This window comes from Marinobacter sp. (assembly GCF_034669625.1).
Classification (GTDB): domain Bacteria; phylum Pseudomonadota; class Gammaproteobacteria; order Pseudomonadales; family Oleiphilaceae; genus Marinobacter.
Map to the genome: position 1 here is coordinate 1 of NZ_JAXMOY010000020.1, position 57,186 is coordinate 57,186.

A 57,186-nucleotide genomic window follows, 5' to 3' on the forward strand; every position below is an offset into this window, starting at 1 on the left:
CTTCTGAATAGGGCAAGGGCACGCTCTTCCCCTATTTTTGTTTTAACCTACCTCATTTCAGGTTTGGAGCAGGGTCAATGGAAAACCTTGAACAGTTGGTTCAGGACGGATTGAGTGCAGTCGAAGCAGCAGACAACCTGCAGGCGCTTGATCAAATTCGCGTAGAGTACCTCGGTAAGAAAGGCTCTATTACTCAGCAGGCCAAAACTCTGGGTAAGCTTTCGGCAGAGGAACGCCCTGCAGCCGGCCAGAAAATCAACGAAGCCAAGGGTCAGGTCGAGCAAGCGATTAATGCACGCCGAGCCGATCTTGAAAAGGCAGCCATCGAGGCGAAGCTGGCCAGCGAATCCATTGATGTAACCTTGCCAGGCCGCGGGCAGGATCTGGGTGGTTTGCACCCGGTGACTCGAACACTGCAACGCATTGAAGAAATTTTTGCTCGCGCCGGTTATAGCGTTGAGCAAGGGCCGGAAATCGAAGACGACTACCATAACTTCGAAGCCCTCAATATCCCGGGGCATCACCCCGCTCGTGCGATGCACGATACCTTCTATTTTAATCCGGGCACGCTGTTGCGTACTCACACCTCTCCCGTTCAGATCCGCACCATGGAAGCCGGTAAACCGCCGTTCCGTATGATTTGTCCTGGCCGGGTTTACCGCTGTGACTCGGATATGACGCACACCCCAATGTTTCATCAGGTTGAAGGCCTGCTGATCGAAAAGAACGTCAGCTTTGCCGATCTCAAGAGCACCGTAGAGGAGTTTCTGCGGGTGTTTTTCGAGCGCGACCTGAAGGTGCGCTTCCGTCCATCCTACTTCCCCTTCACTGAGCCTTCCGCAGAAGTGGATATTGAGTGGGGCCGGGAAGCCGATGGCAGCATTAAGTGGTTGGAAGTGATGGGTTGCGGCATGGTGCACCCGAAAGTGTTCGAGCATTGCGGTATTGATGCTGAAGAATATCGCGGATTTGCGTTTGGACTGGGTGTTGAACGCCTGGCCATGCTCCGTTACGGCGTGAAAGACCTGCGCATGTTCTTCGAAAACGACCTGCGTTTTTTGCGCCAGTTCCGTTAAGCCTGAGGGCTACATGGCGCAAGCAAGTCTCCGAATCAACCGCATAAATGGCATCAGGACAAGGCAAGAACGATGAAATTCAGTGAACAGTGGCTGCGAGAGTGGGTTAATCCGAGCATCGATTCCCAAGCATTGATGGATCAGATCACTATGGCGGGTCTGGAAGTCGACGGCTTTGAGCCGGTGGCTGGAGAATTTTCCGGCGTGGTCGTAGGCGAGGTTGTGGCTGTTGAGTCGCATCCGGATGCCGACAAACTGCGCGTTTGTCAGGTTAGCAATGGCGAAGAGACCGTACAGGTTGTTTGTGGTGCACCGAATGTGCGCGAAGGCCTAAAGGTGCCATTTGCAGAACTGGGCGCGGTGCTGCCCGGTAACTTTAAAATCAAAAAAGCCAAACTGCGTGGCCAGCCCTCTCAAGGCATGCTCTGTTCGGAATCCGAGCTTGCGCTCTCGGAAAGTCAGGATGGCTTGATGGAATTGCCTGACGATGCTCCGGTTGGTCAGAGCATGGTGGATTACCTCAATCTGAATGACATCGCGATTGATGTGGATTTGACGCCAAACCGTAGCGATTGCCTGTCCATTAAAGGACTGGCTCGCGAGGTGGGTGTGTTGAACAGCTTGGTGGTGGAGGCTCCTGAGATTGCAGCGGTTGAGTCTGTTCATTCCGAGGTGCCCGAGATCCGTATTGAGGCGCCGGAGGCTTGCCCCCGCTATCTGGGGCGGGTCCTGCGTAATGTGAACCTGAAGGTCGAAACGCCCTTGTGGATGCAGGAAAAACTGCGCCGCTCCGGTATTCGTTCGATCGATGCCGCCGTTGATGTCACTAACTATGTCATGCTCGAGCTTGGTCAGCCTCTGCATGCTTTTGACCGGGAAGAGATTTCGGGTGGCATTGTGGTTCGTATGGCGAAAGCCGGCGAAAAGTTGGTGCTGCTGGATGGCCAGGAGGTTGAGCTGACGGCCGAAACTCTGGTTATTGCCGATCACGACAAGCCGATTGCGATTGCTGGTGTGATGGGTGGTGAGCACTCAGGCGTCAATGAAAAGACACAAGATCTGGTCTTGGAATCGGCCTACTTCGAGCCTATTTCCATGGCTGGTAAAGCGCGTCACTACGGATTGCATACCGACGCTTCTCACCGCTTTGAGCGCGGTGTTGATTATGAACTGGCCCGTGAGGCGATGGAGCGTGCAACCCGCCTGCTGATGGACATCGTCGGCGGTGAGCCGGGTGAGATTGTTGAGGTGGTTAGTTGGGAAGATCTGCCCAAGGCCAAAACGGTCGACCTCCGTGAGCAACGTCTGGCCGATGTGCTGGGTTTGGCGATTGACCGCACCACCGTAGAGGAGATTTTGTCGCGGCTGGGACTGCGGGTTGAAAAACTTCTTAAGGACGGCTGGCGCATCAGCGTTCCTAGTTTCCGTCCTGATATTTCTATCGAAGAAGACTTGATCGAAGAAGTTGGTCGTATCTATGGCTATAACAACCTTCCGGTAACGGAGCCGACGGGTTCGTTGGGATTGAGTGTTCGCGAGGAGGCCGTTCGTCCTCTGTCCATGATTCGTAACTTCTTTGTGTCTCAGGGCTACCAGGAAGCCATCACGTATAGCTTTGTAGACCCTAAAGTTCAGCAGTTGGTTGACCCGGATCGGCAAGGCATCGATCTGGCGAATCCGATTTCCTCCGATCTTTCGGTGATGCGCACTACCTTGTGGAGTGGCTTGCTGAAAACTGTACAGCACAATCAAAACCGTCAGCAGCCGCGTATCCGTTTGTTCGAGACCGGGCTGCGCTTCGTGAAGGACGGAGACAACATTGACCAGCAGCCTATGCTAGCTGGCGTTGTGGTTGGTAGTCAGACGCCCGAGAACTGGGTTAATGGCCGCAGAGCGTCCGACTTTTTTGATGTCAAAGGCGAGCTGGAAAGCCTGTTCCAGGTGTTGGGTATTGAAGTTCAGTTCCGGGCAAGTGAGCATCCCGCGTTGCATCCAGGGCAGACGGCAGAATTGTTGCGCGACGGCGAAAGTGTTGGTTGGTTCGGGACCTTGCACCCACAAGTGCAGAAAAACCTTGAACTTAATGGCACGATTCTAATGTTTGAGCTATTCTTGAATTCGATCGTTACCGGATATGTGCCTAATTTCAAAGATGTTTCGAAATTCCCGGAAGTTCGAAGAGATTTGGCTATCATTATCGGAAGCGAAGTGTCGTTCGCGCAGGTGGAAGATATTGCTCGCAAGCAGGCCGGCGAACACCTTACGGATTTGCGTGTGTTTGATGTCTATGAAGGCGAAAGTCTGGGTGAGGGTAACCGCAGTTTGGCCCTGAGCCTGTTCTGGCAACATTCCGAACGCACGTTGAATGAAGATGAAGTGCATACGCTCTTTAACGGGGTTATTGATTCCCTGAAAGAAGAGCTGGGGGCAACACTGAGGAGTTGACGGATGGCGGCTTTGACGAAAGCGGATATGGCGGAGCGCTTGTACGAAGAATTAGGTTTGAACAAGCGGGAAGCCAAGGAAATGGTAGAAGCTTTCTTCGATGAAATCAGAGGTGCTCTGAGCCATAACGAGCAGGTTAAGTTGTCTGGATTCGGCAACTTTGACCTCCGTGATAAGAAGCAGCGGCCGGGACGTAACCCGAAGACGGGTGAAGAAATACCGATCAGCGCACGCCGCGTCGTTACGTTCAGGCCCGGCCAAAAACTGAAACAGAAAGTAGAAACGTATGCTGGAACCGAGTCATAACAACGAGCTTCCTGTTATCCCGGGGAAGCGCTATTTTACCATCGGTGAAGTAGCGGATCTGTGTGCAGTTAAAGCGCACGTTTTGCGGTATTGGGAGCAAGAATTTCCTCAGCTGTCGCCAGTTAAACGCCGGGGTAACCGTCGGTATTATCAGCGTGCTGATGTCATTACGATTCGTCAGATTCGCAGCCTGCTGTACGATCAGGGTTACACCATTGGTGGTGCTAAGCAAAAGCTGAGCAGCTCGGAGGTGAAAGACGATACTTCACAGTACAAGCAGCTGATTCGTCAAATGATTACCGAGCTTGAGGAAGTGTTGGATGTGCTGAACGCGCCTGCTCGTTAAGCGGTAAAGCGCGCCAACTCCAGAAAACAAAAAACCGAGGTGCTAACCTCGGTTTTTTGCGTTTAAGTCGCTGTTAATGTTTACCGGTAAGGGCATGGGTAAGCTGGGCAAATTGTTCGGCACATTGTTCCAGATTGGCCTCTGCCTGGGCGTAGGCACTTTTCAGTTCCATCGGGGCCCGGGTTATTGAAAATGCCGCGGTGAGGCCGAGTGAATGCAGTGCATCGATATCCCGCCCTAGCTTGCCCGCGAAGCCGATTACCGGCACGGCATATTTCTTGGCTAGGGCAGATACCCCGGCTGGCGTTTTCCCAAAGGCGCTCTGGCTATCAATGGCGCCTTCGGCGGTGATCACTAAATCGGCCGTTTGAATGTGCTTTTCCAGTCCAATCGTCTCCATCACCAGCTCGATACCCGGGCGCAGTTCTGCCCCCAGAATACCCGCGATTATGCCTCCGATACCGCCGGCCGCGCCGCTACCGGGGAAGCTGGATATATCCCAGCCCTGATTACTTGTCAGTCTCGCGAAGTGGGCCAGGTTATCATCCAGCTGAACGAGCTGTTTAACGCTGGCGCCTTTCTGTGGGCCAAATACCGCTGCAGCTCCGTTGGGCCCGGTGAGGGGGTTGTTGACGTCGCAGGCCACCACGAGTTGAGTGTCGCCGAGCGCATCGATTGCAGGCTGCAGGTCCAGACTCGTGAGTTTCGCTAATCCGACCCCGCCGCGGGGAATGCTCTTGCCTTCGTGGTCGAGAAGCTTTGCCCCCAGCGCCTGCAGAATACCTGCTCCGCCATCTGTCGTCGCGCTGCCGCCTAACCCCATGATCAGGACTTTTGGTTTGTGCGCCAGAGCTTCCAGCATTAACTCGCCAGTGCCGTAGCTTGAAGCTGTTAATGCATTCCTTGCTTCGGGTGGCACGCAGTGCAGGCCACTCCCTTCAGCTACCTCTACTATGGCTGTGTCAACATTGGGTGCGAGCCCGTAGCGGGCGATGACAGGATCCCCTAGGGGACCTGTTACCGTGACCGATTGAAGTTGGCCGTGCAGGGCTTCCGTCAGGGCGACGGTGGTGCCTTCGCCGCCGTCTGCGAGTGGCACTTCAACGATCTCGTCCCCGGGTGCTGCTTTGGCCCATCCGCGGGCGATAGCGCTGGCAACCTGATTGGCTGTCAGGCATTCCTTGAACGAGTCAGGAGCAATGACGATGCGCATGTTACAGCGCTACCAAAGAGGTTAGCCATACACAAACGATGGTCACCAGTCCCATGATCAGGGTTGCCGTGGTGTGTGACTTGTAGGCGGTCGCGACGTTCATTTTGCTGAACTGAGACACCACCCAGAAGTAACTGTCGTTGGCATGTGACACGGTCATGGCACCTGCGCCAACGGCCATCACCGTCAACACCCGGCCGAGCTCGGAATCCAGTCCAAGCTGAGGCAGCAGCGGGGCAACAAGTGCTGAGGCCGTAACCAGTGCAACGGTGGAGGAGCCCTGAGCAGACTTGAGGGCCGCGGCTACAATGAATGGCATCATGACACCTAACCCCAGGGTTGAGAGTGTGTCGCCCAGGTAGCTTCCCAGAGGCGTGGCGGCTAGAACCGCGCCGAATGCACCGCCGGCACCGGTAATCAGAATAATTGGTGCAGCCACTTCCAGGCCTTTGCTGGTATGACGGCCGAACTCTTCAAGCTTGTTGTTACCTTGCAGGAGAGTGAGCGCAAAACCGAGGCCAATTAACAGGGCGTTCAACGGCTTGCCGAGGAAGTTCAGGATGTCATAAACCATTCCGTCACCGAGCGGTGCGGTGGGGTAGTTGGCAAAGGAGCCGATGCAAATCAGCAAGATTGGGACGAAAATCGGTGCAAACGCCTTGCTGGCCGGAGGAAGTTCCCCATAGTGCTGTTTGGCTTCTTCGAAAGCCTCTTCTGCTTGTTCGAGTTCGGTGCTTGGCAGGTTCTTACACCGGGATGCCCAGAACAGCCCTGCTAAGGCCGCAATGATTGCAAATACAAGCCCGACGGCGATAACCAGACCCAGATTGTTTTCCAGTCCCAGGTTGCCTGCCGCGGCAATAGGGCCCGGCGTTGGCGGAACCAAGGTATGGGTGGCGAATAGGCCGGTGGACAATGCAACAGTCATGGCCACAGGGGAGGCATTGAGTGTTCTGGCCATCGAGCGTTTCAGGCTGTTCAATATGACATAGCCGGAATCACAAAACACAGGAATGGAGACGATAAAGCCGACAAGCGACATGGTGAGTGTTGGGAATCTCTCACCGAGCCATTTCACGACGCTTTCGGCCATCACGATGGCGGCGCCGGTGCGCTCAAGAATCACACCAATAATGGTGCCCAGAACAATCACCAGACCAATGTAGCCCAGAATGTTACCGAAGCCGGCGCGAATGGTTTTTTCGATGTCAGCTAACGGCAGGCCAAAGGCAAAGGCGGCCAAAAACGAGGCGAGCAGTAGGGTAATAAAAGGGTTCAGTTTTAAACGGCTGGTGGCGAACACAATGAAAATTATGACCGCAACCAAAATTAGCACCAGATGCATCGGAAATCTCCAGAATCAACCCGATTGTTATACCGGCTCTGTGGCCGATTATGTGGTGCTAAGTGTAAAAGCAGATTGACAATAATTCGTTATGCGGAAGTACAGAATTGGTTTCTTATTAATCGATATAATTGTGCAGTTGCATTAGCGTTCAGTTGGATTCCAGAGCTAAATAAAGAAACATGAGATCTTCGATCCGGAACGGGGAGCAGCCTGTGAGGGCCTCAATGCCCTTTAACCGATAACGAACGGAGTTTCTGTGTAGATGGAGTTGCTGGGCGCAACGTTGGATGTCCCCTTCGGCCGCAATAAACACACGCAGGGTCTTGAGGTACTGGTCGCTGCGGGGGTGGTTGAGCAGAGGGCGAAGGGCTTGGTTTAGTTGCTCTTGTTGCCATTTGGGCTGCAGGCTTCTCCACAGTGTTGCCAGCGGCAGATCCTCGTAGCAGGCCCGGACGGGTGCTGGGGAGCGTTGTTTGGCGGCTTGTAAGGTCGCTGCAGCGGATTCGTAGCAGGCTTTTAGATTGTTGCTGAACACCGCGCCGGTGGCGGCAGATACTGATGCGCTTATGTTGTCCGGTAAGCGAGCCAGTGCTGCGATCAGCGCATCCTGAGCCGGCTTTTCTGAAAAAAAGAAGACAATTTTCTGATCCGCGGTCTGAATAACCAATGTTTCCGGCTCTATTCGCTCTAAATCTCTGGCCAGTGAGGTGATATCGGTTAACCAAGGCTGGTGGGGCTCGCTGGCCTCGAGTACGACGGCTATGCGAGGTTTACGCAGGTCAATCGATAGGTGCGTTAACCAGTATTCCGCAACGGGTTCGCCATTGAGTAGGGTCAGTATTGTATTCTCGATCTGATGCCGGCGTTGACGGCCCACTTCGATCAGCGAAGCTTGCTCCAAAATCAGCTCAGCGGTAATCCGTACCAGGTCTGCAAAGGGCAGTACTTTGTCCGGAGTTCCTGAAATTCCGACGACAGCCACGATCTTGCCACCCACTTCGACGGGCAAATTGACGCCGGCCCGCGTTCCTGTGTATCGGCAGGCTTCTTGTTCCGTGATCACAACTGGCGCGCACGTTTCGGCCACTTTTCGAGCCGCTTGGTGTATCGCGCCCACGCGCTGGGAATCGCCGGAGGCAATAATAATTCCGTCCGGCGTCATGACGTTCACAGAGTGACCGATCACGGGCATCGCCCGGTCGACGATACGCTGGGCGGTTGCTTGATCGAGCGTGTTCACTAAAGGCCCCGATCTTTAACGTTTTCCATGACTACGAACGTACTGGTTTGCAGAACATGTGGCAGGTTGGAGATTTGCTCCCCCAGAACGTGTCGGTACTCAGCCATATTTCGTGTGCGGATCTTCAGTAAGTAGTCGAAGTTAGCGGCCATCATGTGGCATTGCTCAACCGTAGAAATCTGTTTGACCGCATCGTTAAACGCTGCCAACGCCTTGCTGGATGTGTCATTTAGAGTCACCTGGGCAAACGCTATATGAGATTGTCCCAGCTTGGTCTGGTTTACCATTGCTGAGTAGCCGGTGATGTAGCCTTGTTCTTCGAGCCGCCGCATGCGTATTTGGCAGGGCGTTTTGGATAAACCGACTCGGGAGGCCAGATCGGTAACGGTAACGCGCCCGTTGTTCTGGAGTTCCCGAATGATGGCAAGGTCGATCCTGTCGAGATCCGACATGGCTGCTATCCTTCTTGTGAGCAATAAAAAATAAGGCTTTTGAGTCGGTTTTCCTAATTTTAATGGAAATGCAGTGTTTTTGATAATTTTTATTGGTCAATTACAGGGGATAAGACCCAATATGGGCGACTAATAGGAAAATAGAATATACCGCCTTCGCTACAATGCGGTCAGTATTCCAATAATCAGGAGGCATAACCATGAGTTTGCAGCAATCCGCGGCAAAAGAGCTCCACGAAATTCGTCAGGCGCTTCGCAATAACTATCTGGCGGATGAGTATGAGGTGATTCACCGACTGATTGAGCAGGCTCAGCTGTCTGATGAAACCCGCCAAGCGATTTCTGCCCGAGCGGCGGAGCTGGTGCGCGATGTGCGTGATAACGCTAAGCCCACGATCATGGAAAAATTTCTGGCCGAATACGGTCTGACCACTAAAGAAGGCGTGGCGCTGATGTGCCTGGCGGAGGCGTTACTTCGGGTGCCCGATAACCTCACCATTCAGGATCTGATTGAAGACAAAATCACATCCGGTAACTGGGGTGCTCACGTTGGCAAAGCGAAATCTGGTCTGATTAATTCCGCCACGTTGGCATTGTTGATGACCAGCAACCTGCTTAAGGATTCTGAGCGCCAAAGTGTGGGTGATACCTTGCGCCATTTGGTCAAACGCTTGGGTGAGCCGGTCGTTCGTGTGGCTGCCGGGCAGGCCATGAAAGAAATGGGACGGCAGTTTGTTCTGGGCAGAGATATTGAAGAAGCTCAGGAAAATGGACAGGAAATGGAAGAGCAAGGCTACACTTATTCCTACGATATGTTGGGTGAAGCCGCTCGTACCGACGCTGATGCAGAACGCTATTTTCAGGCATACGCTACGGCCATCGAAAGCATCAGCAAACGCTGTGAAGGCGATGTGCGGACCAATCCGGGTATCTCCGTAAAGCTGTCGGCATTGCTGGCCCGCTATGAGTATGGCCAGAAAGAACGGGTGATGAACGAATTAGTTCCCAGAGCTGTCGCGCTGGCCAAAAAAGCCGCCGCGGCCAACATGGGCTTCAATATTGATGCCGAAGAGCAGGATCGTCTGGACCTCTCTCTGGATGTGATTGAAGCGATCTTTGCCGATCCCGCCCTGGACGGTTGGGATGGCTTTGGCGTGGTGGTTCAGGCCTTCGCCAAGCGTGCTTCCCAGACTCTGGATTGGCTCTATGGGCTGGCAGAGAAACACAATCGCCGCATCATGGTGCGCCTGGTAAAAGGCGCTTATTGGGATGCCGAGATCAAGCGCGCTCAGGTGATGGGCCTTGAAGGCTTCCCGGTGTTCACCCGTAAAGCCTGTAGTGACGTGTCCTACTTGTCTTGTACGACTCAATTGCTCGGCATGACCGATCGCATCTACCCACAGTTTGCCACTCACAACGCACATTCTGTCTCAGCGGTTCTTGAGCTGGCTAAAGATCTGGGTCGCGACAAATTTGAATTCCAGCGCCTGCATGGCATGGGCGAGTCTCTGCACGATCAGGTTCTGAAGGCAAGCAAAGTACCTTGCCGGATCTATGCTCCGGTGGGTGCACACAAAGACCTGCTTGCTTATCTGGTTCGTCGGTTGCTGGAAAACGGTGCGAACAGCTCCTTCGTTAACCAGATTGTGGACACCAGCATTACCCCGGAAGAGATCGCTAAAGATCCTGTTGATGCGGTGAGCGCACTTGGACGCGATGTTTCCAGCCAGATGATCGTTAAGCCGGCAGACATCTTTGGCGATCAGCGCCGTAATTCGAAGGGCTGGGATTTGACGGACCCTGTGACGATTGCCGAGCTTAATGAAGGGCGAGGAAAGTTCAAGGCGCACCAGTGGCAGGGCGGTCCGGTAATGGCCGTCGCAGCGACCGGTGGTGAGGTGGTCGATGTTCGCAATCCTGCGGATCTGGACGACGTGGTTGGTCAGATTACCCATGCCTCTGAGGCAGATGTAGAGGCTGCAGTTGAAGCGGCGCGTAACGGGTTTAAGGATTGGGCTGGCGTGCCGGCTGAAAAGCGTGCCGAACTGATTCGTAAGGTTGGCGACCTGTTCGAAGAGAATGTGGACGAGCTGTTTGCCCTGACGACTCGGGAGGCCGGCAAGTCTTTGTTTGACGCCGTGGCCGAGATTCGTGAAGCGGTCGATTTCGCCATGTTCTATGCCAACGAAGGTATTCGTTATAAGGACGCAGGGCAGGCCCGTGGCGTGATTTGCTGTATCTCTCCCTGGAACTTCCCGCTGGCCATTTTCACCGGCCAGATTCTGGCTAACCTGGCTGCCGGTAATACGGTGGTCGCGAAGCCGGCTGAGCAGACCTCTTTGTTGGCGGTGCGTGCGGTTGAGTTGATGCACGAGGCTGGCATTCCAAAGGATGCCATCCAGTTGTTGCCGGGTGACGGTGGCACCGTGGGTGCAGCGCTGACGTCGGATTCGCGCATTGAAGGTGTCTGCTTCACTGGCGGCACCGACACGGCCAAGCTGATCAACAAAGCAATGACCAAAAACATGGCTCCGGATGCACCGCTGGTGGCTGAAACCGGTGGTATGAATGCCATGATCGTGGATTCCACCGCATTGCCAGAACAGGTGGTGCGTGATGTTTTGGCCTCTTCGTTCCAGAGCGCCGGTCAGCGTTGTTCAGCTCTGCGTATGCTCTACGTGCAGAAAGACATCGCCGAAGGCTTACTGGAAATGCTTTACGGCGCCATGGAAGAGCTGGGCATTGGCGATCCTTGGGAGCTGTCTACGGATGTCGGCCCTGTCATCGATGAGGAGTCTCGCAAGAAGATCAACGATCACTGCAAAAAGTTCGAACAACAGGGCAAGCTGCTCAAGAAGCTGCCGGTTCCGGAAAAAGGCATGTTTGTGTCGCCTGCCGTTCTGAAAGTCAGCGGCATCGAGGAAATGGAAGAAGAAATCTTTGGCCCTGTGCTGCACGTAGCCACGTTCGAAGCCAAGGATATCGACAAGGTAGTCGATGCAGTTAACGCCAAAGGCTACGGCCTGACGTTCGGCATTCACAGTCGGGTTGATCGCCGGATTGAGCACATTGCCAGCCGCATCAAAGTTGGCAACACCTACGTAAACCGGAACCAGATTGGTGCCATCGTTGGCTCACAGCCCTTTGGTGGCGAAGGCTTGTCTGGAACCGGCCCGAAAGCGGGCGGCCCGCAGTACGTGCGTCGCTTCATCAAAGGTGATGTGATCGAGAAGTCTGCAGGTGAGGGCAAGGCGGTTGGTGCCCGCAAGGTGCAACAGCTGATCGACCAGCTGACCAAGCTGAACGTAACCGGTGCCGAAGGGCGCCAGCAGGCTCTGAGCCCATTCTTTGGCGATGTTCCGGCACCGCTGGATCTTGGTTACGAAGAAATGCCGGGGCCGACCGGTGAGCAGAACCATCTGTCTTGTCACGCTCGGGGCGTTGTTTTGTGCCTGGGGCCAGATACAGATTCTGCGATCGAACAGGCCGGCGTCGCTTTGTCGCAGGGTAACAAGGTTGTAGTCGTGGCGCCGGGCGCTGAAAAAGCTCTGGCAAGAGCGATGCATGCCGGACTTCCTGTTGTCGCTTGTGATGGTTTGTTGGAGCCCCAAGCACTGACTCAACTCGATGGTTACGAAGCCGTGGTGAGCGTGGCCGAAAAGCCGTTGCTGAAGCAGTATCGCGAAGCACTTTCGGTGCGGGATGGCGCTTTGCTGCCGGTGATCACAGAGCACAAGCTTGATCAGCGTTACGTCATTGAGCGCCACCTGTGCATCGATACCACCGCTGCCGGTGGTAACGCCAGTCTGATCGCTTCAGCAGAATAAGCCGAGGGCAGGTTCGGGACCCGAGTCCGGACCTGCAAAGCCTTACTTGGCGCTCTAATGAGCGCCGCGTGACGTCCTGCCAGATACGGTCTGCCACCTTTGTTCAGGAAAACTGAACAAAGGTGGCAGATTTTTTCGTTATTTTTGTGTGCTTTTAGCATCTATAGTACGAGTCTCAACTGAAAATTCGAAGCCAACAGGAAGCATGCGTATGTCTCTCAAACTTCAAACGATTATCTGTAGTACTCGCCCCGGTCGAGTAGGCTCATCGATTGCAGAGTGGTTTAACACTGCGGCGAACGAGCAGGGGGGATTTGAAAGTGAGCTCGTGGATTTGGCGGATTTCAATCTTCCTGTGTACGACGAGCCGAATCACCCGCGTATGGAGAAGTACGAGCATGGACACACTAAAGCCTGGTCGGAAAGCGTGGCTAAGGCAGATGCCTTCGTGTTTGTGATTCCCGAATACAACTTTTGCCCACCGCCTTCATTCGTCAATGCGCTGAATTATCTTTACAACGAGTGGAACTACAAACCGTGTGGTTTTGTAAGCTATGGCGGTGTGTCTGGTGGGCTGCGCTCGGCTCAGATGGCCAAGCAATTGGTCACGACCCTGAAAATGATGCCGATGGTCGAGGGCGTTATGGTGCAAATGCCGTGGGAAAAACTGGATGAGAATCGCAAGTTTCAAGCTGAAGCGGTGCATAGCCACTCAGCAACGGCGATGCTTGAAGAAATGGTTAAGTGGACGGACGCGCTCAAGGTGATGCGCTGAGTCAAAAAAAGCACCGGGCAATGCCCGGTGCAAAACTGACGATTGATCATCAGAGCGAGGAGGGGGTTAGTTAATCACTAACCGGGCCTTCCTCAATCGCAGATTTCATTCGGCGTCTCAGAAGTGGGCCAACGATCACTGGCAATGCCAGACCTAGACCAGCAACTATCCAAAGTCCCAAAGCCAGCGGGCTGCTCCAGAGCGTGCTCCAGTCACCGTCCGACAGAATCAGCGCATGCCCCAGGTTTTTCTCCATTTCCGGCCCCAATAGTAAGCCAAGAATAATGGGCACGAGCGGTATCTCGAGCTTACGCAGGAAGTACCCTGCCACCCCGAACGCCACCATAAAGTAGAGATCAAAGGTGCTGTTGCTGATGGAGTAAATGCCCACGAACGCAACCATCGTGACAATGGGAAGCAGAAACATCGGTGGTATCGACAGCAGCCGAACGAACACGCCAATCATCGGAACGTTTAGCAATAGCAGCAATACGTTACCGATCAATAACGCCGCAATAACACCCCAGACTATATCCGCATTCTGAGTGAACATTAGCGGGCCCGGTGTGATGTTGAGGGAAATCAGCATCGCCAGAAGAACTGCGGTCGTGCCGCTGCCAGGTACCCCGAGTGTCAACATAGGCACCAAGGCCCCGGATGCGGCACCGTTGTTGCCGGCTTCGGGGGCTACAACCCCGCGAATGTCGCCACTTCCGAAGTTGCCTTTTTTGCCGACAGCCCGTTTTTCCAAGGTATAGCTGATAAAGCTGCCCAGCGAAGCGCCGGCACCGGGCAAAACACCGGCGATGAAGCCCAGGACGCCGCCACGAAGCTGTGAGGGGATCGTGGTGATCAGTTCCTTAAAGGAAAGCGTCAGCTTGCCCACGTTCACTTTCTTATGGCCACTTCCAAGGCGCGACTCTACGAAAAACAGCAACTCGGAGATCGCAAACAGACCCACTATGGCCAGGATGAAATCGATACCTTCATACAGCTCCAGTACGCCAAAGGTGTAGCGCTGAGTGCCGGTAGAAATGTCGATACCAACGGTGGAAATCATAATGCCTATCGCCGCTGCTATGACCGTTTTCATCGGATTCTTGCCCGTGATGCCGCCTAATGTGGCAAACGCCAGTACGAACAGCGCGAAGTATTCCGCTGGGCCGAAGGTCAGGGCAAACTTCGCTAACACCGGCGCTAGCATGATCAGGCCGATGGTGCCGATCAGTCCGCCGGAAAACGAAGCGATGGCTGAGATCGCCAAGGCATCGGCCGCCCGGCCTTTCTGCGCCATCGGGTAACCGTCTAGGCATGTCATCATCGCGGGCTCATCGCCCGGGATGTTCAGCAGGATCGACGAGATGCGTCCCCCGTACATGGCTCCGGCATACACCGATGTGAGCAGAATCATGGAGGTTTCCGGAGGCAATCCCAGAGTAAACGCCAGCGGGATCAGGATGGCTACGCCGTTGGCCGGGCCGAGGCCAGGCAGGCAGCCGATCAGCGTTCCGACAAAGGCGCCAAATAATGCGTACATCAGGTTGTAGGGGGTCAATGCCACCGCAAACCCGTCTATCAAAAAACCGAGAGTTTCCATTAGCTGAACTCCAACAGGCCGGCGGGCAGGCTCAGTGACAATCCGTAGTTAAACAAACCGTACACCACGATCGCGCTGATCAGACCGGTCAGAAAGGCGCTGCGTGGAGCTGCTCCCATGCGCCAGCTCAAGGCGCTAACGGTCAATGTGGTGGAGATAACAAACCCCAGTGGCTCGAGAAGCAGGGCATAGATAACCAATACGATCACTGAGAACAGAAGTTCCAGAGCTGTCTTGCCCCGCGGCCACGGTGTGTCCTGATCTGGTTTTACCATCAAGTACAGGCTGCCAATGACCAGAATGAACGACAAAATGGTCGGGAAGGTTTCGGGCCCCATGCCGTGGGAGCCGCCGAACGGCTCGGGCCACTGCTGCGCAGCCCAGCCGTAGGCCACGGCCAGGACCAAAAGGCCCAAGCCGAGTACGCGGTCATTCAATCCGCTCATTTCATCAGCCCAATTTCGCGGGACAGGTCGTTGATTTCCTGCACCTGTTTATGAACGAAGTCTTCAAACTTGTCCGCATCCGGATGGAAGGGGATCAGGCCGTTGCTCTTCATCACTTCTTTCCATTCAGCACTGGCGTACAGGGTATCGACGGCTTCAACCCAGTATTGCTTGGCTTCGTCGCTGGCGCCTTTGGGCATATAAAAACCGCGCCAGTTCGGGCCTAGCGCATCAATGCCCTGCTCACGGGCGGTGGGAATGTCGCTGAATTCACCCGGCAGGCGCTCTTCTGACAACACGGCCAGTACGCGCAGGTCGCCGGATTCCATAAAACCGGTCGCCTCAGAGATATCGCCGGTGAAGGCATCGACCTGTCCACCGACCACCTGAGTCATGGCTTCGCCGCCGTTGTTGTAAGACAGGTACGGAATGGACGGCAGTTTCTCAACGCCGGCGGCCTTGGCCGCAATCAGAACCTTCAGGTGATCCCAGCCGCCACGGGCGCTGCCACCGGAAAACTTCACAGCACGCGGATTAGCCTTGCTGGCTTCAAACAGGTCGTTCAGTGTTTTGTAGGGAGAGTTCTTGCCAACGGCAATGATGCCGTAGTCCGCACCCAACGCGCCTACCCACTTCACCATGTCGGCATCCAGGCCGGGGAACTGCTTTTGTGCCAAGCGTGTGGTGGTGGCTGTAGAAGCGGCGACCAGAAGTTTGTCATCGTCATTGCGCTTGCTGACGGTGTGAGCGTAGGCAACACCACCACCGGCACCGGCCATGTTGATCGTTTGTACTGTGCCTTCGACCAGTTTGAGCGACTGCATGACGTTGCCAACACTGCGGCAAGTAAAGTCCCAGCCGCCGCCCGGATCCGCGGGTGCCAGACATTCGACCTTACCGGAAGGCTGCCACGCCATGGCTGACATGCTGAATGCGGCTGCAGCTGCGAAACTAAGAGTTCGTTTGATAAACATGAGTCGTTATCCTTCAATTGTTGTTTTACGCACTCCGAGGAGCAATGGGCGTAGGTTAAGATGTGGTCATCTTGCTAAAAAGTTTGTGGGCGTATTGACTATAAAAAATCTAAAACCCATTAAGTTCATAAAGTTCACGGGCAAAAGTGTGTCTTGTGCTTTAACCTCGTCTCTAAATGACAACAAAACCTGATTAGACCGTGGCCAGAAAAACCAGACTGAAAACCCGAATGATCCTCACGCTGGTGCTGGTTAGTGCCTTGCAGACCGCTTTGATAGGCGGGGTGGCGGGTTATTACCTCAGTGAATCTCTGTACAGTGAAATCGGTCAACGTGCTTTGATGGTGGCGAAGACCGTTGCAGCCACACCCTCCGTTATCTCGGGTATAGAACGGCGTGATATCGAAGCCTTGACCCGTCTGGCATCCACGATGGCGGCCACGAATGAGGCCCGATTCATTGTGGTTGGAGACCGCCGGGCGATCCGGCTGGCGCATCCGTCGCCGGATCGAATCGGATTGTCGATGGCAGACGATGACGGCGACGACGGCCGGGAAGCTCTGGTAAACGGCCGCGGCTACGTTTCCAGAGCCGTGGGTAACCTGGGCGAGACCATGCGAGGCAAGGCGCCGGTGATGTTGCCGGAAACCGGCGAGATCATCGGGATCGTATCGGTCGGCTACAGCGTTATGCAGGTCAGTAACACTATTCAGCGTTACAAGTTTATATTCTACGGCATGGTTGGTTTGATGCTGCTGATCAGCATTCTGGTTGCGGTCGTGATTGCGGGACGTTTCAAACGGGAAATTTTTGGTTTGGAGCCAGAGGAAATTGCCCGCCTGTTTGAGGAACGTAATGCCACCTTACAGTCGGTGCGTGAGGGAATCATCGCCATTAATCGCGAGGGTGTGATAACGACCGTTAACCGTGCAGCGCTTGAAACCCTTGGGTTTGAAGCCGGTACCTCGTTGGCTGGAAAGCCGATTCATGAGGTTCTGCCGGGCAGTGATTTGCTCTCCGTACTGGAGACCGGTACTCCGGATTTTGACCGGGAAGTATGGCTTCGGAACCGGCAGATGGTGGTTAATCGGCTTCCGGTGCGGCAGGGTGATGAAACCATTGGTGTGGTGGCCAGTTTCCGTTTGCGTGATGAGCTGGACCATGTCAGTCAGCAACTGACACGCATCCAGCAATATGCGGATACGCTGCGCAGCCAAGCCCATGAATATTCTAACAAACTTCACACGATCGCAGGCTTGATTCAGATTGGGGCACATGCGGATGCTTTGAGTTTGATTGGTCGCGAAACCAGTGATCACCAGAGCTTGATTCACCTATTACTGGAAGCGGTGCCTGACCCGATTATCGCCGGCTGCTTGTTAGGTAAATACAATCGGGCCAGGGAAATGGGTTTGCACTTGGAAATAGACCCGGATAGCCAAATGAGTGACATCCCCGACACCTTGCCCCGAGATCAATTGGTCAGTGTGCTGGGCAACCTGATCGACAATGCGTTGGAAGCGACGCGCCAGCACGCAGGTGAAGGCGGGAGCGTGATGCTCTCAATGACGGATCTTGGCCAAGAATTGATTTTCGAAGTGGACGACCAAGGGGCAGGTATTGGTGAAGGAGAACGAGACCGAATTTTTGAAAAGGGTGTGACCAGCAAAGACAACGCAACCAAGTCACACGGCTATGGATTGTACCTGGTGCGTCAGTTTCTTGATCGGTGGGGGGGGGCTATAACCGTTGAAAATCTACCCGATGCTGGCAGTCGTTTCACTTTATACTTACCGAAGAGTCCGGTCGCCAGGAGTGCCCATTGAACACGATTCGTATACTGATTGCTGAAGATGATCGCCAGATTGCGGAAATCCAGAGAAGATTTGTCGAACGGCTTGATCACGTTGAACTCTGCGGTGTCGCCCACACTTTGGCCGATGCGCGCGATCTGGTCGAAGTTTTAGTTCCGGATTTGATTTTGTTGGATGTCTATTTTCCGGATGGCACTGGTCTGGACTTGTTAAGAGAGCTCAGAGCGCAAGACAGCCGCAGTGATGTCATCCTGATTACTGCGGCCAAAGAAGTCGATACCTTGCGCAGCGCACTGAGAGGCGGTGTTTTCGATTACATTCTGAAACCGCTGGTGTTTGAGCGTTTGGAAGAAGCGGTTAGCCGTTTTCGCGCTCGGATGGAACACTTATCCGGGTTGAGCCAGCTTGCCCAGAATGAAGTCGATGCCTTGATTCCGCGCCCCGGCGAGGACGACGCTCAAGCGGTGAATGGTCGATTGCCAAAAGGCATCGATGCTCTGACGCTGGAAAAAATTCAGGACGTGATCGGGAATGGTGAGCCCTGGAGTGCCGAGGAGGTGGGTAAGGCCATCGGCGCATCGAGGACAACCGCGAGGCGCTACCTTGAATTCATGGTAGGAAGTGGCAAGCTCACAGCAGAAGTGACCTATGGCAGTGTTGGACGGCCGGAGCGGCGCTATCAGATTGCAGAGTAATGGCCAGAAACAACAAAGCCCGGATCTTTCGATCCAGGCTTTGAGTAGGGAATTCTGGTCGGGACGGTAGGATTTGAACCTACGACCCCTTGCACCCCATGCAAGTGCGCTACCAAGCTGCGCTACGCCCCGTAAACTGCTTGCCGCCAAGAAAATAGGTTTATCTCAGTGGCTTAGCGGGAGCGAAGTATACGCCAGCCCCAAATAAAAATAAACAGGTGAGCGGCGACTTTCTTCAGAACAATTACCGCAACTTTGTTTCTCTGAGTTTGAGAACGAATTCCGGCGGCTCGAAGGTATTCGGTTGCGCGAACTTCCAGTATTTATCGAACACGGTTAACCCGGTCTCGCCTTCCAGTAATATTCCCGGTTCAAGATAGTGGAACAGATCCAGATAGCTCTGAACCTCGGTTTTCGATACTCGGCGGACGATGTGTTCCGGGCCTAGCTCCGAAGGGTGATTCAGGCCGGAGGCTTCTAGCAGGTTTTGAAGTGCATCCAGTGTTTTAGCGTGGAAGTTGTACACGCGCTCGCTTTTCAGTGGCACGTCCAGCTTGTTGCCCCGGCGAGGGTCTTGGGTGGCAACGCCCGACGGGCAACGCCCGGTGTGGCAGTTCAGCGCCTGAATGCAGCCCAAAGCAAACATGTAACCGCGGGCAGCGTTGCACCAGTCAGCCCCCATGGCCAGAGTGCGGGCAATGTTGAAGGCGGAGGTGATCTTGCCTGCAGCGCCAATGGCGATGTCATCACGGAGGTTGGCGCCAACCAAGGTGTTATGTACCAGCAAGAGCGCCTCGGTCAGAGGCATACCCAGACGGTTAATGAACTCCAAAGGGGCTGCGCCAGTGCCGCCTTCGCCGCCATCCACGACAATGAAGTCCGGATGTTTGCCAGTTTTCAGCATGGCCTTAACGATGGCGAACCATTCCCACGGGTGTCCGATGGCAAGCTTGAATCCTACCGGCTTTCCGCCAGAAAGTTCTCGCAGTTGCTCGATGAACTCCAGCAGTTCTATCGGTGTAGAAAATGCAGAGTGGCTGGACGGCGAAACGCAGTCTTCTCCCATCGGCACGCCCCGAGCTTCAGAAATTTCAGCCGTGACTTTTTCACCGGGTAAGATGCCACCGTGCCCAGGTTTTGCCCCCTGAGATAGTTTGATCTCTATCATTTTTACCTGGTCTAAGCGGGCGTTATCCTGAAACTTCTCAGCACTGAAGGTGCCGTCCGGATTGCGGCAGCCAAAGTAGCCCGAACCAATCTCCCAGACCAGATCTCCGCCCGGTTCTTTGTGATAACGAGAGATCGAGCCTTCACCGGTATCATGGTAGAACCCGCCTTTCTTGGCCCCTGCGTTCAGGCTCAGTATGGCGTTCGCAGAAAGGGAGCCAAAGCTCATGGCCGAGATGTTGAAAACGCTAGCGCTGTATGGCTTTGCGCAATTCTTGCCGATCACAACCCGGAAGTCGCTGGAGCTAAGTTTGGTGGGGGTTAAGGAGTGATTCATCCATTCAAAACCCTCTTCATACATCGACAGTTGTGAGCCGAACGGGCGCTTGTCGAGTACACCTTTTGCGCGCTGGTACACGATGGTGCGCTGCTCTCGGGAGAACGGCCGTTCATCGGTATCCGATTGTATAAAGTACTGGCGAATTTCGGGCCCTATGGATTCGAGCAGATACCGGAAGTTCGCCATGATCGGGTAGTTACGGCTGACGGTGTGCTTTCGTTGCAGCAGATCTCTGGTGCCAAGGGCTGTCAGCACGGCAAAAACAACCGGGAAAATGTACCCCGAGCTAGCCCACAAGGCGAGTGGAAGGGAAATGACCAATCCCGCGATGCTGAGTGCGTATGCGGAATAGCGAAAAGGGAAGGTGGTCGTTTTAACCATGAATACCTCAAGCGGGCTTGGAGTGTTGATAAGGCCAGTATATGCCAGAGAGGCCAGAGGTGGGCAAGTTGCTGAAAATTGTTGGGAATAAGGCTTCGGTTATTTTTGCGTGGTCTATAATTCCTGAGGTGGATGTAACACAAGACGCACTTTGATGTTTTGAGGTCAAAGTAATAGGATAACGTGCTTGTAATATTTCGGGGCAGGTTGGAATGGCCTGCCCATCACGCACTTTTCAGACATCACACCAAAACCAGGAGGCTCCACGTGGGCGAGGTAGTGAAAGACGAATATCAGACGGACTACGTCGCAGGCCAGGATAATATCAATCCGTTCGGTCTGGACCTGCATAACTGGGTGTTCCCGGTAACTGCAGTGATTGTAGTGCTGTTTGTTATAGGAACTCTGATGTTTCCGGCTTTGGCCAAGGAAACGCTTGATGGGGCAAAGTGGGGAATCATCGCCAGTTTTGATTGGTTCTTCCTGCTGAGCGCCAACATTTTTGTGGTGGTGAGTTTGGCACTCATCTTCATGCCCGTTGGTAAAATTCGCTTGGGTGGTCAGGACGCGAAGCCTGAATTTACCCGCATTTCTTGGTTTGCCATGCTGTTCGCTGCGGGCATGGGTATCGGCCTTATGTTCTGGGCCGTGGCTGAACCGGTGGCGTACTACACCGGTTGGTATGAAACGCCGTTCAATGTTGAGGCGAATACCGCAGCCGCTCGCGATCTGGCCATGGGTTCTACGATGTACCACTGGGGTCTTCACCCTTGGGCTATCTATGCAATCGTTGCATTGTCGCTGGCGTTCTTTGCCTTTAACAAGAACATGCCGCTGACCATTCGCTCCGCCTTCTTCCCGCTGCTGAAAGACAGAGTGTGGGGTTGGCCGGGTCATATCATTGATGTGCTGGCAGTGGTTGCGACCATTTTTGGTCTGGCAACGTCTTTGGGCTTCGGTGCGCAGCAGGCTGCTTCGGGGCTTAACTATCTGTTTGATGTGGGTGCGGGTACCAACATTCAAATGGCCATTATTGTGGGCGTGACTGCGCTGGCGTTGATGTCGGTTCTGCGCGGCCTTGATGGTGGTGTAAAAGTATTGAGTAACATCAACATGATCACCGCGGGTGTGTTGTTGTTCTTTATTCTGTTCGCCGGACCCACCATGACGATTCTGGAAACCATCTGGATCACGTCTTCTTCTTACGTGACCAATGTGGTTCCTCTGAGTAATCCGTTTGGCCGTGAAGACTCCGCGTGGATGCAGGGTTGGACCGTATTCTACTGGGCTTGGTGGATTTCATGGTCACCGTTCGTAGGTATGTTTATCGCGCGTGTTTCTAAAGGTCGTACAGTGCGTGAGTTTGTGACCGCGGTGCTGATCATCCCAACAGTGATTACGACAGTCTGGATGAGCGGCTTTGGCGGCACTGCGCTGGAGCAGATTCAGAACGGCGTGGGTGTGCTGGCAGAGAACGGTCTGACGGATGTGTCGCTCGCGACTTTCCAGATGTTTGAAGGGCTGCCGCTGACAGGCATTATTTCCTTCGTGGGCATCATTCTGGTTCTGGTGTTCTTCGTGACCTCATCGGATTCCGGTTCACTGGTTATCGACAGCATCACCGCTGGCGGCAAAACCGATGCTCCGACCGCTCAGCGTGTGTTCTGGGTTGTTATGGAGGGTGCTATTGCGGCCGCGTTGATCTTCGGTGGCGGTGATGATGCACTCGGGGCGATTCAGGCGGTGGCGATTAGTGCTGGCCTGCCGTTTACCTTGATTTTGCTGATTATGACGTGGGGCTTGCTCAAGGGGCTTTCCCAAGAGCGAAAACTGCTGATTCAGCGGGGCGAATTGCTCTGATTTGATGAGCTAAGCATAAAAAAAACCGGAGCTTAATAAGCTCCGGTTTTTTTATATCTGGACTACCAGTTGTTACATGCGGCTGAAGGTCTTCATCGCAAACTGTGCCCTTTCGCGTGGGCTGAAGTGAGGGCGTTTCAATCCTTCAATGGCGTTCAGACGGGGCATCAAACCACAGCCATTAGCCATCTGAATCGCTAACCCGGGACGGGCATTCAGCTCCAGGAGTAATGGGCCTTGGTGGGCGTCTACCACTAAGTCCACGCCCATGTAGCCCAGTCCGGTCGCTTCATAACAGCGAGAGGCCATTTCCAGCATGTTCTCCCAAGACTCGATTTGAATGTTCTCGAGCGCCAGTCCGGTATCCGGGTGCAGTGTAATCGGGCGGTTAAACTGAACCGCGTTCAAACTTCGTCCTGTGCCAAGGTCTAAACCAACTCCGACTGCGCCTTGGTGCAGGTTCGCTTTGCCGTCTGAGGCCTTGGTGGCCAATCTCAGCATGGCCATGACGGGGTATCCCTGAAACACGATAATGCGAATGTCCGGCACGCCTTGGAACGAGTACTTGGCGAGTTGGGGTGATGATTCCACTAGGTCTTCCACGATCGCGACATCGGGGGTGCCGGCCAGAGAATACAGCCCGGCCAGAATGTTGGTCAGGTGTCGCTCAAGCATGGCGACAGGGATCCGGGCGCCAGAGGCTTTGACGAAGTCGTCTCCATCGCGCCCTGTGACCACCGTGATGCCTTTTCCGCCTGAGCCTTTGGCAGGTTTGATGGCAAAACCGTTAAGGTCGGCAGCCATCTCCCGGAAGTGCGAAATTTCGTGTTGTTGGCGAACCACCTGAAGTAACTTCGGGGTTTTAACGTCGTATTCACCGACGGCCAGCTTGGTCTTCAGTTTGTTATCGACCAGAGGATACGAAGAACGGTCATTGTACCGGGCAATGTAATCCACATTGCGCCGGTTCATGTTCAGCATCCCGATCCGGTTCAGTCTGCGTGGGGAAATCCAGTCCATATCAGTCGTAGGCCTTCATCGGGTTGAATCGACGAAGCTCGCTGAGTTTGTAGCCGGTGTATTGGCCCATCAGCAAAATCAGCCCCAGGATGACGAGATGAAGTTCGGGGAAGTTAAAGGTTAAATGACCGGCCAGAGGTCTGCTCATGGCAAGGTAGGCGCAAATGGCAACGAACAGGCTGCCTGCACCTTGAACAACGACCTCCCGAGGACCTTCCTCTTCCCAGAGGATCGACATGCGCTCGATGGTCCACGCTATGATCACCGTAGGGAAGAAGGTGACGGTCATGCCGGTATTAAAGCCCATTTGATATCCGACGATGCTCAAACCCGCAGTAATGAATATTACCAGAATGATCAGGGCTGAGATTCGGGAAACGAGCAGCAGGTTCAGGCTTGATAGGTAGCCTCTGAGCAGCAGCCCGATGGCAACAACTGACAGAAAAGCGATCAGCCCGGGCACCAGAGTGGTTTGGACAAAAGCGACGGCAATCAATACGGGCATAAAGGTGCCCGAGGTGCGAATACCGATTACCATGCGCATGAACGCGACCATTAATGCTCCGATCGGCAGCAGCAGGAGCATCCGGAACATACTCTGCTCTTCAATGGGAAGCTGGTAGAAGCTTAGAGCACTCAGTCCATTAGAGGCCGCTTCACGCGCTGCTAGCTGTAGAGCGGGGATGGTTTGGCGGAGCATGGAAAAGCTCACTTGGGAGGTGTCGCCACCGACTACATCGAGCAGCGATTCAGAACCCTGACGCCAAAGCAGAAGGTTTTCTGGTACGCCTTGCTCTGCCGTGCGCGGATCAAACGTCAGCCAGCGCTCGCCATTGAATATTTGAAGGAAGGGCACAAGATGCTGGCGCCTACGAGCATCCTCAAGTTTCAAAGCATCCGCTGTGCGAGCCGCGATACCCGCATGGTTAAGCATGCGAACCAATACCTGAAGGTAGTTTTCATCAGAGACCAGCATGGTGGAATTTTGAGTGCGGTTATCCGGTTGCATCAGTGTGATCAGTTCCCGGGTCAGACTTTCCGGAGAGCTTGATCGCTCTGTTGCCTGGTTCAGCAGCTCTCTTACGGCGGTCGCTTGGGGTTCTTCCCAAAAGACTGTATAGGGCTTCGGCACACGGGTCGGAGGTTGTTGAACGATCGTTTCATCAGGAACGAATTGGGTTTTGAAGTAGAGCGTTTGTGGGCCGGCCACTTCTCGTTTGGTCCATTCCGCGCGTCGGCCGCCGTTGTTCTCGAGAATAGAAAAGCCGTAACCCGGTGACGCGGCCTGCTCGGTCAAAATACGGAAGCCGGGAGGTTGTTGTGGCACATGTAAGTTGACCTGTGCAGAGTCACCATACCCTTGGAAGTCCACTCGGGCTTCAACCATCCATACCGGTTGCTGTTCACCGGTCATCCACGGGATGCCCATTTCGAAATGTCGCCACGTTGCAACGGACAGCCCCGCGGTGATGAGAAGAAACACAGCAACATAAAATGGAATGCGGGACCTCACGGTCATGCGTCATCTCCCTTAGGGGCTTTGTTAAGGTAGCTTTTAGGGAGTTCGGTAGCGAACTCTTTGCCGACATCGATTAACATGACATCTCGCAACACATTACGACCAATTAATACTTCGTAGGTGAGGTTTGTTCGATCTGCCAGTGTAAATTCGGCAACTTGCTCATGGTCGCCAATGGCGAATTGAAGCTCCACCACAACGCGCCGCTCCGCCTCATCAGCGGCGGATTGTATGATTTTGACTCGGCGGGAGATTTCTTTCTCCAGAGTCACCCACTCTTCAGCCGATGTACCAGGAACCGGGACTTCAAATCTGACCCAGTTGCCGCCATCGCGTTCAAATCGCTTTACGTTTCGGGCGTTTATTGACGAAGTCTCAGCACCACTGTCGATACGGGCGGTGTAGACCGTGTCGGAGTCCGCCAGGTATAACTTCTCGACTTCCCCTACAACAACTTTGCCTTTCAGGCGGTCTGCTCGGCCGGGATCTTTGGGGACAGAGGGGCAACTGCGCTGCACAACCGGGGGGCAGGTGGGTTTTTCAACCTGAGTGGCTATGGCGTCCAGAATCGTTTGTGTGGATTGCTGTTGGTGGTCCAGCATTTGTTCGTGACGTACACCGGCGTTATTTTCCATCGTCACGAGTGTGGCTCGCTGATTGTTTAGCGAGGCACGCATGTCATCGACCCCTTCCTTGGGAACCATGAAGTATTGGTCGGCGGTACATCCGGACAGAGCCAGAATAAGCGCTGTCATACCGAAAGCAATTATTGGTCGAGGTTTGAAGAACCTGTCACCCATGTATATCCCCTGAATTGACTGAGCGATAAACCGGTCGTGGAGTTTTTCCGGTCAGCCTTCATTGTGTTGTCGTTCAGGAACGTGAGTATACAGCAAGCGGAATGTTCTGCGCCTTTACAGATGGTTAAGGCGCGGGCTTATTTGCCAAGAAATGAACCAGTTCCGAGGGTGGTTTCGGAGCGAAGGTACTCCTGAATCACCGGCGAACAATTGAGGTAGAACAGCAGGAGTTCGCGCTGTATGTCCTGGTCCTGAATGCGGGAGGCATAGCTGATGACGTCTTTAAGTGTTTCGTCATTCGCAGCAGGGTTGTCCGGTGCGGTAAAGGTGTGATCGTAACGGTCGCGCATTAACTGGTTAAGCCGTTCGAGGTGAAATTCGCCAGTATGGGTGATGTGAGGCAGCATTTTGGCACCACTGCGGCGCCCAGGTGTTTGACCTTGTGCCCAGCACGATCCATCTGCAGTGGTATTCGTTTGCAGAAAGTCTGATCCCAGTTTTCTCCAGAGTTCTTTCAACATGCTCTAGTCCTGCTGGTGAGCACTTGGCTAGCTAGCCATCCGTAAATAGATAGCAATTTCATTCTTTTTAGATGAATTTACGCCATGCGTCTATAGCCTTTGAGGCGAATTACCTTAAATGCCAAACAGTCGAGCCTGCTTTTGCGGGGTTGGCCCAATATCCCCCAAAAGATAAATCCCTGGGGTAGACTGTCACGTTCTGACTATTGATAACCGCCTTGATTCACCAGATGCATGCTTAGGAGTTGCCGCCAGTGGTAGAGGGATTCGCTCAGTTCAGTACAACTAACCCGCAAATTATCTTGGGAGGAAGCGTGGCGCTGCTGGTCGCCTTCTGCGGGCTGCTTGGGCTACTGATCCATAAAACATCCAGAATGAATGCGTTGCGCGGTGTGCTAGAGCAGACAGAGCAAGCTGTTTGCGAAGCGGACGAGCGACGGAGGGCGGTTGATCAAGCGCAAGCGTTGCATGAGCAGGAAGTGCAGTATCTCGAAAATACTCTGGCGGAGAAGCAGGCGCAGGTAGAGAAACTTGAGCGTGCCGTAGACAGTTGGCGGGATCAGGTCTCCACTCTGAAGGCAGACCTTCGAGAGCAAGAGGTCACGCTGGCCAAGGAGCGCCGGGCCGCCAACGAAAAACTGGAGCTGTTGGAAAAGAACCGCGATAGCCTCAAACAGGAATTTGAGAACCTGGCGAATCGTATATTTGATCAGAAAAGCGAGCGATTCAGTCAGCAATCAAAATCCAGTCTGGACTCGTTGCTTAATCCTTTCCGGGATCAGCTTCAGGATTTCCGCAAACGGGTAGAAGATGTCTACACCACTGAAACCCGAGACCGCCAGGCACTGCGAAGTGAAATTAAATCCCTACAAGATCTGAACCGGCAAATTACCGAAGAAGCGGCTAATCTGACTAAAGCGTTGAAGGGCGATAAGAAGGTTCAGGGTAACTGGGGCGAGTTGATTCTCGAAAGGGTGCTTGAGCGTTCAGGATTGCGCAAAGGGATCGAGTACGAAACCCAGGGTAGTTATCGCGATAGCGACAATCAGTTGCTGCGACCGGATGTGATCGTTCACCTGCCAGACCAACGCAATCTGGTGGTTGATTCCAAAGTGTCGCTGGTGGCCTACCAGCAATGGGTCATCGCCGACGATGAGGAGGCTCGGGAGCAAGCCCTGAAACACCACGTTGAAGCGGTGAGAAACCATATTCGAAGCCTGAGCGAGAAAGATTACAGTCAGCTCAATGGGCTGCACTCACCGGACTTCGTTTTGTTGTTCATGCCCATCGAACCGGCGTTTGTGGCTGCTTTTCAGCAAGATGATAACTTGTTCGCTGAAGCATTCGATAGAAAGATTATTGTGGTAACGCCCACCACCTTATTGGCGACATTGCGCACCATCGAAAACATCTGGCGTTATGAGCGGCAGAGTCAGAACGCTCGTCGTATTGCCGATCGTGCGGGTGCGGTGTACGACAAGTTGAGGGTGTTTGTGGAAGCCATGGAGCGGCTTGGCAGCCAACTACATACGGCGCAGGGCACGTATGATAATGCGATGAATACCCTGACCCGAGGCCGTGGTAATCTGATCTCTCAGGCTAACCGGTTTGTGGAGTTGGGCGTTAGGGTAAAAAAGGAGCTGCCGAAAAGTATTGTTGAGCAAGCCGAAGTGGATGCCGATGATGTTGAGGGTGTGGACCAGGTCGAGTCCCGCCGTGATTCTGAGTCAGCGGACATGATCACAAGCAGCACCGATAGTCATCAGGAGTAACAGTATGTTGTTAACACGTAAGCGGCGTACGCCGGCGGCCCGTTCATGGTTCGTCGGATTGGTGTTGTTCTGTTCATTGATTGGCGCCGGTCAGGCTCAGGCGCTGGAACCAGAACACGAAATTCGCCGGCTCATGCTGGCGACCGAAGACGCCGTGGGCGCTGAGCGCTGGAGTGAAGCAGGCGAGTATCTGAACAGGCTTCAGGCCATGAAAGGCGAGAAACCCGCCGAATATTTGTATTACCGTGGCAGGGCCATGCTGCAAGCCAAACATTTCAATGAAGCACGCTCTGCTCTTGAAGGATACGTGAGTCGTGTCGGAGCGGAAGGCCAGCATTATCAGCAGTCACTGACGCTGATCACGGATATCGAGAAACAAAGCAAAGCGAACGCCCGCGCATTAGTTGAAGGTGAATTGGCTGCTAAAGAGCCGGTGGCGGTGATCGAGCCCGCCGGCGGAGAAAATCTGGCAAGCCTGCGCAGGTTGTATCTTGCGAAGACCGATCGAGAAGCGCTTTCCATTCATCTGAATGCCTTACTGGATGCCAACGGTTGGCGAAAAGACAAAGCCGTTGTGCGATTGGATAGGCCGGCGGATATTCAATATCGGGTGACCATCAATGGCAGCGAGCTTACGATCCAGCAGGTGCGACGGGAAATCGACGGTAAGCTGGTTCGTACAACCAGTCCCTTGCCAGTCTATGGTGTGAATCCTCAGCCTCGCTGGGATTGTGAGGCTGTCGTAGGCGCATGCTGGATATACGATCCACGGGACGGTTCGCGTCTGTTCCAACTGGCTCCGAATCAGGCAAAAGTCAGTGAAATTGCCCAAACTTTGGGGCGCCTCATTCGTAACCTGCAGCAAGGTAACTCAGGTAATTGAGCGTTTAGCTCGTAGCTAGATTGCCCCGTTCGCCATCACGCCAGGCGCCCGGGGTAACGCCAGTCCACTTTTTAAACGCACGGTGGAAGGTAGACGGTTCGGTGAAACCCACGCGCTCCGCGATATCATTAATCGGTAAGTCTTGATGGCTCAGGTAATAGATGGCCATATCCCGCCGAAGTAAATCCTTGATCTCTTGAAACGACGTATTCTCTTGCTTGAGCCGCCGCCTTAACGTTTGCGGGCTGGTGTGCAGTTCTTGGGCTATCCAGTCGAAGTCTGGCATAGGCGCTGAGAAATCCCGGCCAATCAAGCCACGAATACGGCCTGTCCAAGTGTTGCTTTCATCGGGGCGGGATAACAAATCCGCTGGTGAGGTTTTCAGAAATTGGTACATCTCGGGCTTGTCCCGAATCACCGGTGCCGACAGAAAACGTTTGTTGAAGGTGAGGGCGGTGCAGTCCGATTCGAACGCCAGCGGGCACCGGAAAACATGCCGTAATTCATCGCCGTGCTCCGGTCTGGGGTAGTGGAACTCTGCTTTCTCAAGCTCCACGGGTTGCCCAATCAGCCAGCTGGCGAGCCGGTGCCAGATCACAGGCACGCTTTCTTGAAGGAAATGGTCTGGGTCGCAATATTCTCCTTCAATCTTTGATACAAGGCGGGCGTTGTTTTCGTGAACCTCAAGCATCATGCCAGCCATGGGCTCGAACAGGCGTGAAAACTGGTAAGTTTTCCGCAACACCTCTTCCAATGTCTGACAGTTAATCGCCAGTTCACACATGGTGGCGAAGGTGCCTGATCTGGCTCGCCGTGGCCCCATGCCCATCAACTCATCGCCAGTTCTGGCCCAGATGACTTGCATCAATCGGCTGAATTGGTCGCTGTTTACTCGTGCTTTTTCTATGCGCAACAAGTCGGGTGAGATTCCGGCATCCAGCAACATCTCACGAACATCCAGACCCAAGCGCTCAGCGCCCGTGAGGGATGCTTCAACAAAGTGTTTGGAAACCGTAAGTGCAGACATAAATGAACCTTTTGCGAGACGACATTCATCATAAGTGCCCGCAAAGACAATGCAACCGCTCGAATGACCGAGAAGATGGAAGATTTTGCCAATGGGATTGGCCAAACCGGTAGTTGGCCAGAGCGTGAAAAAACGGCAGCATGAAGTTATGCGCAAATAACGACTAACAAAACAGCAGGAGATTGCCGTGTCAGCCCCTCTGAATGCACTGAAAGTTCTTGATTTCAGCACGTTACTACCCGGACCTTACGCCACCATGATGTTGGCCGATATGGGCGCCGACGTGCTTCGCGTTGAAGCGCCAGACAGAGTGGACTTGGTGAAAGTGATCCCACCGTTTGATGGTAAGTTCAGCACGGCGTATTCCTACCTTGGCCGTGGCAAGCAAACCCTTCAGCTCAACCTGAAGCAAGAAGGCAGCGCCGACAAGATCAAAGAGTTGGTTAAGGAGTACGACGTGGTGGTGGAACAATTCCGCCCCGGCGTGATGGACCGCCTCGGCATTGGTTACGAGACACTCAAAACCATCAACCCCAAGCTGATCTATTGCGCCATCACCGGATACGGCCAAACCGGCCCATACAAAGACCGGGCCGGGCACGATATTAATTACCTTGCGATATCCGGTGTCGCCAGCCATTGCGGACGAGCGGACAGCGGCCCGCCGCCCATGGGTATTCAGATAGCCGACGTAGCGGGCGGCTCCCATCATGCAGTAATGGGCATACTTGCAGCCGTTATAAAACGCCAGCAGACTGGTGAGGGCGCATTCGTAGATATCAGCATGACCGATACCGCTTTTGCGATGAATGCCATGGCCGGTGCCGCCGCCATAGCGGGTGGTCAGACCCAGAAACCCGAAAGTGGCATGCTCAATGGCGGCACCTTCTACGACTATTACCAGACCAGCGATGGCCGCTGGCTGTCCGTAGGCAGTCTGGAACCTCAATTCTCGGCTCGCTTGTGTGACGTTTTGGAAATTCCTGAGATGAAAAGTTTCGCATTGAGTCAGAGCCCGGAACAGCAGCAGGCGCTAAAGAACGCCATTAAACAGAAAGTAGCGTTGAAAACCTTTGCCGAGTGGCGCGAGATTTTTGCCGAGGTGGATGCCTGTGTGGAGCCGGTGCTGACGATTGAGGAGGCGGCGGAGCATCCGCAGATGAAAGCGCGGGGGATGGTTGTTGAAAGGGATCGGGGGGATGGTGTTGGGCAGAGGCAGTTGGGGTTGCCCATCCGGTTTGGTTGAGTGGCTAGCCTTCCTGTTAAGCATAAAAAACCGACCCAGTGGGTCGGTTTTTTATGCTTTAGACTTCTGGTGAATTTACGGTGCTACCGTGTCGTTAAGCAGCGTTAGTGTCTCCTGCACAAACGAAGCAAATCCTGCGTCCTGAGGGTCTACTGGGCCACTATGAGTACCGGCTGGAATGGTTGAAACGGCTGTTCCAGTCAATGCTAGGGGCTGGGTGCCGGCTAGCGGAGCGTTGAAGCTGTCGATCATCACATTGGCGCCGCTTTCTGTTGTGAAGTTGCCTTTGAGTGGTGCGCCTCCCCAAATAGCGTCAGCCGAGTTAGGAATAACGCTATCATTAGGCGCTTCTACTAGGGCCAGCGGTGTTGCCAGGGTGGCAAGGTTGTCCGCAAAGTTGATCGGATCCGCGGTATCAACGGCAGCCTGGAAGATATTGAAGTAGGTCTCCAAACTAGAATCACCCTGTGTCAGACCTGCAGCTGCTTGAAGGCCAGGCAAAATGCGTGGGGCGAAAGTAGGTGAGTTTTCCAGAGTGCGAACGACACCGCCGCCCGGCGTCAACAAGGCCGCACCCGCGATGTTGTTGAATGCTGACGGCAATGTGCCTTCAGGCGTTCCGTCAGTGATGGTGTCTTCTATTTGGTCGGCGTTAACCGCTGCTACGAATGGCGCGCCGGTTATGGTGCCAAGTGAATGACCGACAAAGAGTACGGGAGTGGTCGGGGTGATGGTAATGCTGCTCGTAGCGCTCAACGGAAGTTGGAGGCCAGCGAGACTCGCACGCAGGTTCATTTGATCCACAACGCTTTGACGAAGGTTGTCGCGAGTGCCCAAGAAGTTGGTCAGGTTGATGAACAGACTGCCTGAATCTCCTTCCGTTTCGGTCATTGGGCTGGGCACGCCGGGTTGCGCTGCGTAGAAGCCAAAGTGACGCTCGTTGCCGTCTTGTGGCGCAATTCCAGGAATGATACTGCCGCTATTTTCGACGGTATTCTCAGCTGAGGCTAGGAACTGTATTGCTGCGTCAAGGCTTGGGTTGCCTGATGTTCCCCCGCTGAGAACATCGTCAATCAATGACTGAGCATCAGTCGGATTGCTGGCCGCACCAGATTGGATTACAAACCCTATGTTCAGAGTGCCTGCGATCAGAGCACTAACGCTGGTTTCATCATTGGTCAAAGGAACTCCTGCCGCAATACCTCCATCGATCAATTGGGCTGCCAGTGCTTTCTGTGCGTCGGAATCTATAGGTGCAATACCATGAAGGGGCTGGTCCACAGCAACCACAACATACCCGTTAGCGGCCATGGCGCTGCCGATGGTTAGGGCTGTACTCCGATCAGTAGTGATGCCGTGTTGGAACAACACAACGCCTTTAATCGTTGGGTTCGCCGGGTAAAGCACCAATGCTGGAGCGTCTAAATCAGCTTGCTTTTTGGGGAAGGGGAAAATGTGGTTCACGGCCGTGGATACGGACGGGTCCGCTTGAGGAATGGATAGCCCTGTACCCGTGAATGCAGCGTTCAGTGCTGTTGCCAAGCCGTCGTCTGCGACCCAGGACTTGGTCACCAGGTCAGCACCTGACGTTCCCAAGTAGTAGGGAAGCTTGATTGTGCCTTGTAAAGCCAATACATCATTGGGTGCTAGGTTTGCTTGAGCGAGCGCTGTAAGGGTGCTTGAGGCTACGGCAGAAACTAGCTCAACCGGCGCAGGTGCACCCAGATCAAAGTCGCTCGCATCTCGGTTAATCGTTGTGGGTGTTGGTAGAGCGCCCGACGCAGCGAAGTTTGATGCAAGTGCAACAGCTGCGCAGTTGACGGCTATATCTCCACCTGGTGAGACGGTGGGCGAGCACGGCGCGCCGTCACCGTATAAAGTGGGTAGCGCTTCGACGGCTGTTTTCCCGCTATCACCAAGAGGGATTTTCGGGAACGCAGTAAAGGCACTATCTACAGTCGCCTTTACCGCCGTGTAATCAGCGGCTCCGCCCGCGACCGCTTGGGAGGCGGCAGATACTTTAATGAAGGATTTAAGTTGGTCTGCAAACCACGAAGCAGGCTCAGCAATGTACTGTAGCGCTTTCTCATCGTTAGACGTGGTGAAACTGTAGGTCAGCGCAATCTGGTCTTCAGTAATTGGAGAGCCAGTTGCCTTGGCGTAGGCAAGAGCTAACGGCTCCCAAAGTTTGTTGACCAGCGTTCTTACCGGGCCCAGTGCGTCGCTAAGCAGTCCGGCATTTGGGTTCTGTGCTGTTCCTTCGGCAGTTATGTTGGAGTAAATGGGATCTTGAATAATAGAGTCGCCGTTAACGTCTTTTACGTCGGTGGTGATCAGAACAACGTATCGCTTTTTGGGTTTGAGCGGCTCAAGCGGAAGGATGCGAATGGCAGAAGTGCCGTCCAGCGTTTCTACATCCGCTCTTGCCAAGACGGGGGTGCTGCCGACGGCCAGGCCCAGCGTAGGCGGTTCGCCTATAGAAAGGGCGCGCAGCGGGTCTTCACTACCGTAAGTCAGTTCGATCAGATGTACGGATTTGCCGTATACAACCGTACTGATGTCCAGTTGGCCATTGGTTTGAATAACCGCAGGAGCTACGGTTGATGCACCGGAGAGCTCGTTAAGCGCCGTTGTGACTGGTGGGCTGGAGTCGGCAACACCAAAGGTTCCATCGCCTTGTTCGCTATCAAAAATTAAGTCGTTGGGCAGAGGCAGTTTGCTCGTCGCCGGATTAAAAATCGGCCAAGTCTTCCCATCGATAGCGGTCTTTGTGTTTTTTGGGCTTGAATTTGCGTTCTTGTCGCTGCTGCCGCTATCAAAACAGCCCGTTAACCCAAGCGTAGAAGCCACGGCAAGACTTATTAGAGTTTTCTTGAACATGGGTGGAACCTTTTCCTGTTGTTGTATCGTTATATCCGGCGTAGACGGAACCGGTCGGCCCCTGAATTCCGCTCTGTTGCCTGTTCTGCTTATTTGTCTGAAATCCTGGCCAGCGCTTTAAACCAATTTCTGTAGCATCGACTATAGCGACACAGTGGCAAGTGTTGATCAGCCAAAAGTGTGATTCTTCGTTGTACTCCCTCCTCGCACAGTCGGAGTTGTCTCCTTGAAAAATAGAGTGCATATAGGGGTTTGTCGAGTTAACGGAGGTTGCAGTGGCTGGATTTAACAATTTGTTTCCAAAATGCCCAGAATGCCCCATGAATTCTGGCTAGCAGGGTTATAGTCTGTTTCGCCTTCCGTCGCATCGCTCGCTTGTCGAAATTTCTGGTAAACTCTCGCTTCCTTTATAAGCAGGGCCACTTTGGCGGTTCTGCGCACTTCCATAATCAGAAAGCTGATGAGGCGACTATGACCACCGTAATCCGCCAGGACGACCTGATCGAAAGCGTAGCCGATGCGCTGCAGTTTATTTCCTATTACCACCCGAAGGATTTCATTCAGGGCGTGTACGAGGCCTATAAGAGGGAAGAGTCTCAGGCGGCGAAAGACGCCATGGCCCAGATTCTCATCAACTCCCGCATGTGTGCCCAGGGCCATCGCCCGATTTGTCAGGACACCGGTATCGTGACCGTGTTCGTGAACATCGGTATGGATGTGAAGTTTGAGTGCGACAAAGCGCTGGACGACGTAATCAACGAGGGCGTTCGCCGTGCCTACACCCATCCGGACAACGTGCTGCGTGCGTCGGTACTGGCAGATCCGGACGGCAAGCGTCAGAACACCAAAGACAACACCCCCGCCATCATTCACTACAAGATGGTTCCGGGTAATACGGTTGAAGTGCACGTGGCAGCCAAGGGCGGCGGTTCTGAAGCAAAATCCAAGTTTGCCATGCTGAACCCGTCCGACTCGGTTGTAGAGTGGGTGCTGAAAATGATTCCTCAGATGGGTGCCGGCTGGTGTCCGCCTGGAATGCTGGGTATTGGTATCGGCGGTACCGCGGAAAAGGCGATGGAACTGGCGAAAGAATCCTTGCTGGACCCAATCGATATTCACGATCTGCAAGAGCGCGGTGCCTCTAACCGTGCCGAAGAGCTGCGTCTGGAGTTGTTCGAGAAAGTGAACGATCTGGGTATTGGTGCTCAAGGTCTGGGTGGTTTGACCACGGTCCTGGACGTGAAGGTGAAAGATTACCCGACTCACGCTGCCAATAAGCCGGTTGCGATTATTCCGAACTGTGCGGCGACTCGTCACGCGCACTTCACGTTGGATGGCACTGGCCCATCTCTGCAAACCCCGCCGAGCCTGGACGATTGGCCGGAAATTACCTGGGAAGTGGGTGAGAACGTTCGCCGTGTGAACTTGGATACCGTCACGCCGGAAGATGTGAAGGACTGGCAGCCGGGTGAAACCGTTCTGCTGTCTGGCAAGATGCTCACGGGCCGTGATGCGGCTCACAAGAAGATGGTCGACATGATCGAGCGTGGTGAAGAGCTGCCGGTCGATCTGAAAGGCCGTTTCATCTATTACGTGGGGCCGGTTGATCCGATTCGTGAAGAAGTCGTTGGTCCTGCGGGCCCGACCACCGCAACCCGGATGGATAAGTTCACCCGCACCATGCTGGATAAGACCGGCCTGACGGGCATGATTGGTAAGGCAGAGCGTGGTCAGATAGCGATTGATGCTATTAAAGAGTTTGGCGCGGTGTATTTGATGGCCGTTGGCGGTGCTGCTTACTTGGTGTCCAAGGCAATCAAAGGTGCAGAAGTGGTGGCCTTTGAAGAACTGGGTATGGAAGCCATCTACGAGTTTGAAGTGGAAGACATGCCGGTAACAGTGGCGGTCGACTCTCGTGGTAGCTCTGTGCACCAGACCGGCCCGGTTGAGTGGCAGGAAAAGATTATTGCGGCCAAGTCTGTGTGATCTGAGTCTTCTGTAAGATCAGTGGCAGCCCGGAACGAGCGTTCAGGGCTGCCACTGAAAGCGTTTCATCGATACCCTTCCTTTCAATACCTCCACCCCTTCCAGGCGCAACTGTTCGGTTTGCAGTTGGCGGGTTTCTGTACCTTCAGGAAAAGCAATCTGGCCGTTACTCCGGAGAACCCGGTACCAGGGGATGCTGTGGCCGGTGGGCAATTTGCCCAATGCCCGGCCAACAAAGCGGGCTTGGCGACCAAGACCCGCCATGGCGGCAACCTGACCGTAGCTGGCCACTTTCCCCGGAGGGATTGCGACCACTACTTGCCAGATTTTTTGTTCTTTGGTGGGTTCGTTTTCAATTTCGTCCACGTAGAACTCCGCGATTGCGTCGACTAGAGGCGGAGTGCGCCGTCGACTTCGATCATGCGACCGGATACGTAATCGTTCTCAAAGATGAACGCGGCTGCTGAGGCGATTTCTTCCGGCTTGCCCATGCGCTTGAGCGGAATGCCAGCCGTCATTTTTTCCAGAGCTTCCGGCTTCATGGAGGCGGTCATCTCGGTTTCAATGAAACCAGGGGCGATGCCCATGCAGCGGATGCCATAACGCGCCAGCTCTTTAGCCCATACTGGCACCAGTGCCGATACGCCGGCTTTGGCTGCAGAGTAGTTGCTCTGGCCCATGTTGCCGGCGCGTGAGATGGAGGCGATGTTGATGATGGCGCCTTTGTCACCGTTTTCGATCATGCGGGTGGCGGCTTCACGGCCACACAGGAACACGCCGGTGAGGTTGACGTCGATCACCGACTGCCATTGGTTCAGCTCCATGCGCTTCTCGACCTTGCCGTCTTTAACTTTCACCATCAGGCCGTCACGCAGGATACCGGCGTTGTTGATCAGGCCGTTTAGCTGGCCGAAGTCTGCGACAATGGCTTTGAAGGTGTTTTCTACGTCTTCTTCTTTGGCGACGTTGCAAACGTAGGCTTTGGCTTCGACACCGGCCTCTTTGCAGGCTTCAACCGCTTCGGCCAGTTTGTCTTCCATCAGATCGATCAGAGCGAGTTTGGCGCCTTTAGCTGCCAGATACTCGGCCATAGCGCGGCCGAGACCTTGGCCGCCACCAGTAATTGCAATTACGGAGTCTTGAAGTTTCATAGTTTGCCCTTAGTTAGGATCTCAATGGTGGTAAGAATTAACTGTGTGCCCGTGGCTTTGAGTCATTATTGTATGGCGCGGAGTATACCAGACGTTGCCGAACACACATTCACGAGCTCGAGGCCGATATGCCGGTTTTCCTTTTTCTGTTTATTGTCATGCCCGTTGCCGAACTGGTGGTGCTCATCAAGGTGGGGGGCGTGATCGGGGCGCTCAACACCATTGCGTTGGTGTTTCTGACGGCGATTGTGGGGGCTTGGTTGCTGAAAAAACAAGGACTTGCGACCCTGCTGCGTGCCAATCAGCGCCTCAATAGCGGTGAATTGCCCGCCAAAGAAGTTGCCGAAGGTCTGATTCTGGCCGTGGGTGGCGCGATGTTGCTGGCGCCCGGTTTTATCACCGATGCGTTTGGTTTTTTCTGTCTGCTGCCGGGTACTCGGCACTGGCTGGCCGCGCAGGCGATGAAGCGCATGGTGGTAGCGGGGCAAAGCCGAAGTTTCCACTTCCAGTCAGGTGCTGGATTTGGCGCGGGGCCGTTTGGGCCGCAGCGGCCGTTTGATCGTGATGCCGACGGCGACATCATTGAAGGCGAGTACAAAGATCAGACGGAATTCGACCGGGATAAGTTAGAAAAAAAGTAAAAAATTTTCATCGGGGGTGTTGAAAACGTGCCAGCCAGCCCCATTTAGTTTTCACAGATTCGCCGCGGGTCGAAAAGCTCTGTCTATCAGATGTTTGGAGACCGGGCAGTTTGTCAGGCCTGAGCTTTCCGGCCAGACATTTTTTAACAAGCAATTGTCATTGCCACATTAATCTGACTATTGGAGCAACCGAGCAATGAAGATTCGTCCGTTACACGACCGTGTTGTCGTACGCCGTAAGGAAGAAGAAGAGAAAACTGCAGGTGGCATCGTGCTGCCGGGTAACGCTAAAGAGAAGCCGTCTCAGGGCGAAGTTATCGCCGTGGGTAATGGTCGCATTCTCGAGAATGGCGAAACTCGTTCACTGGCAGTCAAAGTGGGTGACACCGTTGTTTTCGGCCAGTACGCCGGCAATACCGTGAAGGTAGACGGTGAAGAGCTGCTCATCATGAGCGAGAACGATATCTACGGCGTGCTTGAGTGATTGCCTAAGCGATCCGCACGAACGAACATTTATCCGATCGATCAAATTTCGGTTTAACGAACAGGAATTAGAGACATGGCAGCAAAAGAAGTTCAGTTTGGTGATAGCGCCCGCAAGCGCATGGTAAAAGGTGTAAACGTTCTGGCTGACGCCGTGAAGGTCACCTTGGGCCCTAAAGGCCGTAACGTGGTTCTGGAAAAGTCTTTCGGTGCGCCGACCGTAACCAAAGACGGTGTATCTGTCGCTAAAGAAATCGAGCTGAAAGACAAGTTCGAGAACATGGGCGCGCAGATGGTGAAGGAAGTTGCTTCCCAAGCCAACGAAACAGCCGGTGACGGAACTACCACTGCAACCGTCCTGGCTCAGGCGATTGTTAGCGAAGGCATCAAAGCCGTGACTGCTGGCATGAACCCGATGGACCTGAAGCGCGGTATCGATAAAGCGACTGCTGAAGCAGTTAAAGCGATTCGTGAAATGGCCACTCCGTGCGACGACAGCCGCAATATTGCTCAGGTAGGGACTATCTCTGCCAACGGCGACGAGACCATTGGTAAGATCATCGCCGACGCTATGGAGCGTGTTGGTAAAGAAGGCGTGATCACCGTTGAAGAAGGCCGTGGCCTGGAAGACGAGCTGGACGTGGTTGAAGGTATGCAGTTCGACCGTGGATACCTGAGCCCGTACTTCATCAACAACCAGGACAACATGTCTGCAGAGCTGGACGATCCGTTCATCCTGCTGGTAGACAAGAAGATCTCGAACATCCGTGAACTGCTGCCAGTACTGGAAGCTGTTGCTAAAGCTGGTAAGCCGCTGCAGATCATCGCTGAAGACATCGAAGGCGAAGCGCTGGCCACTCTGGTTGTGAACAACATGCGCGGTATCGTCAAAGTGAACGCGGTTAAAGCGCCTGGCTTTGGTGATCGTCGTAAGGAAATGCTGCAGGACATCGCCATTCTGACTGGTGGTACTGTGATTTCCGAAGAGGTTGGTCTGACTCTGGAAAACACCACTCTGGACGACCTCGGCACTGCTAAGCGTGTCAACGTCACCAAGGAAAACACCACGATTATCGATGGTGCTGGTGCGCAGGCTGACATCGAAGCCCGTGTTGAGCAGATCCGTAAGCAGATCGAAGACAGCTCTTCCGATTACGACAAAGAGAAGCTGCAAGAGCGCGTAGCCAAGTTGGCTGGCGGTGTTGCGGTTATCAAGATCGGTGCTGGCTCCGAAGTTGAAATGAAAGAGAAGAAGGCCCGTGTTGAAGACGCGCTGCACTCTACTCGCGCTGCCGTTGAAGAAGGCATCGTTGCCGGTGGTGGTGTTACCCTGATCCGCGCTATCGCAGCGCTGGACAAGGTAGACGCGATCAACGAAGAGCAGAAAGCTGGTGTGAACATTCTGCGTCGCGCCATGGAAGCTCCTCTGCGTCAAATCGTATTCAACGCAGGCGGTGAATCTTCAGTGGTGGTTGCGAAGGTGCGTGAGGGCGATAAGGCCTTCGGTTACAACGCAGCGACTGAAGAATACGGCGACATGCTGGAAATGGGTATTCTTGACCCAGCCAAAGTAACTCGCTCTGCACTGCAGGCCGCTGCTTCCGTAGCGTCTTTGATCATCACCACGGAGGCGATGGTTGCTGACGAGCCGGCAGAAGAAGGCGCTGGTGCTGCTATGCCAGACATGGGCGGAATGGGCGGAATGGGCGGAATGGGCGGAATGATGTAAATCATCATGTAGATGATTAGCCCGCGTTCATCGCGTCTAAAAACCCCGAAAGTCTCTGACTTTTGGGGTTTTTTATTGGCTTCGTGGTTATGCTTTCTTCATTTTTTGGGTAGACGTCAGGTTTTAGGGTTAATTAACTGGCCCATCATTCTATGTTACACTGGACGGTGTATAGGTTGGTTGCCTCTGATGGGCTCGTGTTTTTTGAAGTACTGACATGCCTGTCCCCAAAAGCAACTCGGATTGCTAACTATTGGAGTTCTCATCAATGAAAAGTTTTCGAAATAAAGTGGCTGCTGTTACTGGAGCGGCTTCTGGTATTGGTCGTGCCCTTGCTATTGCCTTGGCGAAGGAAGGTTGCCATCTTGCGGTGAGTGATGTGGACAGGGTCGGATTAAAGAAAACGGTATCTGAGTTGAAAAAGTACGATGTCAAAGTGTGTCACGACATCTTGGATGTATCGGATAACGCGGCGATGAATCAGTGGGCCAACAAGGTCGTCGATTATCACGGAAAGGTAAACCTGGTTTTTAATAATGCCGGTGTTGCGATGGGCGGTACGGTGGAAGAAACCCCGTTGGAAGATTATGAGTGGATTATAAATATTAATCTGTGGGGTGTGATATATGGCACTAAAGCATTCTTGCCATATATAAAGTCCTCGGGTGAAGAGGGGCATGTTGTGAATATTTCGAGTGTGTTTGGCCTGTTCTCTCAGCCGACTCAGAGTGCCTATAATGCCTCGAAGTTTGCCGTCAGAGGATTTACCGAATCGCTCAGGCAAGAGCTGGATCTGGAGAGGGGTGGGGTTTCTGCCAGCTGCGTTCATCCTGGTGGCATTAAGACCAATATTGCCAAGAATGCTCGAATGAATAAGAGTGTCGAAAGTATTTCCAAGCAAGCAAATGCTGAGGAAATGCGCGATCAGTTTGAAAGCCTTTTCATGACGACTCCTGAGACAGCAGCGTCGGTAATTTTGAAAGGTGTAAAGAAAAATCAGCGCAGAATATTGATTGGGCCAGATGCGAAGGTGTTGGACTATATGACGAGAGCTTTGCCAGCGTCGTATCAATCTTTGGTGCAAAAATCGCTGGCTTTAACTGCGAAATAAAGAAATTGAAAAAAGGGCGCGGAATGTAGAGGTTACAGACCGCGCCCTAGCAAGCAGTGATTAAGCAGCTACGGCTTCTTGATCAGCAAGGAACTTATCTATTTGCTCTAGGTATTCACGGTTGTCGTGATCCCAGGGGTGAAAATCTGGTCTGAAGTAATCCAGATAGTTGCCGATTTGTCTGCGTAGTAATCCAATGTCACCCATAGTGTACCTAAAAAATTTGTTCCAACCGTCCCAATTGGTGATCTGGCCTTCAGTACGTAATGCTCCAACAAATGCAGGAATCGTTAAGCCCCAAAAAATCACGGTTGCAGTAACGAAGCCGGCACTTCGGCTTAGATAGGCACCGGTGCCTCGTCCCATAACGACATCCCAAACGTCATAAGCAACGGCTTTGTGCTCGGTTTCTTCCATGGCATGCCAGCGCCATAAGGCTGCGTATTGCGGATCTGCACCTTCGGTAACAAGTGGTTCAGAAAGCACCCCGTCAGCCAGTAGAGCGGTAAAGTGTTCCAGGGCAATCGTGGCCGAAAGGTTGAAAGGTTTGGGTGCACGCTTCGTCAGTGATTTCAGGAGCTTGGTAACTCCCTTTTCGAATGTTCTTGCAGCCGGCGTTTTGGCTAGAAACGGGGAGTTATAGTCCTCATGCTCACGTCCATGCATGGCCTCTTGACCAATGAAGGCTGTGACGGCCTTTTTTAGCTCAGGGTCTTCGATTTTATCTCGATAGACTCTAACGCTATCGATAAAAAAGCGCTCGCCGACCGGGAGAATGGTTGAAAAAGTGTTAAGAAACGTTGTGAAAATGGGGCCGCCAGAATGGTGCCATTCACTAATAATCTTAGGATCGAGCTTGAACTTAATGTCGCGTCTAGTTGGCATTAGCATGGGCGTTTTCTTGTTCGGCTGACTCATATTAGCCTCCACCTGGAGTTGATTTTTCACTTGCGCCACTTTGTTACCTAGACAATGTTACATTGACCGGTGTAGCATTGTCCAGCGTTTAACTATTCTGCTGGCTGAGTCCGTGGCAAGTGGAGGGTGGTCCTATGATGGGGCCAGTGAATTCGGAGGGGTTATGAATAAGCATGTTGATGTTTTGATCATAGGGGCAGGTTTGTCCGGGATAGGTGCAGCTGCTCACTTGAGAAGGAATTGTCCTAAAAAGACATTTGCAGTCTTAGAAAGTCGATCTTCGATGGGCGGAACTTGGGATTTATTTCGCTACCCGGGCATAAGGTCAGATTCTGACATGTTTACGCTGGGGTATAGCTTCAAGCCGTGGACAAGTGAGAAGAGTATTGCTGATGGCGCTTCGATCTTGAATTACATAAAAGAGACGTCGCAGGAATATAACATCACTCAACACATTACTTATGGGATGAAAGTCGTCCGTGTAGAGTGGAGCAGTGAAAAAGCTCAGTGGAAAGTTATTGCCACTCGAGAAGGTAGCGAAGAAGAGCAGATTTTTACCTGTGGCTTTTTGATGGGCTGCACTGGTTACTACAATTATGAAGCGGGTTATACACCTGAGTTTCCAGGACTTGAAAAGTTCAAAGGGGATGTTGTTCACCCCCAGAAATGGACAGACGATATTCAGTACAAAGACAAGAAGGTCGTGATTATTGGGAGTGGTGCCACCGCTGTCACGCTGTTGCCCGCTATGTGTGATCAAGCGGAGCACGTGACTATGTTGCAGCGTTCTCCAAGCTATGTGGCTGCTGTCCCAGAGAAAGATCATATTTCGATTGGTTTGCGTAAATTCTTGCCAGAAAAGCTGGTTTATAAAATGGCTCGGGCAAGAAATGTAGGTCTCCAGCTGGGCGTGTACCGGCTCTCTAGGCAGCGGCCTAAAGCGATTAGGCGACTTTTGCTTATGGCAGCAAAACGGCAGCTGGGGAGCGATTTCGATATGAAGCATTTTGCACCCAACTATAACCCGTGGGACGAAAGGTTGTGTGCAGTACCTAATGGTGATTTGTTCAAAGTGTTGAAGGAAAAGAAAGCTTCAGTGGTTACGGATCATATTGAAAGCTTTACTGAACAAGGTATTAGATTGAAATCAGGCAAAGAACTTCAAGCTGACGTTGTTGTTACAGCGACTGGGCTGGATATGAAGATATTTGGTGGAGTGACGCCTGTAGTCGATGGCCAGGAAGTTAATGTCGGTGAATGTTTAACCTATAAAGGCTCTATGGTCAGTGGTGTGCCGAATTTTTCAATGACCTTTGGTTACACCAACTCATCCTGGACGCTGAAAGCGGATCTGATAGCAGAGTTTTGCTGTCGCTTAATCAATTACATGGATAAGCAGGGTATTCCCTACTGTGTACCCGAAGCGCAGGAAAATGATTTTTCCGATGAGCCTTTCCTCGATTTACAATCGGGTTATGTGGCGCGCGCCAGGCATCTATTACCGAGACAAGGTAAAAGTGGTCCATGGAAAGTGATACAAAGCTATTTGCACGACACCTCAATGATTCGTTTTTCTAAGGTCAATGAGTCGGGTTTGAGATTCGCAAAACCAAGTTCAAGGAAGAAGCGGATTACAGCCTTCCTTGACCCTGCAGGCTTCAGATTTTCCTGAATTTTTGGGGCGAAGAGAGCACTCGTTCTACTCCGATAAAAACCCGCGTTGGATAACACCAATGCGGGTTTTTTTATTGCTTTAATCATGCACTTGGCAACTGCGTTTGTTAGACTCGGCAACCGGCTTATAAATGTGCACGATGCAATGAGTGATATCCCCTCAAAACCTTTCTTCCGCCCTGGCAAGTTCATCTTGCTGTTGTTGCTTGGGGTGTTTGTTTTTGCCGTGACACTGGTGGTCAGGGTGCCGGTTGGCTGGGTGTGGCATCAGGCGTCCGATCATGTAGACCTTCCTCCCCAGATTCAGGTTCGCCAACTGTCCGGTACCTTGTGGGGGGGCGCGGCTAAAGTACATTTGGCCGGATTTCCGACACGGGTTCAGTGGCAGCTCGATTGGCCATCCTTCACGAATATGAATTTGCCGGTCGAGTTTTCCGTATCTTCGGCACAATCTCGTGTGGACGGCGTTGTTACGGGAGGATGGCCGGGTAGTTTTGATGTGGCGGCCAGCGGCGTAGTAGCCGTTGCAGAATTTGAGGACTTGATCCGTCAAAGCGGCGGGGCAATGATTGACGGCAAGGTGTCTATCGATTACCTGAAAATACGTTGGGCTGACGAGCGGCTGCACCATGCTGAAGGCATGGGTCGGTGGGATGGTGGTCTGGTGACCTGGCCAATGGGGAATCAGACGGGTCAGGCGCAGTTCCCGCCAATGCAGGCCAAGCTGGACACAGTGGAGGGCGGCGTTGCATTAGATGTGGCGGAGCAGGGCGGTGATGGTCCTGCAGCGGATGCCAACATACTTTGGGATGGCATGATGGAAATTCGCGTATACAAGCGCATGGTTGATTTGGCTCAGCAGCCTTGGTCGGAGGGTGCTCGCCCCGGCGATGTGGTGTTCCGGGTCAAGCAGCCTTTGCTGCCAGGAGGCTTTTAGCATGGCGGCTGTATCCGTGCGGACGCAGGAGAGGGTGTCCCGCTCGCTGGCCAATGTGCTGCTCATCGCTTTGGTCGTCTACTTGGGAGCAGAGCTTGCCAGAGTCACTTGGCTGTTTGTATGGCCAGATAGCTCCGTGCCCGAGCTGTATGGGCAAGTATCCGGGGGGAAAGGGTCCCTTAAGGGCAGCGGGCTCGCGCCAATCGCAGGTTACGAATTGTTTGGTCGGTCCGAGTCTCAAGCCGGTGTAGCGGATGTGATTCGAAAGACCGCCCCGGAAACAGGCTTGCGATTGCGGTTAGAAGGTGTGTTGATAGGGCAGCGCCCGGAAGACTCCGGTGCTATAGTTGCCGGAAGCGACGGAGAAACTGAGTATTACCGCGTAGGCGATACATTACCGGGTAACGCGGAGTTGGCCGAGGTTGAGTCAGCACGAATTCTAATAAGACGAGGTGGGCGATACGAATCGCTGGCCTTCGAGGAAGTTCTCGGTGTTGAGGGTATTCTGGCGGAAGCACCAGCGAATCAACCTTCATCGGCGGAATCTCCCGACGATTTTCTGGCCAGTGCCAGAGCTCAGTTGGATGCTCAGGGCGCTGCTGCGCTCCGGGCCTACGGGTTGAGTCCGGCGCAGGATAATGGACAATCCGGTTACGTGTACGATGGCTCAAATGCCATGTTGAACGCCGTCAATCTGCGCCCCGGTGATGTGATCACCGCATTAAATGGTCAGCGATTAGGCGACTTTGAACAGGACAAAGCGTTGTTTAACGAATGGCGCAGCCAGCCACGGCTGGATATAGAAATTGAACGTAATGGAAGTCTACTCACGGTGAGTTACGCCATTCCCGAGCAATGGCGTAACTGATCGGGTAATTCAATACAGGACGATACCGCCAGATGTATAACCACAAAACAAACATCCTCAGGGCTCTCTTATTTGTTCTTCTGCTGCCGTTGATGGCCGTGGCTCAGGCGCAGGAAGAAACCTGGAGGCTGAATCTCAAGGAAGCCGATATACGAGCCTTCGTGACGCAGGTTGCTGACATTACGGGCTACAGCTTTGTGGTGGACCCGCGGGTCAAAGGCAAGGTCACGGTGCTTTCCAGCGCTCCGATGAATAAGGACGAAATTTACGATCTCTTTCTGGCAGTTCTGAACGTACACGGCTTCACCGCAATCCCTGGTGAAGAAGTGGTAAAAGTGGTGCAGCAGGTGGATGCGAAGCAATCCGCCGAGGTACTGGACCGGTTCAAAACAACGCCGTCTGAACAACTGATTACACGGGTTATTCAGATCGAAAACGCGAATGCCTTGGAATTGGTGCCAATTCTTCGTCCTTTAGTGGCCAAATACGGGCACCTCGCCGGTGTGGCCGCGGCTAACGCACTGATTGTTAGCGATCATTCCTCTAATATTCAGCGCATTGAACAGATTGTCCGTGAGCTTGACAGTCCTTCCCGCTCGGAAGTTGAAGTCATCCAGCTACGTGAAGCCTGGGTTGGCGACATGGTTAAGCTGTTGCAGGAACTGGCGCCCAGTGAACTGGGGCGTTCAGGGAATGATAATACAGCTAACAAATACAATGTTACTGCCGACGAGCGGAGTAATCGGCTGATCCTTCGCGGTGATGACAGCTTTCGTGAAAAAATGCGTGTGCTGATCCGCAAGCTAGACCAGCCCTCCGCAAGTGGCGGTACCACCAAGGTGCTTCGCTTACGTCATGCGGACGCGAAAACCCTGACAGAAATCCTCAAAGGGGTGATGGGCGAAGCCGTTAAAGAAAGTGGGGGTGCTGGTGGGACCGGCAGTAGTGGCGGTAATCCCAACAACAACTTTGCTGTCTTCGCGGATGAAGGCTTGAATGCTTTGGTCGTTCGCGGCGATCCTTCATTGATGCAGGAAGCGGAGCAAATTGTTTCCCAGCTGGATGTACGTCGTGCTCAGGTAATGATTGAAGCGGCGATTGTTGAAATCAGTGACGAGTTGGGTGACCAGTTAGGTGTGCAGTTGGCAGCCGGTGATGAATCCGCGTCCTCGTTGCCAGTATTAGGCACTAACCTGACGAGCGGTTCCGGTATGGTAGGCCTGAACTCGGTTATCGGGGCTCTGGTTGGAGATGTCGTTCCGCAACTGGGCGGAGGTGTCACTATTGGCGCCGGCAACCGTGACGAAAACGGAATTACCTGGGGCGTCCTGATCCAGGCACTGTCCTCTGCTTCAGCGGCAAACTTGTTGTCTACGCCAAGCATCATCACTCTGGATAACCAAGAGTCGGAGATTATTGTTGGTCAGAACGTACCGTTCCGCACCGGCCAATCCACGGTCACCGGCGATGGTACGACCAATCCTTTCACCACTATTGAGCGTCGAGATGTGGGGTTGTCGCTTAAAGTGACCCCAACCATTAGCGCCGATGGCTTGGTGCGCTTGGTGGTTGAACAGACCACTGAGGATATCTCGACAACGACAGTCGATGGGGCTTCGGATCTGATCACCAACAAGCGGGAAATCAAAACCACGGTTCTGGCGGACGATGGTGAAACGGTTGTATTGGGTGGCTTGATTAAAGACGATTACCAGGTCAACAGAAGTAAGGTACCTCTACTTGGAGACATTCCGTATCTAGGCCGGCTTTTCTCTTCCGAGAGCGAAAGTCGGGTGAAGCGTAATTTGCTGGTGTTCTTGCGCCCGACCATCATGCTCGGCAAGCAAGATGCGGCGGCGGCTACTTTGCAGCAGTTCAATCGCCTATGGGATGTGAATCTCGAGGTTCGTGAGAAGTTAGGCCTACCGCAGCCTGAGGCTGATCCAGCTGTAGAAATGCTGTTTGAAGGGCGTCGCTACTAAGAACGTCTGGAATACCCAAAGGGCCAGTTACCGGCATGTTATCAAGGCTTTCGAGCCGTGCCGGGTTCTGGCCTTTTTTGTGGTCTGAAGTTTTCTAATCAAACGAGTCTGTGCCAGCCGCCAAATGCTCAAAGCGGTGGCATAGGGCAGTCCAGTTGGTCAGCGACCAGCCTCATGAGTTCGTATTCCCGCACATCAACCATGCCATCGTGCAGGATGCAGTGACCGCAGGCATCAATAATCCCAGGCTTTAATAATGGCGACAGCCGGCTCAGAGCAGCCAGCGCGGCTTGTAATTCCCTGATAGAGACTGAAGTGGTGGGACGCTGGTCTGGCGCGGAGAAGAAGCCTGCCATGGCTTCCTGATAGAGATTCGCCGCATCTTGCTCTGAGTCTGTGCCTGCGCGCGCGAATAGCCCGACAACGCACTCAATCTCGGCTTTTACCGAACGGTAGTTTCTATGCCTTACCGGTACCGCCTGTTCAGCTTTCGGTGAAAGGTGCCGATTCAGAAAAGTGTTCAATGCCAATTCAAACAAGCTCAGGCGTTTATCGGCTGCGACCAGCTGGCGGACGTTGCTTAGTAGTGCGTGGCGCTCTTCGGCATTCAGCTTTCTGAGCGCCGGCATCGCCAATTCGAGTGTCGGGAATCTTGCTGCTTCGCCCAATGTCGCAAGAGTCGGTAAGAGCTTCGATAGTATATCTGGTTGCTCTCCCAGCAGAGCGTGTTGGGGTATAGACGCCAAGTATTGAATGCGCTCGGCCACAGGAAGATGGTAAGTCAGCAGGCCGTAGCAAAGTTGTATGGCCCCGGCCCGGGTATAGAGCAGGTTTCGGAATGTAGACGGTAGCTGTTGTAGAAGATCGGCTGCAAAGGCTTCGCTCTGCGGTGTGACGGTCCCCACGCGGGTAGACAGTTGGGTAGCGGGTTGCTGAGTAGATCCAGTGAGCGATGATCGCAAAGGCGAGAGTCTGCTTCCGGGTGTGCCTCGCGCAGGCCCAACAACTTGATTGGCCAGATCCGAGATTCGGGCGCTTTCCGGTTGTGCGGTTTTCGCTTGCAGCTTAGAACTGGGCTCGGTATCTCGCAGGCGGCTGCGAAGCCGCGCCAGCAAACCGGGTTGTATGGCGTCAATGCGCTCGTTGACGGGGGGGTGTGAAGCCAGGAGCGAGGTGAACTTCATACGTGCGGACTCGCCAAAGCACATGTGGTTCATGTCGCTTGCATGGCTGGTGGTGTCGAGGTAAGCGCTGGTCATTCCGATTTTGAACAGCGCACCACCAATACCTTCGGGATTCCGCGTGAACTGCACCGATGATGCGTCGGCTAGCATTTCTCGCTGGCGTGACACGGCGGCTTGAATCAATCGGCCGAAGAAGACCCCCACGTAACCGATAATCACCAGGGCAAGGCCTAGGATGCCCATGGCTACTTGTGCTCGGCTATCGCTGTTTCGGCGGCGTGTGGCGCTGCTGTAGAACCCCGCTCGAAGCAAGAACTGGCCAATTTGTCCGATCATCAGGATGCCCGCGAGTATAGCGATAAGCCGCACATTGAGCCGCATGTCGCCGTTCAGAATGTGACTGAACTCGTGGCCTACCACGCCCTGTAACTCGTCCCGGTTTAGCTGAGCCAAGGCCCCTTTGGTGACCACCATCACGGCTTCGCCCGGCGCATACCCGGCAACGAACGCGTTGATGCTGGTTTCACCGTCCATCACGTAAAGCTCGGGCACGGATACGCCACTGGCAATGGCCATCTCTTCGACGATATTGCGCAGTTTGCGTTCATCGGGGTCCCGGGTGTCCGGTTCGATCAGGCGCGCGCCTACCATTTTAGCAACGCGAGATCCGCCTCCAGCGAGATCGAGTCCGCGGACCAGCGAGCCAATTCCGATCAGTATGACCACGGCGGCAGCGGTGGTCATTCCGTGGGTAGACAGCAGCCATTGATGAAAGGGGAGGGGGGAGCTTTCGCTGCGGGTAACCAGATAGCCCACCAAGCATACCGCCAGCGTGATCAAGACGACGGCGCTCAGGAACAATACGACAAGAAGGCTGGTGTTGCGCCGGGCGTGAGCCTGGCGCTGAAAAAAACCGGGTGCTGCCATGAATCAGGCCTCAGAAACTGACTTTCGGGGCCTGACGGGCTTCGGGCGATTCCAGTTGAAGTTGGGCAGTTTCTTTAAATGCAAACATGCCGGCGATGATGTTGTTCGGAAATTTCTCGCGGAAAATGTTGTAGGTCATTACACCGTCGTTGTACGCCTGGCGAGCGAAGGCGACCCGGTTCTCGGTGCTGGAAAGCTCTTCCATTAACTGTTGAATGGTTTCGTTGGCTTTCAATTCCGGGTAATTTTCGGAGACGGCGTAGAAGTTGGCCAGTGCTTTGGTTAGCAGATTTTCTGCGCTGCCCAGACGCTGCATTTTGGTGTTGTCGCTGGGGTCTTTGGCGGCGTCTTTCTGTGCGCTTACGGCATTGTTGCGCGCTTCCATCACTTGCGTGAGCGTTGACTTCTCATGGTCGAGATAGCCTTTAGCTGCTTCTACAAGATTGGGGATGAGGTCGTGCCGGCGTTGCAACTGCACATCAATTTGTGCGAAGCCATTTTTGAACTGATTGCGCAGTGATACCAGGCTGTTGTAGATGAAAACCAGGTAAATCACGACAACCGCGATAACAGCGAGTCCGATGACAGTTGTCATTCCCATGTTTAACCCTCGAAATGTGTTTGAGCTTTATTTTCCACGATATTGGCATGGTAAGTCTGTACAAATTCCTTAAAATCTCTAGGCAATAAGGGCCTACTGAAGAAATATCCCTGCGCTAGCTTGCAGCCTCTTTGCGTCAGGTAATGTTCTTGTTCTGCTGTTTCGACGCCTTCTGCAATCACGGTAAGGTTCAAGCTTCGGCCCAGATCGATAATGGTGTTGGCAATGCGAGTGTCTTCTTCGTTGATCAGAAGATCTTGAATAAACTGTTTATCGATTTTTAGGTGCTGAACGGGCATTTTTTTCAGGTACGTCAGTGATGAGTAACCGGTGCCAAAATCGTCTACCGCGATGCTGATGCCGGCTCTGTGCAGTTTGTGTAACTTCGCGACGGCATCGGTCATGTTGGTCATGAAGCTGGTTTCGGTGATTTCCAGTTCCAGGCGCCCGGGCGGTATTCTGTATGTGTTCAGTGTGTCCAGAATGTCGTCCACGATTGTGTTTTGCCGCAATTGGACCGCTGACAGGTTTACGGCAATTCTGAGGTGTGATCCGGTAGAGGCCCAGTGTGCAGCCTGCCGGCAGGCCTGTTCGAGTACCCATTTTCCGATTTCCACAATCGAGCCACTGGTTTCCGCGATGGGAATGAACTTGTCTGGCGGTACGAAGCCGTGTTCCGGGTGCTCCCAGCGAAGCAGTGCTTCTGCGCCAATAACACGCTTTGTTTCCAGGTTGATTTGGGGTTGGTAAACGAGGTGGAATTCCTGATTCTCGATGGCTCGAGTCAGGTCCTTTTCCATTTGTTTACGATCACGGATCTCCTGATCTATGCTGGCCACGAAGAACTGAAAACGTTTGTCACCGATTTGTTTTGCAAGAGCCATGGTTTGTTCGCCGCTTTGCAGTAACCGATCGGCTTCACGCGCATCGTTTGGGAACAGTGCAATACCAAGTGTCGATGCCATGGATATTCGGTGACTACCCGCTTCGATAGGTAGGCCGATGATTGCGAGTATTTTTTCTGCAGTTTCGGCGGCTTGAAAGCTATCCCGAATTTTTTTCTCGACGATAACGAATTGGTCGCTACCCAAGCGGGCAAGGCCAAACCGATCGGAGGGGAGGTTTGCACGGAGTCTGCCGGCAACGGTTTTCAGTATGAGATCGCCGGTACGAAACCCGCACTGCTCGTTCACCGATTTGAAGTCGTTAATGCCGCACACGGTGAGTGACAGCGTGGTGCGCTCAACCTTCGATCTTTCGATGTCGTGCTGCAGTTCTTCCATAAAGGCGTCCCGGCTGGGTAAGCCGGTCAACACATCAATTCGCGCGAGTTGGTTTACTCGAGCTTCGGCTTCGAGGTGCTTTTGTTGATTATCGGCAATCGCTACAAGTAGGTTGTTGGTGGCGTTAACCCATAGCCCAAGTTCGTTTGCCTCATGCCCTTTAGGTATAGATAGCAGTCGGCCGTCCGGGTGATCGGGGTCAACCTTCTTGACTGAGTAGACGATGCGGAGCAGCGGGCTGGTTAGTAACCAGTTGAATAAAATGAACAGTGTTAAGCCGAGAATGAAAGCGATCGCGATACCTGAAGCGAAGGTGACGAGGCCTCTAGTTAGCCATGTGTGGGCGTCGTAGGCGGTGTCGAGATGAATCTCCAGATAGCCGTATGGTTTGCCAGGGTTGTCGGCACGATTTAGAGGCTCCCGATAGACCCAGACATCACCGAAAATCAGATCGGTAATGCGGCGAGAATAAAGTTGATCTGGCCTGCGTTTGAGGCTGCTTAGCTCTTTTCCATCGGGGTGGGAAATCCGTGCAAGGTTGATCGCTTCCAGGGCAAAGAGGCCCTGAACAACCTGTTGGGCCAGTGTTTCGTCGATACTGAAAGCCGCTTGGGTTGCAGCGTCATACACCAAAGAAATGGTCTGTTTAGCCTGCAGCTTGAGTTCGGATGATACTCGCTGCGCGTCGAGTATCACTTGGACGGTGCTAACGGCGAGCCCGCTAAGTAATGCAACGGCCAGTACCCAGCGCAGGATGCGGAGTCCCAAGCGGCTTTCTACGTTAAAAGCTTTTTGCATTCCGGTCATTGCAGCTCATTTGATTGATCTTGGGGTATTGCTCGCTCTGGGCGACGGTACGTTCCACAGTATGGCCCAATATGATTACTCGGCCACCGAGTATGCCTGAAATTTCCGTTATGTCCTGAAAGAGCGTGTATCGAATTGTTGCAATTTGATCTGTGTCATAAACAGAAACGCCCGCCGGGGCTTGCCAGGCGGGCGTTTCTGTTTTTAGGCAGGCGCATCAGCGCTACTACCAAGCTCTGTGCTAACTTAGCCCAGGTTTTCGTTTACGAAATCCCAGTTAACCAGCTTCCAGAAACCTTCCAGATAGTTCGGACGGCTGTTCCGGTAATCGATGTAGTAGGCGTGTTCCCATACGTCGACGGTCAGAACCGGCTTGTCAGCGCCAGTCAGCGGAGTTTCGGCGTTGCTGGTGTTAACGATTGCAACGCTGCCGTCTGCCTTTTTAACCAACCAAGTCCAGCCAGAACCGAAATTGTTGGCTGCTTTGTCGTTGAATTCTTTCTTGAAGTCTTCGAAAGAGCCGAATGCTTTCTCGATGGCTTCTTTAGCTGCGCCAGTGGGCTCGCCGCCGCCGTTAGGAGTCAGGCAGTTCCAGAAGAATGTGTGGTTCCATACCTGAGCGGCGTTGTTGAACAGAGGGCCGCTAGCGCTCTTGATGATCTCTTCCAGAGACTTATCAGCATTGTCGGTGCCGTCAACCAGGCCGTTCAGCTTGGTTACGTAAGTCTGGTGGTGCTTGCCATAATGAAACTCAAGAGTTTCCTGGGACATGTGCGGTTCCAGAGCGTTCTTTTCGTAAGGCAATGCGGGAAGTTCAAATGCCATGAGGTCGTTCTCCCTGTCTCTCTTTGTTTATGAATGTGCGTACCAGCAATATAGGGGCGGATTTCTTTAATTCAACCCTTTGCGGTGAGGCTGCACGTAAATTCGGGACTGCCAGGCAAGAACTGGGCGCAGGTTTTTACCCGCCAAACCAGTTCTTCATAGCTGTCGGCCAGAATATTGATGTGTCCGAGCTTGCGACCGGGGCGCTCGCCCTTGTTGTAAAGGTGAACGTGGGCGTAAGGCAATTCCAAGATGCGCTCGATGTCGCCATGTTCACCGATGATATTGATCATGCAACTGACCCCGCGAGCTTCCACGTTGCCCAGTGCATGGCCGCTGACGGCTCGAATATGGTTTTCGAACTGGCTGGTCATAGCGCCTTCGATGGTCCAGTGGCCGGAGTTGTGGACCCTCGGAGCCATTTCGTTGGCAACCAGGCCGTTCTCCGTCTCGAACAGTTCCAGCGTGAGCACGCCTACGTACTCTAGCTCATTGAGCAGTGCTTTGATGTATCGTTCGGCATCTTGCTGAACATGGGCTGGCAGTCCGGGCGCAGGCGCGATGGAATAGCGCAGAATGCCTTCGTGATGCGTGTTTTCAGCGATCGGATAGAAGGCGACATCGCCATCTTCGGCACGCACGGCGATCAGTGATACTTCGCGGCTGAAATTAACGAATTTCTCGACAATGACGCGAGAGTGGCCGATAGATGCCCAAGCGGCTTCTGCTTCTTTCGGGCTTTTCAGTACCGCCTGACCTTTGCCGTCGTAACCTTCGGTGATGGACTTGGCGACAACCGGGCAGCCGAGGGCTTCGGCTGCGGCTTTCAACGTTTCTGCACTGTCTGCCGTTTTCCACTCGGGTGTCGGAATGCCGAGTTGGCCGAATAATGTTTTTTCGGCTTCCCGGTTCTGGCAGACCTGCAAGGCGCGAGGGCAGGGGTGCACGGGTTTGTGTTGCGCCAGTTTTTCGGCAACATCCACCGGTAAGTGTTCGAATTCGTAGGTTACGCGGTCAACTTTTGAAAGAAAGTTGTCCAGCTGCTTCCCGTCCCGGTCTACGATGGTCTCGCCAAGACCCGCGCTGGGGCTTCCCGACATGTCATAAAAGACAAAGTCTTTGGCTAGCGGGTATCCGGCAAGTGCCAGCATGCGCCCTAATTGGCCAGCTCCTAGTACACCGATTTTCATTCGAACGCTCCTGCCTTTTAAGGTTTTGGAGTGGGCATTACTGATCGCTGGGATCAGGGTTGTCCAGCACGGTCTGTGTTTGGGTTGCCCTGAATTCGTCAACCGCTTTGCGCACGTTGTCGTCAAAGGTGCCGATGATCTGCGCCGCCAATAAACCGGCGTTAGTGGCGCCCGCTTTACCGATGGCGAGTGTGCCGACAGCGATGCCACCCGGCATTTGCACGATGGAGAGCAGTGAGTCCAGGCCGTTCAAGGCTTTGGACTGAACCGGTACACCCAGTACTGGCAAAGAGGTTTGTGACGCGACCATTCCAGGAAGATGAGCAGCACCACCTGCGCCTGCGATAATGGCCTTCAAACCGCGATCTGAAGCTGTTTTGGCGTAGTCAAACAGAAGGTCGGGTGTGCGGTGGGCTGAGACAACTCGTGTTTCGTAGGGCACGCCAAGCTTGTCGAGCATGTCGGCGGCGTGTTCCATGGTGGGCCAGTCGGATTTCGACCCCATGATGAGACCTACAAGCGGCTGCATAAGCAACAGTCCTGTGATAATTGGAAAGCCGGCCATTGTATGGATTGGCCACCCGCCATGCAAGATAGACGGTACCATCATACAAGGTACCTGTATGGTTCTTCATTTTAACGTTTTGTTTGGCGAGCGTATTATCTAGTCTTCTTTATTAAACCCTCTGTATTCAGGAGCTGTAATGGAACCCATTCGTCCAGATGACGACGAGCTGAGAGCTGACGAACCTTTTGGTGGGGCTGAGCCGAGAGAGCTTGAAAAGCCGAAGGCCAAAAAAGAAAGGCCGCAAACGCCCCCTAAATCCCCAGAGCCGAATAAGGGCAAGGGGAGCGCTGGCGGTGCATCTGCATTGATTTGGGTGCTGCTGGTGATCATTGCTGCCGCAGCCGGGACGGGCTGGTATCTGCAGGAACAACGCATTCAGGTTCTCGAAGGTCAGTTGCAGGACGCGGACTACTGGGCCCGGCAGAGCAATTTAGCGCTGGCGCGCTTTGAGGGCGAGCTTTCCGAAACGGGCGAGTCATTGCAGGAGCGAGGTGCGCGGTTAGAGCAACAGATTTCGGGGGCTAAAGAGCGGCTGGATTCGGTGGATGGCGAGATTCGCAAGCTTTGGGTCATTGCGAATGAAAAGAATAAGCAGAGGCTGAACGAGCAACAACAGAAAATAGCCTCTCTCGATGAGCGGTTGGTGGGTGCCGGAAAGGCGGTTGCTGATCTCGACTCGCGTCTTGAACAGGTTCGCAGCGGTATGGCTGGGGATGTCGCGCAGATGGCCGAGCGCTTGAAGGGAGCGGTTACCGCTCTTGAGCAGGCGGATCAGACGATTGAGAAGCAGGTGGCTGTACTTGGGCAAAAGATGGACGGTGTTGGGCCTCTGGTAGAGAGTCGTATAAAGCGCTTTGAGCAAGAACAGAAGTTGGGCATCGATGGTTTGGAGGGGCGTATTGCTGCGCTGGAAAAGAAAATTGGGTCGCAAGCCGATGGTCGAGAGGTTCGAGCCTTGAAGGCGCAGCTCTCTGAATTTAAGCAAACGGTTGCCGCCATTGATGCCTCAAGAGCGCAGCTAACATCACGGTTGGTGCGGTTGTCCGAGGAAGTGAATCAGCTCCGGTCCGGAGCTGCTGGTCAATAATTGGTTTTAGTGGGGTAAGGGGTGAATGTAACGGTTTGTATTCATCCCTTGCGGTAGCTCTCATTTCTCTCGAGTGGCAGTTGATATGATCTGGCAACTCGAAAAGGGATGAAGAGTGTAAAATAATGAGAATCCGAGTGCCTTTCGTTAAGAGTGCCGCCGCGCTTTGCTGTGTGGTGGCGCTATCTGGTTGTACGGTGTATCAGTCCATTGGTAAAAGTGTGGGGGGGTTCTTGCACCCGGTGTCGGGTCACAACTTTGTCCACATTGATGCCGAAGAGTGGGATCAGAATAACGCTCTGCTCTATTTTTACCGTACCGACTCTGAGTGGGCGGGGAATGAGATCGAAGCGCCCAGCGTCTACATCGATGATCATCATTATTTCAATATCCGAAATAACAGTTTTACGTGGCTAGAGGTGGCGCCTGGTGAGCGGCACATCGCTATGCGGCGTCCTTTGCTTGGGCTTGAAGGGCTTGGGTCGTTCAGTCTTAGTTTGATTGCAAACGCCACACTGAACGTTGAGTCGGGCAAGATTTATTACTTGCGCTATAACGAACTCACCGAACCCGGCGAGCTACACCCTGACCTTGATCCTGATGATCCTCTGGCTTCCGGTGACTTGCAGTTAGTAACGCGAAGCTACGCGATGAAGCCTGTAGAGATTGTTTCTACGCTGTTCCTGAACAGTGATCTGTTGGCTCCGAATCACGCAGCTGCATCGATCGTTGAGGAAAATCAGGATGATGATTATGAAAAGCGGAAGGCTGCTCTTGAAGAAGAGCGAGAGTTGGAGCTTGAGCGGTTAAAGGAGCAGGGGAAGTATGAATCTGCTTCCTGGTATTGGCCATTTGGCGGAGGTCCAGTCGAGCCTCTGGAAAGTGACCGAAAGTTGCAAGAGCTGGATGAACAGTATGCTCAGCTCGAACAAGAACGTGAGCGCCGTGAGGAAGCAGAATCTGGTGGAGGTTGGTGGATTTTTTGAGGAATGAGTGACTACACTGAGAGTGTTTTTTCAGTAAGCGAGGGAGCGATGTCATCCAAGAGTAAATTGTTCGCCCGTGTAAAGAGTGTCTCCTCAAGAATTGCACCTCAGGTTGATAAGACTTGGCGGGATGTAAGGAAAAGGCTGGATGCGCTGAACGGGTCTTTGGCGTCTCGGGCTGTCCCGGAGGTACGAAAGGCGACGGTTAGTGATTTATCTCTGCGTGCGAAGGGGGAGAAGGCCGGGCAGAACACCGATGGCGAGGATGAGTCGGGTTC

The 57,186-nt window shown here is 53.5% G+C and carries 47 protein-coding genes and 1 tRNA gene; 24 read left to right on the forward strand and 24 right to left on the reverse strand.

Translation table 11 applies throughout. The features are described from left to right. The first annotated feature begins 77 nt into the window (after nt 1-77). The 4 genes from pheS to VOI14_RS13995 all read left to right on the forward strand — a co-directional run bounded on the left by pheS (nt 78) and on the right by VOI14_RS13995 (nt 4,173). On the forward strand, nt 78-1,076 hold the full coding sequence (gene pheS, locus VOI14_RS13980; protein WP_323752661.1) for a phenylalanine--tRNA ligase subunit alpha: 999 nt from the start codon (nt 78-80) through the stop codon (nt 1,074-1,076). Nucleotides 1,077-1,148: 72 nt separating this feature from the next. Next, nucleotides 1,149-3,521 (forward strand): phenylalanine--tRNA ligase subunit beta, encoded by a 2,373-nt coding sequence (gene pheT / locus VOI14_RS13985; protein WP_323752662.1) that lies wholly within the window; start codon nt 1,149-1,151, stop codon nt 3,519-3,521. A gap of 3 nt (nt 3,522-3,524) precedes the next feature. Then, nucleotides 3,525-3,827, forward strand: coding sequence for an integration host factor subunit alpha (gene ihfA, locus VOI14_RS13990; protein ID WP_022989370.1), 303 nt, complete (start codon nt 3,525-3,527; stop codon nt 3,825-3,827). Then, nucleotides 3,808-4,173, forward strand: coding sequence for a MerR family transcriptional regulator (locus VOI14_RS13995; protein ID WP_323752663.1), 366 nt, complete (start codon nt 3,808-3,810; stop codon nt 4,171-4,173). The genes ihfA and VOI14_RS13995 overlap by 20 nt, the downstream gene beginning before the upstream one ends. A gap of 73 nt (nt 4,174-4,246) precedes the next feature. On the opposite strand, the gene VOI14_RS14000 is transcribed toward VOI14_RS13995, so the two are convergent. The 4 genes from VOI14_RS14000 to VOI14_RS14015 form a co-directional block, all read right to left on the reverse strand. Continuing rightward, nucleotides 4,247-5,386: a glycerate kinase gene (locus VOI14_RS14000; RefSeq protein WP_323752664.1), complete on the reverse strand. Its 1,140-nt coding sequence runs from the start codon at nt 5,384-5,386 to the stop codon at nt 4,247-4,249. Between the two features lies 1 nt (nt 5,387). Continuing rightward, nucleotides 5,388-6,731, reverse strand: a complete 1,344-nt coding sequence (locus VOI14_RS14005; protein WP_323752665.1) for a GntP family permease — start codon at nt 6,729-6,731, stop codon at nt 5,388-5,390. 151 nt (nt 6,732-6,882) lie between these two features. Beyond that, complete coding sequence (locus VOI14_RS14010; protein WP_323752666.1) at nt 6,883-7,974, reverse strand: CdaR family transcriptional regulator; 1,092 nt, start codon at nt 7,972-7,974, stop codon at nt 6,883-6,885. Next, complete coding sequence (locus VOI14_RS14015) at nt 7,974-8,426, reverse strand: Lrp/AsnC ligand binding domain-containing protein (protein WP_323752667.1); 453 nt, start codon at nt 8,424-8,426, stop codon at nt 7,974-7,976. The genes VOI14_RS14010 and VOI14_RS14015 overlap by 1 nt, the downstream gene beginning before the upstream one ends. Nucleotides 8,427-8,626: 200 nt before the next feature. Between VOI14_RS14015 and putA the strand changes: the two genes are divergently transcribed. Continuing rightward, entirely contained in the window at nt 8,627-12,253 is a 3,627-nt protein-coding gene (gene putA, locus VOI14_RS14020) for a bifunctional proline dehydrogenase/L-glutamate gamma-semialdehyde dehydrogenase PutA (protein WP_323752668.1), read from the forward strand. A gap of 211 nt (nt 12,254-12,464) precedes the next feature. Continuing rightward, nucleotides 12,465-13,028, forward strand: coding sequence for an NAD(P)H-dependent oxidoreductase (locus VOI14_RS14025; protein ID WP_323752669.1), 564 nt, complete (start codon nt 12,465-12,467; stop codon nt 13,026-13,028). Nucleotides 13,029-13,098: 70 nt separating this feature from the next. Here VOI14_RS14025 and VOI14_RS14030 read toward each other — a convergent pair whose 3' ends face one another. Genes VOI14_RS14030 through VOI14_RS14040 form a run of 3 tightly spaced genes read right to left on the reverse strand, consistent with a single transcriptional unit; the run spans nt 13,099 to nt 16,045 of the window. Then, the gene (locus VOI14_RS14030; RefSeq protein WP_323752670.1) at nt 13,099-14,625 is read right to left on the reverse strand and encodes a tripartite tricarboxylate transporter permease; all 1,527 of its coding nucleotides are present in this window, start codon (nt 14,623-14,625) and stop codon (nt 13,099-13,101) included. Then, a complete protein-coding gene (locus VOI14_RS14035; RefSeq protein WP_323752671.1) occupies nt 14,625-15,071 on the reverse strand; it encodes a tripartite tricarboxylate transporter TctB family protein in 447 nt (148 codons plus the stop codon). The genes VOI14_RS14030 and VOI14_RS14035 overlap by 1 nt, the downstream gene beginning before the upstream one ends. Continuing rightward, nucleotides 15,068-16,045, reverse strand: coding sequence for a Bug family tripartite tricarboxylate transporter substrate binding protein (locus VOI14_RS14040; protein WP_323752672.1), 978 nt, complete (start codon nt 16,043-16,045; stop codon nt 15,068-15,070). Before VOI14_RS14040 ends, VOI14_RS14035 begins: the two co-directional genes overlap by 4 nt. A gap of 230 nt (nt 16,046-16,275) precedes the next feature. Here VOI14_RS14040 and VOI14_RS14045 point away from each other — a divergent pair, with 230 nt between their 5' ends. Further along, entirely contained in the window at nt 16,276-17,871 is a 1,596-nt protein-coding gene (locus VOI14_RS14045) for a sensor histidine kinase (RefSeq protein WP_323752703.1), read from the forward strand. Beyond that, nucleotides 17,868-18,554, forward strand: a complete 687-nt coding sequence (locus tag VOI14_RS14050) for a response regulator (RefSeq protein WP_323752673.1) — start codon at nt 17,868-17,870, stop codon at nt 18,552-18,554. Before VOI14_RS14045 ends, VOI14_RS14050 begins: the two co-directional genes overlap by 4 nt. A 55-nt stretch (nt 18,555-18,609) precedes the next feature. On the opposite strand, the gene VOI14_RS14055 is transcribed toward VOI14_RS14050, so the two are convergent. Next, nucleotides 18,610-18,686, reverse strand: a tRNA-Pro gene (locus VOI14_RS14055). Nucleotides 18,687-18,798: 112 nt separating this feature from the next. Beyond that, nucleotides 18,799-20,442, reverse strand: coding sequence for an FMN-binding glutamate synthase family protein (locus tag VOI14_RS14060; protein WP_323752674.1), 1,644 nt, complete (start codon nt 20,440-20,442; stop codon nt 18,799-18,801). A gap of 267 nt (nt 20,443-20,709) precedes the next feature. Here VOI14_RS14060 and VOI14_RS14065 point away from each other — a divergent pair, with 267 nt between their 5' ends. Beyond that, the gene (locus tag VOI14_RS14065; RefSeq protein ID WP_323752675.1) at nt 20,710-22,302 is read left to right on the forward strand and encodes a BCCT family transporter; all 1,593 of its coding nucleotides are present in this window, start codon (nt 20,710-20,712) and stop codon (nt 22,300-22,302) included. A gap of 72 nt (nt 22,303-22,374) precedes the next feature. On the opposite strand, the gene VOI14_RS14070 is transcribed toward VOI14_RS14065, so the two are convergent. The 4 genes from VOI14_RS14070 to VOI14_RS14085 all read right to left on the reverse strand — a co-directional run bounded on the left by VOI14_RS14070 (nt 22,375) and on the right by VOI14_RS14085 (nt 26,162). After that, nucleotides 22,375-23,322, reverse strand: a complete 948-nt coding sequence (locus tag VOI14_RS14070) for an alpha-L-glutamate ligase-like protein (protein WP_323752676.1) — start codon at nt 23,320-23,322, stop codon at nt 22,375-22,377. A gap of 1 nt (nt 23,323) precedes the next feature. Next, entirely contained in the window at nt 23,324-24,841 is a 1,518-nt protein-coding gene (locus VOI14_RS14075; protein WP_133006045.1) for an inactive transglutaminase family protein, read from the reverse strand. Beyond that, nucleotides 24,838-25,641, reverse strand: coding sequence for an ATP-dependent zinc protease (locus VOI14_RS14080; RefSeq protein ID WP_323752677.1), 804 nt, complete (start codon nt 25,639-25,641; stop codon nt 24,838-24,840). Before VOI14_RS14080 ends, VOI14_RS14075 begins: the two co-directional genes overlap by 4 nt. A gap of 137 nt (nt 25,642-25,778) precedes the next feature. Continuing rightward, nucleotides 25,779-26,162, reverse strand: a complete 384-nt coding sequence (locus VOI14_RS14085; protein WP_323752678.1) for a hypothetical protein — start codon at nt 26,160-26,162, stop codon at nt 25,779-25,781. 314 nt (nt 26,163-26,476) lie between these two features. Between VOI14_RS14085 and rmuC the strand changes: the two genes are divergently transcribed. Both rmuC and VOI14_RS14095 read left to right on the forward strand, forming a co-directional pair. Further along, nucleotides 26,477-27,934: a DNA recombination protein RmuC gene (gene rmuC, locus VOI14_RS14090; RefSeq protein WP_323752679.1), complete on the forward strand. Its 1,458-nt coding sequence runs from the start codon at nt 26,477-26,479 to the stop codon at nt 27,932-27,934. A 4-nt stretch (nt 27,935-27,938) separates the two neighbouring features. Continuing rightward, a complete protein-coding gene (locus tag VOI14_RS14095; protein ID WP_323752680.1) occupies nt 27,939-28,817 on the forward strand; it encodes a hypothetical protein in 879 nt (292 codons plus the stop codon). 4 nt (nt 28,818-28,821) lie between these two features. On the opposite strand, the gene VOI14_RS14100 is transcribed toward VOI14_RS14095, so the two are convergent. Beyond that, complete coding sequence (locus tag VOI14_RS14100) at nt 28,822-29,844, reverse strand: AraC family transcriptional regulator (protein ID WP_323752681.1); 1,023 nt, start codon at nt 29,842-29,844, stop codon at nt 28,822-28,824. 187 nt (nt 29,845-30,031) lie between these two features. On the opposite strand from VOI14_RS14100, the gene VOI14_RS14105 reads away from it, so the two are divergent. After that, nucleotides 30,032-31,090, forward strand: coding sequence for a CaiB/BaiF CoA-transferase family protein (locus VOI14_RS14105; RefSeq protein ID WP_323752682.1), 1,059 nt, complete (start codon nt 30,032-30,034; stop codon nt 31,088-31,090). A 75-nt stretch (nt 31,091-31,165) separates the two neighbouring features. On the opposite strand, the gene VOI14_RS14110 is transcribed toward VOI14_RS14105, so the two are convergent. After that, nucleotides 31,166-33,970, reverse strand: coding sequence for a hypothetical protein (locus VOI14_RS14110; protein ID WP_323752683.1), 2,805 nt, complete (start codon nt 33,968-33,970; stop codon nt 31,166-31,168). 471 nt (nt 33,971-34,441) lie between these two features. Between VOI14_RS14110 and VOI14_RS14115 the strand changes: the two genes are divergently transcribed. Next, nucleotides 34,442-35,956 carry a fumarate hydratase gene (locus VOI14_RS14115; RefSeq protein ID WP_223133710.1) on the forward strand — a complete coding sequence of 505 codons (1,515 nt, stop codon included), beginning with the start codon at nt 34,442-34,444 and terminating at the stop codon, nt 35,954-35,956. Nucleotides 35,957-35,998: 42 nt separating this feature from the next. On the opposite strand, the gene VOI14_RS14120 is transcribed toward VOI14_RS14115, so the two are convergent. Beyond that, nucleotides 35,999-36,322: an MGMT family protein gene (locus tag VOI14_RS14120; protein ID WP_323752684.1), complete on the reverse strand. Its 324-nt coding sequence runs from the start codon at nt 36,320-36,322 to the stop codon at nt 35,999-36,001. Between the two features lie 23 nt (nt 36,323-36,345). Continuing rightward, nucleotides 36,346-37,107, reverse strand: coding sequence for an SDR family oxidoreductase (locus tag VOI14_RS14125; protein WP_323752685.1), 762 nt, complete (start codon nt 37,105-37,107; stop codon nt 36,346-36,348). Nucleotides 37,108-37,235: 128 nt separating this feature from the next. Between VOI14_RS14125 and VOI14_RS14130 the strand changes: the two genes are divergently transcribed. The 4 genes from VOI14_RS14130 to VOI14_RS14145 all read left to right on the forward strand — a co-directional run bounded on the left by VOI14_RS14130 (nt 37,236) and on the right by VOI14_RS14145 (nt 41,071). Next, nucleotides 37,236-37,748, forward strand: coding sequence for an FxsA family protein (locus VOI14_RS14130; protein WP_323752686.1), 513 nt, complete (start codon nt 37,236-37,238; stop codon nt 37,746-37,748). A 196-nt stretch (nt 37,749-37,944) separates the two neighbouring features. Beyond that, nucleotides 37,945-38,232, forward strand: a complete 288-nt coding sequence (gene groES / locus VOI14_RS14135) for a co-chaperone GroES (protein WP_114333243.1) — start codon at nt 37,945-37,947, stop codon at nt 38,230-38,232. A 75-nt stretch (nt 38,233-38,307) separates the two neighbouring features. Further along, nucleotides 38,308-39,960 carry a chaperonin GroEL gene (gene groL, locus VOI14_RS14140; protein ID WP_323752687.1) on the forward strand — a complete coding sequence of 551 codons (1,653 nt, stop codon included), beginning with the start codon at nt 38,308-38,310 and terminating at the stop codon, nt 39,958-39,960. Nucleotides 39,961-40,228: 268 nt separating this feature from the next. Continuing rightward, nucleotides 40,229-41,071 (forward strand): SDR family NAD(P)-dependent oxidoreductase, encoded by an 843-nt coding sequence (locus tag VOI14_RS14145; RefSeq protein WP_323752688.1) that lies wholly within the window; start codon nt 40,229-40,231, stop codon nt 41,069-41,071. A 60-nt stretch (nt 41,072-41,131) separates the two neighbouring features. Here VOI14_RS14145 and VOI14_RS14150 read toward each other — a convergent pair whose 3' ends face one another. Next, nucleotides 41,132-41,989, reverse strand: coding sequence for a metal-dependent hydrolase (locus VOI14_RS14150; RefSeq protein WP_323752689.1), 858 nt, complete (start codon nt 41,987-41,989; stop codon nt 41,132-41,134). A gap of 163 nt (nt 41,990-42,152) precedes the next feature. Here VOI14_RS14150 and VOI14_RS14155 point away from each other — a divergent pair, with 163 nt between their 5' ends. From VOI14_RS14155 to gspD, 4 genes are all read left to right on the forward strand, one after another. Beyond that, entirely contained in the window at nt 42,153-43,661 is a 1,509-nt protein-coding gene (locus tag VOI14_RS14155) for an NAD(P)/FAD-dependent oxidoreductase (RefSeq protein WP_323752690.1), read from the forward strand. A 147-nt stretch (nt 43,662-43,808) separates the two neighbouring features. Beyond that, nucleotides 43,809-44,600 (forward strand): type II secretion system protein N, encoded by a 792-nt coding sequence (gspN, locus tag VOI14_RS14160; protein WP_323752691.1) that lies wholly within the window; start codon nt 43,809-43,811, stop codon nt 44,598-44,600. Nucleotide 44,601: 1 nt separating this feature from the next. Then, a complete protein-coding gene (locus VOI14_RS14165; protein WP_323752692.1) occupies nt 44,602-45,468 on the forward strand; it encodes a type II secretion system protein N in 867 nt (288 codons plus the stop codon). A gap of 32 nt (nt 45,469-45,500) precedes the next feature. Beyond that, on the forward strand, nt 45,501-47,450 hold the full coding sequence (gene gspD / locus VOI14_RS14170) for a type II secretion system secretin GspD (protein WP_323752693.1): 1,950 nt from the start codon (nt 45,501-45,503) through the stop codon (nt 47,448-47,450). Nucleotides 47,451-47,578: 128 nt separating this feature from the next. On the opposite strand, the gene VOI14_RS14175 is transcribed toward gspD, so the two are convergent. The 6 genes from VOI14_RS14175 to purE all read right to left on the reverse strand — a co-directional run bounded on the left by VOI14_RS14175 (nt 47,579) and on the right by purE (nt 54,796). Next, nucleotides 47,579-49,561, reverse strand: a complete 1,983-nt coding sequence (locus VOI14_RS14175; RefSeq protein ID WP_323752694.1) for a M48 family metallopeptidase — start codon at nt 49,559-49,561, stop codon at nt 47,579-47,581. Between the two features lie 10 nt (nt 49,562-49,571). Continuing rightward, entirely contained in the window at nt 49,572-50,156 is a 585-nt protein-coding gene (locus VOI14_RS14180) for a LemA family protein (RefSeq protein ID WP_416361433.1), read from the reverse strand. An 8-nt stretch (nt 50,157-50,164) separates the two neighbouring features. Continuing rightward, the gene (locus tag VOI14_RS14185) at nt 50,165-52,252 is read right to left on the reverse strand and encodes a putative bifunctional diguanylate cyclase/phosphodiesterase (protein ID WP_323752696.1); all 2,088 of its coding nucleotides are present in this window, start codon (nt 52,250-52,252) and stop codon (nt 50,165-50,167) included. Nucleotides 52,253-52,498: 246 nt separating this feature from the next. Further along, nucleotides 52,499-53,077 carry a superoxide dismutase [Fe] gene (sodB, locus tag VOI14_RS14190; protein WP_323752697.1) on the reverse strand — a complete coding sequence of 193 codons (579 nt, stop codon included), beginning with the start codon at nt 53,075-53,077 and terminating at the stop codon, nt 52,499-52,501. Nucleotides 53,078-53,148: 71 nt separating this feature from the next. After that, nucleotides 53,149-54,267: a 5-(carboxyamino)imidazole ribonucleotide synthase gene (locus VOI14_RS14195; protein WP_323752698.1), complete on the reverse strand. Its 1,119-nt coding sequence runs from the start codon at nt 54,265-54,267 to the stop codon at nt 53,149-53,151. A gap of 37 nt (nt 54,268-54,304) precedes the next feature. Beyond that, on the reverse strand, nt 54,305-54,796 hold the full coding sequence (purE, locus tag VOI14_RS14200) for a 5-(carboxyamino)imidazole ribonucleotide mutase (RefSeq protein ID WP_323752699.1): 492 nt from the start codon (nt 54,794-54,796) through the stop codon (nt 54,305-54,307). 175 nt (nt 54,797-54,971) lie between these two features. On the opposite strand from purE, the gene VOI14_RS14205 reads away from it, so the two are divergent. The 3 genes from VOI14_RS14205 to VOI14_RS14215 form a co-directional block, all read left to right on the forward strand. Then, nucleotides 54,972-55,922 (forward strand): hypothetical protein, encoded by a 951-nt coding sequence (locus VOI14_RS14205; protein WP_323752700.1) that lies wholly within the window; start codon nt 54,972-54,974, stop codon nt 55,920-55,922. Between the two features lie 125 nt (nt 55,923-56,047). After that, nucleotides 56,048-56,908: a DUF2846 domain-containing protein gene (locus VOI14_RS14210; protein ID WP_323752701.1), complete on the forward strand. Its 861-nt coding sequence runs from the start codon at nt 56,048-56,050 to the stop codon at nt 56,906-56,908. Between the two features lie 3 nt (nt 56,909-56,911). Then, a partial coding sequence (locus VOI14_RS14215; RefSeq protein WP_323752702.1) for a hypothetical protein occupies nt 56,912-57,186 on the forward strand: 275 nt, incomplete at its 3' end.

Coding starts and splice junctions, on each gene's coding strand:
- pheS (WP_323752661.1), top strand. CDS start 78: ATGGAAAACCTTGAACAGTTGGTTCAGGACGGATTGAGTGCAGTCGAA.
- pheT (WP_323752662.1), top strand. CDS start 1,149: ATGAAATTCAGTGAACAGTGGCTGCGAGAGTGGGTTAATCCGAGCATC.
- ihfA (WP_022989370.1), top strand. CDS start 3,525: ATGGCGGCTTTGACGAAAGCGGATATGGCGGAGCGCTTGTACGAAGAA.
- VOI14_RS13995 (WP_323752663.1), top strand. CDS start 3,808: ATGCTGGAACCGAGTCATAACAACGAGCTTCCTGTTATCCCGGGGAAG.
- VOI14_RS14000 (WP_323752664.1), bottom strand. CDS start 5,386: ATGCGCATCGTCATTGCTCCTGACTCGTTCAAGGAATGCCTGACAGCC.
- VOI14_RS14005 (WP_323752665.1), bottom strand. CDS start 6,731: ATGCATCTGGTGCTAATTTTGGTTGCGGTCATAATTTTCATTGTGTTC.
- VOI14_RS14015 (WP_323752667.1), bottom strand. CDS start 8,426: ATGTCGGATCTCGACAGGATCGACCTTGCCATCATTCGGGAACTCCAG.
- putA (WP_323752668.1), top strand. CDS start 8,627: ATGAGTTTGCAGCAATCCGCGGCAAAAGAGCTCCACGAAATTCGTCAG.
- VOI14_RS14025 (WP_323752669.1), top strand. CDS start 12,465: ATGTCTCTCAAACTTCAAACGATTATCTGTAGTACTCGCCCCGGTCGA.
- VOI14_RS14030 (WP_323752670.1), bottom strand. CDS start 14,625: ATGGAAACTCTCGGTTTTTTGATAGACGGGTTTGCGGTGGCATTGACC.
- VOI14_RS14035 (WP_323752671.1), bottom strand. CDS start 15,071: ATGAGCGGATTGAATGACCGCGTACTCGGCTTGGGCCTTTTGGTCCTG.
- VOI14_RS14040 (WP_323752672.1), bottom strand. CDS start 16,045: ATGTTTATCAAACGAACTCTTAGTTTCGCAGCTGCAGCCGCATTCAGC.
- VOI14_RS14045 (WP_323752703.1), top strand. CDS start 16,276: ATGATCCTCACGCTGGTGCTGGTTAGTGCCTTGCAGACCGCTTTGATA.
- VOI14_RS14060 (WP_323752674.1), bottom strand. CDS start 20,442: ATGGTTAAAACGACCACCTTCCCTTTTCGCTATTCCGCATACGCACTC.
- VOI14_RS14070 (WP_323752676.1), bottom strand. CDS start 23,322: ATGGACTGGATTTCCCCACGCAGACTGAACCGGATCGGGATGCTGAAC.
- VOI14_RS14075 (WP_133006045.1), bottom strand. CDS start 24,841: ATGACCGTGAGGTCCCGCATTCCATTTTATGTTGCTGTGTTTCTTCTC.
- VOI14_RS14080 (WP_323752677.1), bottom strand. CDS start 25,641: ATGGGTGACAGGTTCTTCAAACCTCGACCAATAATTGCTTTCGGTATG.
- VOI14_RS14085 (WP_323752678.1), bottom strand. CDS start 26,162: ATGTTGAAAGAACTCTGGAGAAAACTGGGATCAGACTTTCTGCAAACG.
- VOI14_RS14095 (WP_323752680.1), top strand. CDS start 27,939: ATGTTGTTAACACGTAAGCGGCGTACGCCGGCGGCCCGTTCATGGTTC.
- VOI14_RS14100 (WP_323752681.1), bottom strand. CDS start 29,844: ATGTCTGCACTTACGGTTTCCAAACACTTTGTTGAAGCATCCCTCACG.
- VOI14_RS14110 (WP_323752683.1), bottom strand. CDS start 33,970: ATGTTCAAGAAAACTCTAATAAGTCTTGCCGTGGCTTCTACGCTTGGG.
- VOI14_RS14115 (WP_223133710.1), top strand. CDS start 34,442: ATGACCACCGTAATCCGCCAGGACGACCTGATCGAAAGCGTAGCCGAT.
- VOI14_RS14125 (WP_323752685.1), bottom strand. CDS start 37,107: ATGAAACTTCAAGACTCCGTAATTGCAATTACTGGTGGCGGCCAAGGT.
- VOI14_RS14130 (WP_323752686.1), top strand. CDS start 37,236: ATGCCGGTTTTCCTTTTTCTGTTTATTGTCATGCCCGTTGCCGAACTG.
- groES (WP_114333243.1), top strand. CDS start 37,945: ATGAAGATTCGTCCGTTACACGACCGTGTTGTCGTACGCCGTAAGGAA.
- groL (WP_323752687.1), top strand. CDS start 38,308: ATGGCAGCAAAAGAAGTTCAGTTTGGTGATAGCGCCCGCAAGCGCATG.
- VOI14_RS14145 (WP_323752688.1), top strand. CDS start 40,229: ATGAAAAGTTTTCGAAATAAAGTGGCTGCTGTTACTGGAGCGGCTTCT.
- VOI14_RS14150 (WP_323752689.1), bottom strand. CDS start 41,989: ATGAGTCAGCCGAACAAGAAAACGCCCATGCTAATGCCAACTAGACGC.
- VOI14_RS14155 (WP_323752690.1), top strand. CDS start 42,153: ATGAATAAGCATGTTGATGTTTTGATCATAGGGGCAGGTTTGTCCGGG.
- gspN (WP_323752691.1), top strand. CDS start 43,809: ATGAGTGATATCCCCTCAAAACCTTTCTTCCGCCCTGGCAAGTTCATC.
- VOI14_RS14165 (WP_323752692.1), top strand. CDS start 44,602: ATGGCGGCTGTATCCGTGCGGACGCAGGAGAGGGTGTCCCGCTCGCTG.
- gspD (WP_323752693.1), top strand. CDS start 45,501: ATGTATAACCACAAAACAAACATCCTCAGGGCTCTCTTATTTGTTCTT.
- VOI14_RS14175 (WP_323752694.1), bottom strand. CDS start 49,561: ATGGCAGCACCCGGTTTTTTTCAGCGCCAGGCTCACGCCCGGCGCAAC.
- VOI14_RS14180 (WP_416361433.1), bottom strand. CDS start 50,156: ATGACAACTGTCATCGGACTCGCTGTTATCGCGGTTGTCGTGATTTAC.
- VOI14_RS14185 (WP_323752696.1), bottom strand. CDS start 52,252: ATGACCGGAATGCAAAAAGCTTTTAACGTAGAAAGCCGCTTGGGACTC.
- sodB (WP_323752697.1), bottom strand. CDS start 53,077: ATGGCATTTGAACTTCCCGCATTGCCTTACGAAAAGAACGCTCTGGAA.
- VOI14_RS14195 (WP_323752698.1), bottom strand. CDS start 54,267: ATGAAAATCGGTGTACTAGGAGCTGGCCAATTAGGGCGCATGCTGGCA.
- purE (WP_323752699.1), bottom strand. CDS start 54,796: ATGCAGCCGCTTGTAGGTCTCATCATGGGGTCGAAATCCGACTGGCCC.
- VOI14_RS14205 (WP_323752700.1), top strand. CDS start 54,972: ATGGAACCCATTCGTCCAGATGACGACGAGCTGAGAGCTGACGAACCT.
- VOI14_RS14210 (WP_323752701.1), top strand. CDS start 56,048: ATGAGAATCCGAGTGCCTTTCGTTAAGAGTGCCGCCGCGCTTTGCTGT.